We start from the raw sequence: 56197 nt of genomic DNA, 5'->3' as shown, positions 1-56197 counted from the left end.
CGCCGCGCTGGAATTTCTACAAGTACGTGGTGGATCGCCAGGGCAGGGTGGTCGCGCAGTTCTCCAGCAAGACCACCCCGGACGATCCGCAGCTCCAGGCCGCCATCGAGAAGGCCATCGCCAGCCAGCCCTGAGGGTCGGCCAGGCATGAAAAAGCCGGGCATTGCCCGGCTTCTTCGTTGGCGCGTGTGATCAGAAACGATAGGTGACCTGGGCGGTCAGGCCATGCGCGCTGTTGTCGTACTTGGCGCTGTAGGCCGGCTGCAGGGCGCTGCCTTCCTGGTTGACGCCGGCGGTGGTTTCCCACAGGTAGGCGTAGGCCACGTCGACGGTCAGGTCCTGGTTCGGCGACCAGCCGGCACCGACGGTGAAGACCTTGCGGTCGCCCACCGGGATGCGCACGTTGCGGTCCTCGTTGGAGGTCGGCGACGGCTCGTAGGCAAAGCCGGTGCGCAGCACCCACTCCGGGGTGGCCTGGTAGGAGGTACCTACCGAGAAGGACCAGGTGTCGCGCCAGTTCAGGTCTTCGCCGATGGTGTTGAAGCCCAGGGCCTGGCCGAGCGCCGGTACGCCGCTGTTGCGCACCTCGATCTTCTCCAGGCGGCTCCAGCGGGTCCAGACGGCGCCCAGGTAGCCCGTCCACTTGTCGTCGAACTTGTGGGTGATGGAGGTATCCACCGATTCCGGCAGGGTGATGTCCAGCTTGGCATCGTACTTGCCGTTCAGGCCCAGGGCACCCGGAGCGTTCTTCACTTCGGTGTTGCCGCCCAGGTGGTACTTGACCTTGGAGTGGTAGGTCAGGCCCCAGGTGGTGTCGTCGGTCAGGTCGACCATCACGCCGACGTTGTAGCCGATGGCGGTGTCGTCGCCCTTGATGTTGATCTTGGTATCGCCGTTGCTGCCGAGCAGGCCATTGGTGGCCAGGGTGTTCTTCAACTGGCCGTCGATGCGGTTGAAGGTCGGACCGAAGCCGACGGAAACCTTGTCGTTGATCTTCCAGGCGATGGTCGGCTGCACGGTGATCACCTGCACCTTGCTATAGGAGCCGTGGGAGCTGCCCATGAAGCCGTTTTCGTAATCGTTGATGATGCCGTAGGGCACATAGATGCCCAGGCCGAAAGTGAAATCTTCGTTGATCGGCGTGGAGAAGTAGCCGAACGGTACGGCGGCCAGCGGTACCGAGTCGCCCTTGTTGCTGCCCTGGGCGGTGCTGTGGGCCTGGCTGATGTCGTCCTTGGCCTTGACGATGGCCAGACCGCCGCTGACTTCGGTGCGTTTCAGCTTGGACAGGCCGGCCGGGTTGCCGTAGATGGTGCTGGCATCGAGCGCGGACGAGGCGCGGCCGGCGTAGGCGGTGCCGGCGCCGCTGGCGCTCTGTTCGTTGATGGCGATGCCGTTGGCGAGGGTGTAGGTGGAGACAGCGCTAATGGTCAGTGCGAGAGAGGTTTTAAACCATATTGTTTTCATTGTTGGAGCAACTCCTGTGTATAACGGCGCGCAAACTACCAAGATTCCCAGACCGGCGCCAGTGTTCCGAAGTTCCGCAGGGTGCGGAACAGAGCGGTTGGCTCCGGTGCCAGTGAAGCGAAGGTAGCGCAACCGTTCGTGTCTGTATGTAAAAAATTTTCTGACCGGTTGGTCTGTTTCGGACGCGGGATTTTTCCATTCGCCGTCAGGCGACCTGGCTGAGGCTGCCGATGCAGCGTTGCCAGGCGTCGATGAACTCGTGCAGGCGACCGTGCGGCTGGAATACCTGGCGCCACACGCGAGCCTGGGCGAGGTGGTCGTGCTGGTCGGGCAGTGGCAGTCGCGCGGCTTCCACCAGCGACCAGGCGATGGCCGTGCTGTAGCGCAGGTTCACCGTCAGTTCCAGGTGCGGCGCGGCGAGGAAGGCATGCTGGCTGGCCAGGCCGCGGACCCGGCTGGCGCGCTCCGGGTCCAGCGCCAGGTACTGGTCCCAGAGCTGCTGGTGGCGTTCGCTGGCGATCCGGTACAGGCCGTGGCCACGGCGGTCGTCGAGGGCGCTCCCCAGCGCCGACTGGCAGGCCGCCGCGCCCAGCAGCAGCGCTTCGGCGGCGGGGCTGTGGCAGGACAGGTAGTCCAGGGTCGGGCGTATCACGTGCTGGCAAAGATCGTTGGCGGAAATACCCATGACGGCCTCGCGCAAGGTGGATCGGCGGGGCCGGGCAGTTTGGCAGCTTCTATTCCGATGGCCCCGCCGATAGCGGACTTAGCCGCTTGATTTGAAGTGTAGTGAAACAAGTCAGCTGTAAAGGACTGTTTTTAAATTGTTTCCAGCTTTAGAGAACAGCTGATATGCCCGCTGGAAATTAAACCGGCGCGTCCTTGCTTCGCTTGTGCTGGGCGGCATTCTCAGCCCCTGCGCAGGCTGTAGAGGAAGTCGCGGATGATGGCTTTCACTTCATTGGCCGCTTGCCGCTTGTTGCGTGCATCGCGAAGACTCATCGCGGCCTGGGTAAGGAAGCCGTAGAGCTGGCCGACCAGGGTTTCCCGGCGGTAGTCCTTGAGTTCGCCACTGGCCGCCAGTTCGTCCACCAGGCGCCCGACGTAGCGCAGCGTGTGGCGCGAGTCGATGCGTTTCCATCGCTCCCAGCCGACGACCGTGATCACCTCCTGCAGCGACAGTTGCCGCTTGCCGCGCGCCATCACGCTGTCGATGAAGGCCTCGGCCAGTGCGGCGGCCTCCGCCCACTTGTCGACATGCGCCGGCACCCTGTCCAGGTCCTCGGCGATCGTCCGTACCTGGCGTTCGTAGCATTCGGCGAGCAGTTCCTGCTTGCTGCCGAAGTGGTGGTAGAACGCGCCCTTGGTCACGCGCGCCTCGCGGGCGATGGCGTCGATGGAGACGCCGCCATAGCCATGTTCGATGAAGGCGGAGAGGGCGCTTTCCAGCAGCGCCTCGCGGGTCGCCTCGGCATTTTCCTGCTGCCTGCTCTTGACATTCATACTGTTGCCTTCTTACATACCGTCGGTATGTTCATGCTAGCACGCCTGGCGATCCGTCGAGCATTGCGTCCGTCCCGGCTGCTCGAACCCGCACGGCAAAGGAGAGAGCGAATGAGTACCGCAGTGGAGATCGCCTGCCGTGACGGTGTGCGCCTGGCCGGCGACCACTTCCCGGCCGTCGGCGATGCGCAGGGGAGCATCGTGGTGGCCTGCGCGCTCGGCGTCAGGCGCGCCTTCTACCAGCGCTTCGCCGTCCTGGCCGCGGCTTCCGGCTATGAGGTGCTGTTGTTCAGCTACCGCGGCAGCGAAGGCGACGACCCTGCCGTGGCTAGCTATCGCCTGGCCGACTGGGGACGCGAGGACATCGATGCGGCGCTGGCCTGGTGCCGAGCGCGCGCGCCGGAGCTACCGCGCTATTTCGTCGGCCACAGCATCGGCGCGCAGTTGCTCGGTCTGGCTGGTCAGGCCAGCGGATTGAGCGGCGCCGCGTTCGTCGCCGGTTCGTTTCCGTACTGGAGGCGCTGGCGAGGCAGGCAACGCTGGCAGATGTTCGGCCTGTTCTGCGTGGCGGTGCCGCTACTGACCGGACTGCTCCGACGCTTTCCCAGTCGTTTCTTCGGCCTCGGCAGCCTGGATATGCCGAGTCATTTCATGCGCGACTGGGCGCGCTGGGTGCGGCAGCCGGACTACCTCCTGGCACCGCGCTTCGGATTGCAGCGGCAGGGTTACGAGGCGCTGGACATCCCCGTCGCCAGCTTCCTGTTCGAGGACGACGACTACGTGCCGTGGGCTGCGGCGGAAAAGCTTCACCAGGTCTATGCCGCGGCGCACCTGGAGTTGCGTCGCAAGGGACGGGCCGAGGGGGCAGTCGGGCATTTCGGGCTGTTCCGCAACGAGGCGTTGCAGAAGGAGTTGCTCGACTACTTCAGGAAGCTGCCCGACGCGGCGTAAGCCGCGTCCGAGCGTATGGCGTCGTCAGTCGCCGGTGGCGACCGGGCGGCGCGGGTCGGTGATCCACTCGCTCCACGAGCCGGCGTAGAGGCGCGGAAGCGGGAAGCCGGCGAGGCTCAGGGCGAACAGGTTGTGGCAGGCGGTGACGCCGGAGCCGCAGTAGGCGACCAGCTCGTCCACCGGGCGACCGCGCAACAGGGCGGAGAACCGCTGGTGCAATTGTTCCGGCGGAAGGAAGCGGCCGTCGCTGCCAAGGTTGTCGGTGAAGGCGGCGCACTGGGCACCGGGAATGTGCCCGGCGACCGGATCTATGGGCTCGACTTCGCCACGGAAGCGCGGCTGCGCGCGAGCATCGAGCAGCGCCAGTCCGGGTTGGCCCAGTTGGGCCTGGAGGGTGGCGGCGTCGATCAGCAGCGAGGCATCGGGCTGGCCCTGGAAATCGCCGGGTCGAAGGCTGCTTTCGCCATTGGTCAGTGCCAGCCCCGCAGCCTTCCAGGCCTCCAGGCCGCCATCGAGGAGGTAGACCCCATCGCGCTTGCCCAGCCAATGCAACAGCCACCAGGCGCGGGCGGCGAATGCGCCGGGGCCGTCGTCGTAGAGCACCACCTGGCTATCCTGGCGCAGGCCCCAGGCTTGTAGCTTGAGCGCTAGCTCGGCGGGATCCGGCAGCGGATGGCGACCGGTCACGCCCTTGCGCACGGGAGCGGAAAGATCCCGTTCGAGGTCGGCGAAATGCGCGCCGGGAATGTGGTTTTCCTGATAGACGCGGGCGCCGTAGGCCGGGTCTTCGAGGGCGAAACGGCAGTCGAGGACCAGCAGGTCGGGTTCGCTGAGGCGGGCGGCCAGTTGTTGCGCGGTTAGCAGTTGGGCGGACGACATCGCGGACTCCTTGGGTCGGGAAGCAAAGCCGGTGGCGAATGGGTGGATCATGCCCCTTGGACCGCGTCGCGTCATCCCGGCGTCGCGCGGCGAGGTGGAGAAATGGCGAAAGGAAAGGGCTGGCTCCAGGCGAGGAAGATTCCTACTCGGTCATCAGCCTCGCCCGGCAGCGGGGGATTTGTCCAGACATGCAGAATCGGCTCGTTCCGAGATACCCGCTCCTGTGTTCTATCCCTCGGGACGCTTGTCCGATTGGCTTGGCCCGACGCTTGCGCCGGGCTTTTTTTCGCCTCTGTCCCGTCCTGAATAAGGTTCACACCTCCCATGCCGATTTTCCGGTAGGATGTTCTTTCCCTTAGGTATTTAAGCAAGTGGCTGGTTTCACTTGTCTTCCAGCCATGGCCGTGCAGTGTTCGGTCGCGAGGGTGCTGTTGGAGACCGAGAAAGCAGGGGAACGCATCCAGCGTTTTCCGGGGCGCAGAGTTGGTCGATGGAATGGCGCAGCTTCGACCGGAACTCACCGCAGGTGACTTCCCGATCGGACGAGCCGAGAAAATAGTACCTCTGTGCTATTCGAGCTTCTTCGCCGCGACGCTATAGTCCCGCCCTTGATCCCCGCGTTTCGCGGAAACCGGTTGTGCAGGACGCACGCGACTTGGAAGGAACCATGACTCGGCAATCCGTACTCGCCACCGGCCCGGAGGCCAGCGATTGGTGGTGCTTCGGCAGCGGCGACGAGCCGGCGCGCGAGTCGTTCTCTGCCGGTGGGCGTTCGCTTGCGGCGTCGAGGAAACCCGTCGGCGCACAGAGCGGAATGGCCGTGGCCGAGCAGGCGAACCGCGCGCAAGCGTCCGGGCAGGACGCCGCGCCGGGCCTGCGAACCTTCGACCTGCTGCCTGGCAACCCGCCGAAGAACCCCTAGACACGGAGTCAACCCATGCGCCGGATATTCATCGCGCCGTTACTGGCGTCGCTTTCCCTGGGCGGCTGTATCCAGATGGACACGCTGCCCGAGGTCTACGCCCGCAGCCAGTGGAAGGGCCGTTCCGCCGAGGAAGCGATAGCCTTCTTCGGTACGCCGCAGAACATGGAGCGCACCGCTGACGGCTCGCAGGTGGTGATGCAGTGGTACACCGACACCAGCTATTCCCGCTATGAAGTGGTGGGCTCCAGCTCGGAGATGCAGGGCAACGTGATGGTGAACACCAACTACTGGGATACCGTCAACCACCCCAATCGCTGCATCATTTCCGTCACCGTCGACAAGAGCAAGCGGATCACCCAGTTCGAGGCCGACGACGGCGAGTTGCTGCTGTCCCACGGCTGCGCTGGCATCAAGTACGGCCCGCCGTAGGCCTGCGTTCCTCGACCTGCCTTATCTCAGGAAGCGTGGCTGGCGGCCACCGGGCGCTCGCGCAGGGCGCGCAGGGTGGCGCGCAATTCCGTGGGGCGCACGGGCTTGGAGAGCAGGGCGATGTCGGTGTCTTCGACGCTGGCCTGGATACGCTCGATGTCGTGGCCGCTGATCACCAGCGCCGGTATCGCCTCTCCGCGTTGCCGCCGTACCCGCTCGATGCACTCGACGCCGGAGGCGTGGGGGCCGAGGTCGTAGTCGACGACGAGGATGTCGCAATCGGTTCGCCAGCCGTCCGCCTCGGTTTCCGCCTGGACCGTGCAGCCCCAGCGTTCGAGCAACGCCGAGGTGGCGCGCAGGACGTTGCGATCATCTTCCACCAGGCACACCCGCAAGCCGGTGAGCAGGCCGGCCTGCAGGGGATCGTCGCGGCGGGGCAGGGCTTGCGCGGCGACCGCCGGCAGGCCGTGCAGGGTCACCGCGGTGCCGCGTCCGACCCGCGAGCGCAGCGTCACCTCGATCCCGGTCAACTGCCCCAGGCGGCGGACGATGGACAGCCCCAGGCCGATTCCCTCGACGTCGCGGTCGCGCGTCTCGCGTACCCGGTAGAACTCCTCGAACACCCGCGGCAGGTGTTCCTCCGCGATCCCCCTGCCCTGGTCGTAGATGGCTACGGCCAGGCCGTCGCCTCGCCGCCGCACGCCGATCAGCAGCGGGCGCTCGGCGGCGTACTTGAGGCTGTTGGAGAGCAGGTTCTGCAGCATGGTCGACAGCAGCCCCGGATCGGTTCGCGTCCACAGGCGGCAAGGGCGCAGGCGCAGTTCCACCCCGGCCCAGCGCGCCGCTTCGGCGTTGCGCCGGACCAGGTCGCGCAGCAACTCGCCCAGGTGGACGTTCTCCTGCTTGGGTTGGAGCCGGCCGTTGTCGAGGGTGTAGAGATCGAGGATGGAGCGGAACAGTTGCGAGACGTTGAGCAGCGAGCGGTCGATGTTGTCCACCAGGCGCCGTTCCTCGTCGCCCAGGCGGGCGTCGCGCAGGCAGGCGGTGAACAGGCCGATGGAGTGGATCGGCTGGCGCAGGTCGTGGCTGGCCTGGGCCAGCAGGCGCGATTTCTCCTGGTTCGCCTGCAACGCTTCCTCGGTGGCCTTGCGCGTGCGCTCCAGCAGGAGGTGCGCGTAGAAGGGAATGACGGTACTGGTGGTCATCAGCATCAGCACCATGAACGGCTGAGCCTGCCAGGCCGGGGTCAGTCGATAGATGACCAGTAGCGCGAGCAGCGCCAGGGCGGTGGCGATGGCCAGGTAGCGCGAGCCGTAGCGCATGCCGTTGCCCAGGTTGATCCAGACCATCACCGCGTACAGCGGCAGCGCTGCCTCGCCGCCCACGATCAGGCCGAACGAGGTGCCGGCGTAGTCGTGCAGCATGCAGAAGATCCGCCGCGCCGGGTAGTGCCCCGGCCAGCGCACGATGGCCTGGCGCAGCAATATGGAGGCGATCAGGAACAGGCCGTAGTAGGCAACGATCGGCAGGTAGGTCTCGACCTTCAGGCCGGGCAGCAGGCCGATCAGCACCACGTAGAGAATCGCGCAGGTGGCCACGATCAGTCGCAGGTTGGCCTGGTCCAGCTCGGTATTCTTCTCGAACTTCATGTGCACCTCCGTGTGCATGGGAGCGCCGCGCGCCTTTTCCTCTGTTTCGCCCCCTTCGTCACGAAGACGGACGAAGGGTGGGCGCGGCGGTAGCGGGCTAAGGTAGCATGCGCGGCGGAAACTGCGACTCCTGGAGACTACAAGAATGACTGGCCGCATCATCGTCGCCGATGATCATCCGCTGTTTCGCGAGGGCATGCTGAGTATCCTCCAGCGCCTGCTGCCCGAGGCCAGGATCGAGGAGGCCGGCGATCTCGCCGGGGTCCTGCGCCTGGCTGGCGAAGGCGAGCAGCCCGATTCGCTGATCCTCGACCTGCGTTTCCCCGGCCTGACCCGCATCGAGATGCTCGCCGACCTGCGCCGCCAGTTCCCGCGCACCACCCTGATCGTCGTCTCGATGGTCGACGACCCGCAGCTCATCGGCGAAGTGATGAATGCAGGGGCCGACGGCTTCCTCGGCAAGAGCATCGCGCCCGAGGAACTCGGCCAGGCGATTCTGGCCATCCGCGCCGGGGAAGTGCTGGTGCGCTACGAACCCTCCGGTCTCCTGCCGCTGCAGCCCAGCCCGCGCCTGGAGGGGCTCACCGAGCGCCAGCTGGATGTCCTGCGCCTGCTGGCCCAGGGCAAGAGCAACAAGGAGATCGGCCGCGCCCTGGACATCTCCCACTACACGGTGCGCATCCATGTGTCGTCGCTGCTGCGGGCACTGGACGTGCCGTCGCGGACCGCGGCGGCGGTGAAGTACCGGGCGGCTCTGGGGCATGGCGACGGGGAGTAGCGGCAGCGATGGGCCCGGCGCCGATCAGACGTCGTGCGCCTTGTCCTGCCGCCGGCATGGGGCCTTGGTCCTAACAGGCCAAGACCATGCGGCTCGGCACGTTCAGTAGCGTTGCGAGTATGGCTTGACAGTCGCTTGACTGCCTGAGTGAGACGGCAGCAGGTCCCGACAGAACCACTTCTGGTCAGACAGCGTTTTCAGAATTTTCTGCGCATACGTTCGAAGGGCGACTTGCTAGAGTCCTCGCTCCATGCCCGCGCAGCTGCATTTTTACAAGTGCGCTGTCCAGCTTAAGGAAAAGCAAAATGTTCGCGCCAGCCAATAGTGCGCACTTTGCGCTATCGATCCCCTCCGTACGCAACGACTTCAAGGTACTGGCTTTCGATGGCACCGAAGCCATCAGCACCCTGTATGCCGTCCGTATCGAACTGGTCAGCGAGAACCCCGATTTCGACCTGGAGGGTTTGCTCGGTCAACCGGCATTTCTCCAGTTCGGCCTGAGCGGCGAAGGGATCCATGGGCATATCGAAGACGTGTACGTGGGCGAAGCCGGTAGGCGCCTGGCGCGCTATCACCTGACCCTGGTGCCGGTATTGCACTACCTGCAGTTCAGCTTCAACCAGCGCATTTTCCAGCACCTGACAGTACCGCAGATCATCGCACAGGTGCTGGCAGGCCATGGTATCCAGCCTGATGTCTACGTCTTCAATGTCCACTCCAGCCCGGAACGCGAATACTGCACCCAGTACGGTGAAAGCGATTTCGATTTCATCCAGCGGCTGTGTGCCGAGGACGGCATCGCTTGGCACCACCAGCATTCAGCGGATAATCACCTGCTGGTGTTCACCGAGGACCAGGCCTGGTTCCCCTTGCTGGGATGTACGCCATACCGCCAGGATACTGGGACGGTCGCCGATCATCCGGTGGTCAATCGGTTTTCCCAGCGTTTCAGTTCCCGCACCAGCAAGGTGACTCGCCGCGACTACGACCTGAAGCGGCCAAGCCTGTTGCTGGAAAGCCAGTTCACCGCGGAGTTCGAGCCGGCCCTCGAGGACTATCGTTATCCTTCGCCGATCACTACGCTGGAGCGTGGACAGGTGTTGGCCAGACAGGCTCTGGAACGGCATCGTGTCGATTACCAGTTGGCCGAAGGCCAGAGCGATCAGCCGACGTTGCGCAGCGGTCACTTCTTCAAGCTGACCGAACATCCGCGCAAGACATGCAACGAACTGTGGTTGTTGCTGAGCGTCACGCACTCTGGTCGGCAACCCCAGTCACTCGAAGAGTCCGTGACCGGGGATAGCCAGGCAGAAGACGGCTTCACCCAGGGTTATCGCAATACCTTCACCGCCATTCCATGGGATGTGTTTTTCCGGCCGCCGCTGCTGACGCGCCGACCCCTGCCGGGGTGCCAGACCGCTCGGGTCACCGGTCCGGCCGGCGAGGAGATCTTCTGTGATGAATACGGGCGGGTGAAGGTCGAGCTGCATTGGGACAGACGGGAACTGGGAAGCGACAAAAGCAGTTGCTGGCTGCGGGTTGCTTCCAGTTGGGCAGGCGAGCGTTTCGGCGCGGTGACCATTCCGCGCATTGGCATGGAAGTGGTGGTGAGCTTCCTCGAAGGCAACCCGGACCGCCCGCTGATTACCGGTGTCGTGCCGAACAAGACCACGCCTGTGCCCTACGCGCTGCCGGCGAACAAAAGCAGAACCGTATTGCGTAGCCGAAGTACGCCGAACAGCGGCGGCTACAACGAACTTTCGATCGAAGACCGGGCAGGCCAGGAAAAGATCTTCCTGCGCGCGCAGCGTGATATCGAGCAACTGATCCTCAACGACAGTCACACCAGCATCGGCAATGACCGTCACGAACGGATAAGCCGGGACAGCCGCAGCCTGGTCGAAAACGACCGCTTTGAGCAGGTGAACATGAACAGTTCCAGCCTGATCAAGGGCGATGAGCTGCATACCACCCAGGGTGAGCGCCACACCCGGATCGGCGGCAACGAACTGCTTTCCATCAGCGGCGCCGGCAGCATCGCCGTGGACGGTACCTGGGTCGTGCAGGCCGGATCACAGGCCCGTGTCACCGCCACCAATGTGCTGGTCGATGCCGGCGTGAACCTGACACTCAAGGCCGGTGGACAGCATATCGTCATCAACTCCGCAGGGATTTTCAGCAGCGTGCCGATCGTGCAGGGCGGAGCCCCGATGGCCGGCATCGCACCGCAGCAGGCACTCCAGGCTCTGGCCGAAGCAGCACAGACCGTCGTCGCCAATTCGCTGCCTCTCGTGGCTGCCGCCAGGCAACGCGCCGCGGACTTCTGCCCGCTCTGCGAAATCTGTCGCGATGGACTGTGCCGTGTTGGAGGTGCCGCATGACCACGGCCGAACAATGGCTGCAGAAACAAGGCGAGCTGGGCCGATACCTGTACCTGGTACTGGACTCCGATGGCCAGCTCGACGAGCGCGATGCCTTGCTCGAAGGGCGCGAACCCCATCAGTACGGCAATCTGTATAGCGGTACGCCCGCCAGTTCGCTGGCGGCGATAGGTCCCTACCTATTCCGGCTCGATGCGCTGGACCATCCGGTCATTCAGGCGTTGCTCAAGTCGCCCGAACGTCATTGGGGCTGGCTGGCCAGCAGCGTGAGCAGTGATCTGGAGTCGCTGGCCCGGCATTGGCGCACTCGCCTGGTAACGGGCGAGCGGCCGAACCAGGCGCTTTATCGCTTTCACGACAGTCGCGTGCTGGGTCGCGCCCTGGCACACCTGCAGCCGGAGCAGCGCCCGGCGTTCCTTGGACCGATCTCCAGCGCGTGCTACTGGCTGGCCGGGCGATGGCTCCATGCCGACAACCCTGCCCCTGGCGACCATCCCGTGCCGGCCGAACCGGCGTGGCTCGTTGTCCCCACGGCTTCGGAGACGGCGGCAGGTATTCAGTTCGACAACGCCTGGCGCTACCTGATTGCCGAGTGGACGGAGCCGTTTGCGGAATTGGCCGGGCAGCGGGATGCCGACGCCTGGCTTCGGGCGCAGTTGGAACTGGCCCGCACATGGGGCTGGCGGGCGCCTGAACAGATCCGCTTTCTACTGCTTCAACGCCTGTTCGCATCGGATCACGCTCTGCCCAGGTCCTGGTCACCCCTGCCTGACGAAACCCCCACGACGCATTTCGAGCGTGTGTATCAGGAGGTGCGGTTCTGGCAAGGAGACGCCCCCGTATGAACTGCACCCTTAAAAACATGACCCTTGCCAGTTGCCTTGCGCTGGCCCAGGGCTGCACTGCCCTGGGCACGTCCAACAGTTTTACCGTTACGGCGGACCTGCCACCTGAGTTCACTTACGAAGCCACGGCAACTTATGTGCCGGCCAAAGGTGAAACCTGCACGGTGCCGGGGGGAAAGGATACCCAAGTTGGCTACAACTCGGGTCGGGAAAAATATGAACGGGATTCGAAGATATTATTACGTCGTACGGTCAGTGGCTGCCCTTTGGTACTGCAAAACATCGATTTCTATATCTATGGCTGGTATGGCAAGAGTTGGAGGGATTTCGGGCGTGACTCGGCCCTGATCGTCGTACGAGACAAGCTGGTCGAGGTGAAAAAAGGCACTTTCAATGCGGCCGGGGAAAGCGAGTTTGCCGGGCAATGCCAGTGGCTGTTTCGTACAGCCGGGAAGACCCGTGTTCTGAGAAAGCTCCTCGATTGCAAAAGGATGGATGAGACGGGTGTACGGCGCAAAGCGAAACCTTTCGTGGCTTACACCCTGGACCAACTGCCCGGCAAGACGGTGAGGTTGAGGATCAAGCTGGCTGACGAAGAGCTGCCAGCTATCGGCGACACGTGGGTCAAGGTACCTGGAGGGTGGAAACGCTGCTTGGGTGATAACTTTGAAGATCAATACGCATTTTGCTATGGAAACTATAAGGACTTCAGCTCCTTCAGAATGCCGGATGGACGCAACTGCACCCTCTATCCCGGTTGTACGGAAAACAAGGCGGTGACCCCATGACCCCTGGGCCGATGGAGGAGTGGGAAAAGCCGTTCTTCAGTGAACGTATCCATGCCTGCCCGCGACGCACCCACTCGACCAGTTTTCAACTGGTGGATGAGCGGGGGGATGGCAGGCCCTATGCCGGCCTGGCTTATGAAGTCAGCGATTCTGAGGAGGTTGTCTACCTTGGTGTTCTGGACGAAACAGGGACAGGCCGAGTCAATCGGCACTATTGCGGGCCGGTGGTTCTTAAGCTCGCTCAAGCCTATCAAGGGAGTGAGAAGAGCTACACGTTTTTACAAAAGAGGCCACATTACCCGCTCCCCATCACTGAGCTGCAAGTACGTGCCGAGAAGACCCGCTTTGTAAACCCTGACGGCGCCCGCACCCGGTCCAACCCCGCCCAAGGCCAGGCCGATTCTTTCTGCCAGGTCGAGGTGAGCGAACTGGTGGAGCACCGGGCCCATCTTCCGCCCCTGGCGCTCCGGTACTTTCCGCCTCGGCACCAGGTGCATGCGCTGATGCGCCGTCCCTCGGCCGCCATGGCGGAGTTGGGATTTGCTCCCAGGCCTCCCCGGGTTCGCGGTATCGCGCTGTTGCCGAACCGGCACCATGTGCTGGAGGTGCGCCCCTTGCGGGCGCTGAGTCCGCTCCTGTCCACGGGCGAAGCGTTCTGCTACCTCAACCTGTACCAGTTGGCGCTGATGTCGACCCTGAGCTATAGCCCGTTTGGCCAGGAACCCGATACGCAACCGGTGGAAACCGACGCCGTGAGCTTTCCGGCGCAACCCAGCGTCGGCAACTGGTTCGGCGATGCCCTGGCCAGGTCCGATGAGCTGTGGCAAGTGGACGCAACTCAGGCCGGCGGGAAGGCTTACTACCCCCTGTATGAAGAAGTGGCCTACTCCAGGCGCCTGGAGGTCATACCGTTCGACCCCGAGCTATACCCCGAAGTGAACAGCCCCGAACTCGGGGCGGATCAGGAACATCCGGCCAGGCTCCATTACCTGAACGATGCCAAAAAACGGGGGAGTACCGATACGCAAGCCTATGTCACCCACAACGATGAGCTGATCCTGCTGGTGGTACGCGGCACCGCGAGTATGGCTGACGTTCTGCGCGATGTGGATGCTGCGCAGACGCCGTTCGAGGAAACCAGAGGCAAGGTACACAACGGCGTTTACGAGTCGGCCAAGGTGGCCATCAAGTTCTTTGCAACCTACCTGGATAAGTTCTACAGCGGGCAGAAGCTGGTGATCACCGGCCATAGCCTTGGTGGCGCGGTGGCTTTGCTGGTCGCCGAGATGTTGCGGCAACAACCAGAAAAATATGACATCGTGCTCTACACCTACGGCAGCCCGCGCGTAGGCGACAAGACCTTCGTGGAAAACGCCAGGCCTCTGGTACATCACCGCATGGTCAACCAGAACGATCCGGTGCCCAGTGTCCCGGCGGCCTGGATGAAAACGTCCTGGCGCATGTCGGGGGCGGGCGTCCTGCTGATGCTCTTCAACCCCGCCATCGGAGGGGCGGTGGTGCTCCTGAGTCCCGTCAACATCGTCGGCGAGCCTTACACGCACCACGGCAAACTGCGTCATTTCATGCCCGTGTCGTTTGCCGATGGCCACAAGTCCGCGATCCTGTGGACGCCCGGCTGCGAAAGCATTACCGAGCGCGGCGGCGCGGCGGTTTGCGCCAAGGCACTGGCTGCAAGGAATGGCTTGCCGGAGCGAGGCGGGCTGCTGCGGCAGATGCTGGATAATGCCGATCACAAGATGGTCGCCAGCTACATTCCGCATTGCTGGGCTTCCTTGCGCCGTGCGCAAGAGGCCTTGGAGGAAGGCCGCACCGTGGTGACTCCGACCGAGTATGAGCGGGTCGGGGAAGCGCTGCAGGACTTCAAGGCGCAGTTGCGGGAAAAGGAGGCTGTGGCCTACGGTTCTGCCAGGGAACAACAGATAATGGGGCCATTGCGCGCTGAAATCGGCAGGTTGCAACAGACCGCTGTGCGACTGAAAGCATTGAGCGTCGAGCGTGTCAGCGAGGCCAAGGTCTACGGCCGGGTTGCCGAGCGGCCCGAGGCGCTGGCGGTGAGCCTGGAGCGCTGGCTGGCGCACTCGTTCAATCGCTCGCATGAACAACTCGCGATGGCCCCGCCGGATGCCGACAGCAATGAGCGCGCGATCGCTACCCTGGTAGGCGGCCATGCCCCTGGAGCGGTGTTCGATCTGGATATCGATACGCTTGGATAGAGCGGAGTCAAACAAACCCTATCGAGAGCTCTATCCATATCCGCCTCCCCTCGGCTTTTTGCCTGGGACCTGTTCCAAGCCACATGGGCAGGCGCGCGTTGTAGCGACGTTCGCGCAATACCGACACGTGCTGGCGACGCCCGTCTTTCAGGGCATCGGTTTGAAGCGCGGTGAAGAAGCGCAGCAGGCGTGGCTTGTGGGGCATCTCCAGGCCGAGGACCATCGGACAGGCTAGCCGCTCGGCCGCCATCTGCCGCTGGGAGAAATGGCTGGCTGGGCACGGCTTGCCGCGCGGGAGCGGCTCTGAGGCGATGGCGGATGCGCCGAGGCGCCGGGGCTGTTTTAATGGCGCACTCTCCATGGCCAAGGAAACGGACACATGCGTAGCCCGCTTGCCACGATCGCCTGCGCCTGCCTGCTGCTCGGCGGCTGCTCCAAGTCCGCCGAGGACAGCGCCAACCCATTGCTGGGCAAGGATGCCGAGTGCCTCGAACTGTTCGCCCGCAGCAATGCGCTGTACTGCGACATCCGCGAGGACGAACGCGAATCCCAGGCGAACGGTACGCCGCGCCGGCACACCGACTACGAGGTAGCCGATGCCGCCTACCTGCTCAAGGCCACCGGGGAGCGCTGCGCGATCGATACGACCTATGTCACGGAGTGTTCGGCGAAGGCCGGGCAGTGGCTGCAGAAGGCCCGCGCCAAGGCGGCGAAGCCCTAGTCGCAGCGCCCGCGCTCAGCGCAGGCGCGTCGCCAGCTCCGCCAGTTCGCCGCGCAGCCAGAGGCTGCCGGCTTCGTCGTCGGCCTGGCGCGACCAGTAGAGATTCAGAGTCACCGCTGGCAGGGCCAGCGGCATCGGCAGCAGGCGGTTGCCCAGGCCGCGGTTGATCAGTTCGGCGTAGCCTCGGGTCAGGGTCAGCAGGTAGCCGCCCTGGGCCACCAGCAACGCCGCCGACAGGTAGTGCTGGCAGCGCTGGCGCACCTGGCGGGCCAGGCCGAGGTGGCCGAGGGCCAGGTCTTCGATGCAGATGCCGCGTCGCCGCGAGGTCACCGCGACATGGTCCGCCGCCAGGTACTCCTCCGCACTCAGGTCGCCGGCGAAGCCCGGCCCGGCCATCACGCACAGGCTGTCGTCGAGCAGGTGCTGGCGGCGCAGGGCGGCGTCGGTGGGCCGGGCGATCTCGATGGCGAGGTCGATGCGTCCGGCGCCCAGTTCCGCCTTCAGGTCCGCCCAGTGCAGGCTGTTGCAGCGTATCTCGATGCGCGGCGCGGCCTGGCGCAGGTGGGCGAGGATCGCCGGGAGCACCAGCGGCTCCAGTTGCTCCGGCATGTTCAGTTGGAAGGTCCGCGCGTCGCGCCGAGGGTCGAACGTCTGGCAGCGATTCATGCTGCGGTGCAGGCCGGCGAGGGCGTCATGGATGCCCGGCGCCAGTCGCTCGGCCAGCGGCGTCGGCGCAACCCCGCGCCCCTGGCGGACGAACAGCGGGTCGCCGAGCTGGTCGCGCAGGCGCGCCAGGGCGTGGCTGACGGCCGACTGGCTGAGATGCAGGAGGCCCGCCGCGCGGGTCAGGTTGCGTTCTCGATAGACCACTTCGAAGACCCGGAACAGGTTCAGATCGAAACGGCTGAGGGGCGACCATTCATGTGGCTGATTCATGTTTGCGCGCGCCTGTCTGGGGAAGGCGCCAGCCTAGCAGGCATGCTCGCCGATAGAACCATGCATAGGCTTCATGGATTTCGATGAATAAGCCTCAGTTCTGCCGCTTCCTTCGGCTGCCTAAGATGCCTGCGACGATGACCAACGCGCCGCCGGGCCAGCTCCTTTCGCCGGCCGCCTGACCCGCTCCCCGGAGAACCTGCCGTGACCGCTCCCTTCAACGCCTTGCTGATCGCCAACCGCGGCGAGATCGCCATTCGCATCGCCCGCGCCTGCGCCGACCTGGGTATCCGCTCGGTGGCGGTGTTCGCGGAAGACGATGCCGCGTCCCTGCACGTGCGCAAGGCCGATGTCGCGCTGCCGCTGGCCGGCCGTGGCGTGGCGGCCTATCTCGACATGGATCGGCTGGTCGCGCTGGCCCTGGAGCAGGGCTGCGAGGCGATCCATCCGGGCTACGGTTTCCTCGCCGAGAACGGCGAATTCGCCCGTCGCTGCCAGCGCGCGGGCATCCACTTCGTCGGGCCGCAAGCGGAAGTGCTCGACCTGTTCGGCGACAAGGCTGCCGCGCGCGCCCTGGCCGAGCGCCTGGAGGTGCCGCTGGTGGCCGGGATCAACCGTGCGGTCAGCGTCGAAGAGGCCGAGGCGTTCCTGGAAGGGCTGGGCGATGGCGCCGCGGTGATGCTCAAGGCCCTTGCCGGCGGCGGCGGACGTGGCATGCGCGCGGTGGAGGAGGTTGCGCAACTGGCCGATGCCTACCGCCGCTGCCGTGCCGAGGCGCAGGCGGCGTTCGGCCGGGACGAGTTATACGTCGAGCAACGGGTAGCGCGGGCGCGGCACATCGAGGTGCAGGTGCTCGGCGACGGCAGCGGTGCGGTCAGCCACCTCTGGGAGCGCGATTGCAGCCTGCAACGGCGCCAGCAGAAGCTGCTGGAGATCGCCCCCAGCCCGGACCTGCCGGAGGCCACTCGTGAGGCGCTGATCGATTGCGCCCTGCGCATGGCCGGCGCGGTGCGCTATCGGGGGATCGGTACCTTCGAGTTCCTGGTCGACGACGAGCGCCCCGGGCGCTTCTATTTCATGGAAGCCAATCCGCGCATCCAGGTGGAGCACACCGTCACCGAGGAAGTCACCGGGGTCGACCTGCTGCACGCCCAGTTGCGTCTCGCCGCCGGCATGGAGCTTGCCGCCCTCGGCCTGGAGCGACCGCCGGCGATCGGCGGCTGCGCGGTGCAACTGCGGATCAACCTGGAGACCCTGGCGGCCGACGGCAGCGCCCGTCCGGCGGTGGGCACTATCGGCGCCTACGAACCGCCCAGCGGTCCCGGCCTGCGGGTGGACGGCTACGGCTATGCCGGCTATCGGGTCAGCCCCAGCTACGATTCGCTGCTGGCCAAGCTGGTCGTGCGTGGTGCGGATTATCCCGCCGCGTTGCGCCGGGCCTACCGGGCGCTCTGCGAATTCCGCCTGGAGGGCGTGGCGAGCAACCTGGATCTGCTGCGCAACCTTCTGCTGCATCCGGCGGTACAGGCCAACCGGGTCGACACCCGCTTCGTCGAAAGCCACCTGGAGACACTGCTGGCGCCTATCCCGGCGAGCCATCCGCGGCTCCGCGCCGAGTGCCCGCTCGCCGAGGACGCCGCGCCTGCGCGGGTCGAGGCGCCACTCGGCAGCCTGCCGCTGTCTGCGCCGAGCAGCGGGGTGCTGGTGGCCCTGGAAGTGGCCGAGGGCGAACGGGTGCGTGCCGGCCAGCGGGTCGCGATCCTGGAAGCGATGAAGATGGAATTCGAGGTCAAGGCACCCGGCGGCGGTATCGTCCGGCGACTCGCGGCGAGCCTCGGGGAGCCTCTGGAGGAGGGCGCGACGCTGCTGTTCCTCGAACCGACGGAGGATGACGACGAGCAGGCACCGACCGAACAGGCGCTGGACCTGGCGCATATCCGCGCCGATCTCGCCGAGGTACTCGAGCGCCAGGCAGCGCTGGGCGACGAGCGTCGTCCGCAGGCGCTGGCCAGGCGGCGCAAGACCGGACAGCGTACCGCGCGGGAGAACGTGCTCGACCTGCTGGACGAGGGCAGCTTCAGCGAATATGGCGGTTTCGCCCTGGCCGCCCAGCGTCGCCGGCGCTCCGCCGAGGAGTTGCTGGAGCTGAGCCCCGCCGATGGCCTGGTCGCCGGCACCGGTACGGTGGGGGCGGCCAGCTTCGGCGTGCAGGCCGCGCGTTGCCTGGTACTGGCCTACGACTACACGGTGTTCGCCGGCACCCAGGGGGTGATGAACCACAAGAAGACCGACCGCCTGCTCGGCCTGGCCGAACAGTGGCGCTTGCCGCTGGTGCTGTTCGCCGAGGGCGGCGGCGGGCGCCCGGGCGATACCGATTTCGTCGGCGTCGCCGGCCTCGATTGCCATACCTTCGTCGGCATGGCCCGGCTCTCCGGGCTGGTGCCGCTGGTGGGAGTGGTCTCCGGTCGCTGCTTCGCCGGCAATGCCGCGTTGCTGGGCTGCTGCGATGTGATCATCGCCACCCGCGACGCCACCATCGGCATGGCCGGCCCGGCGATGATCGAGGGCGGCGGCCTGGGCCGTTTCGCCGCCGAGGAGGTCGGTCCGACGGGCGTGCAGGGGCCCAACGGAGTGATCGACGTACTGGTGGAGGACGAGGCCGAAGCGGTCGCGGTGGCCAGGCGCTATCTCGGCTATTTCCAGGGCCCGCTGCCCGACTGGAGTTGCGCCGACCAGCGCGAGTTGCGCCACCTGGTGCCGGAGAACCGCCTGCGTGCCTACGACATCCGCCAGGCGATCGAGGTCCTGGCCGACCGGGGCAGCGTGCTGGAACTGCGGCGCCAGTTCGCTCCCGGCCTGGTCACCGCGCTGCTGCGCATCGAGGGCCGGGCGTTCGGCCTGATCGCCAACAACCCTGGCCATCTCGGCGGCGCCATCGATGCCGCGGCTGGCGACAAGGCCGCGCGCTTCATGCAGTTGTGCGACGCCTTCGACATCCCGATCGTCTCGCTCTGCGACACCCCTGGCTTCATGGTCGGCCCGGAGGCGGAAAAACAGGCCACGGTGCGCCACGTCTCGCGGATGTTCGTCAGCGCCGCCAGCCTGACGGTGCCGTTCTTCACCGTGGTCCTGCGCAAGGGCTACGGACTGGGAGCCCAGGCCATGGCGGCGGGCAGCTTCCATTCGCCGCTGTTCACCGTCGCCTGGCCCAGCGGCGAGTTCGGCGCCATGGGCCTGGAAGGCGCGGTGCGGCTGGGCTTCGCCAAGGAGCTGGCGGCCGAGGAAGACCCCCAGCGGCGCGAGGCGCTGTTCCGCGGCATGGTGGACAAGGCCTACCGCAACGGCAAGGCGCTGAACATGGCCAGCTACCTGGAGATCGACGCGGTGATCGACCCGGCGGAGACCCGCGCCTGGCTCCTGCGCGGCCTGGCCGTCGCCGGAGAACCGGCGCCGAGGGCGGGGCGCAAGCGGCCGTTCGTGGATACCTGGTAGATGGTCGGCCCGCAGTGCCCTGGCGCCTCAGGACGACGGCGGCGCCACCTGAACCTGCGCGGCGACCGCCGCCTTGTCGATCACCGACCAGACGCCGGCGATGCGCTCGTCTTCGAATTCGTAGAAGACGTTCTCGGCGAAGCGTACCCGCTGGCCGTTGACCGGGATGCCGAACAGCCGGCCGCTGGGTGTGCAGTCGAAGTGCAGGCGGCAGGCGACGCCCGGCGGATCGACGAGCAGGCGTTCGATCTCGAAGCGCAGGTCGGGGATTGCCAGGAAGTCGCCTTCGAGCATCCGCAGGTAGCCGTCGAGTCCGATCTGCACGTCGTTGTAGCGCACCCGGTCATGGACGAAGTCGCCCAGGCGCGCCCAGTCCTGGCGGTTCAGGCAGTCGATGTAGGCGCGGTAGCGCTCGGCGAGTCGGTCACGGGTCATGCGGGTCTCCTTCGAGCTGTCCGGGCGGCATGAGCCAGACCCTAGCAAACCCGCGAGACGCCGTCAGTCGCTAGGCTTCAGCCCAGGCGCATGGACAGCTCGACATCCTCGGCGAAGGGCGTCGACAGGTAGCCGTTGGCCGGCGAGCGGACATGGGCCAGGTACTCGGGACTATGCTCGGCGTTGTCGGCGATCACCAGCGCGCCGGGGCGCAGGCGGCTTTCCAGCAGGGCGAGGACCTCCGGGTAGAGCGCCTTGGCGCCGTCCAGCAGGACCAGGTCGATGCTGTCCGGCAGGTCCTTGGCGAGGGTTTGCAGGGCGTCGCCCTCGCGCAGTTCCACCAGGTCGAGCAGCCCCCCGGCGGCCAGGTTGCGCCGTGCCCGCTCGGCCTTGGAGGGTTCGAACTCGCTGCCGATCAGGCGGCCACCGCCGTTGTCCCGCAGCGCTGCGGCGAGGTGCAGGGTGGACAGGCCGAAGGACGTGCCGAACTCGACGATGCTGCGCGCCGAGCTGCTGCGCGCCAGCATGTAGAGCAGGCAGCCGGTTTCGCGGGAGACGGGCAGCGCCAGGTCCTTCAGGCGACCGTAGAACTCGCGGTATTCGGTCTTGCTGCCCATGAGGCGCTTCAGTTCGGCCTCCGAGAGGTCGGCGAGGGCGGGACTGTCGCCCGGTGCGCTGGCTTCGGCTTCGGCGAACAGGCGTTGCAGGAGATCGGCGAGCGGGGCGTTGGTGAGGGTATTCATGGATGGCTCCGGGAATGTTTGAGCGCGTAAGTGCGTGGACCTAGAATGCGACGGATTCATCGCATTCCGCCATTCGCATTCCGGAGCCTTCCATGAGCGACAAGCGAAACCCGCGTATTTCCTCGCGCAAGCAGCCGCAGCAGGCCCGTTCCAGTGAGTTGGTGGCGAGCATCCTGGAGGCGGCTGTTCAGGTTCTGGCCAGCGAAGGCGCGCAACGTTTCACCACCGCGCGGGTGGCGGAGCGCGCCGGGGTGAGCATCGGTTCGCTGTACCAGTATTTCCCGAACAAGGCGGCGATCCTCTTCCGCCTGCAAAGCGACGAGTGGCGGCGCACCACGCGTCTGCTCGGCGAGATCCTCGAGGACACCACCCGGCCGCCGCTGGAGCGCTTGCGCCGGCTGGTGCTGGCATTCGTGCGCTCGGAGTGCGAAGAGGCGGCGATACGCGTGGCGCTGAGCGACGCGGCGCCGCTGTATCGCGACGCCGACGAGGCGCGGGAGGTGAAGGCGGAGGGCGCGCGGGTGTTCCAGGCGTTTCTCCGGGAGGCCTTGCCGGAGGTCGCCGAGGCCGAGCGCAGCCTGGCCGGCGACTTGCTCACCACCACCCTCGGCGCGGTCGGCAAGCAGTTCTCCGAACAGCCGCGCAGCGAGGCGGAGATCGAGCGTTACGCTGAGGCCCTGGCCGATATGCTCTGCGCCTATCTCGCCGCCCTTGGCGAGCGCTGAGATGCCGTGTGGCCGGAGCAAAACCGTCGCTTGGCCCAGCGGCCCAGGTACGCGGCTGGCGCGTTCGTAGGCTTGGCGGAGCAGGCGTTTATCGGCGGAAGCGACCGGCGTCTGCCGGTCGCGGGAGGGATCAGGCTTCGGCGATGCCGGTGACGACGATGCCGAAGCGGCGCAGCAGCAGTTCCGCCGGCTCGTCGCTTTCCAGCTTGCCGGTGCTGTAGTGGCCCGGCTTGAGGTTGGCCTCGGCCCATTCCAGCAGGTGCTCGGCGACCTCTTCGGGGCTCGGCTTGTGGGGGAACGGCAGGACTTGGCGCTCGGTGGCTTCGTCCTTGCTGTAGGTGATTGCCCAATCGCTCATGGGTAGGCTCCTTGTTTTCGCTGAGTTGGCAGGCCGGCAGGGCCCGAAGGGTAGACCGGCGCGGTCGCGCAAGGGTTGCCCTGGCGCGATGGGCGGTCCGCGTCCGACTGTCGGCCGAGGGCGGAAAACACTTATGATTCAGCCACATGCTTTGTCTGGACCGGTCCCCGATGCTGTCTGCCGTACGGCGCTACAAGTCGATGCTCTCCAGCGCCCTGGCGCGTTGTTTCCCGCGTACCACCGCCTACCTGCAGGCCGAGCGCGAGGCTCGCGAAGCCTTGTTGCAGCCGGCCAAGGCCCGCTCCAGGAAGAACGCCGCGAAGGCTCCGGCCAAGGCCGCCGGCAAGCCTGCGAAGGGCGCCGTTCGGGGGACCCCACGCAAGCCCGCTGCCGCCTCGCAGGGCGCGCCGCAGGGAATCTATCCGGCTGCCGCACTGAAGGTCGACGAATCCCAGGAGCGCGCCATGCGCGAGCAGGTGGCGCAGGCCGTGACGCTCGGTGTGGTCCGCCCGCCGTCCGAGGAACAGTGGGCGATGATCCTCTGCCGCCAGCCGCTGGCGCGGATCTTTGCCGGTGCCGGCTCGGGCAAGTCGACCACCCTGGTCCTGCGGGTGGTGTTCATGCTCTGCCACCTGGGCGTCGAGCCGCAGCGGCTGACAGTGATTTCCTTCACCAACGCCTCCTGTGCGCAGTTGCGTGAACAATTGCTGCGGCTGCTCGCGCACTGGCAGTACCCGTTCGACGCGGCCCAGGCGCGGCAGTGCGTGCGCACTTTCCATTCGGCGCTCGGCAGCCTGGCCCGCGAGGTGCTCGGCAATCCGCGCTGGTTCGAACAACTGGACGACCGCGACCCCGCCGCCGAGCCGGACAACCCCCTTGCCGCCGGACGCCTGCGTCCGGCCCAGCAGCGCCTGCTGAAGCAGGCCTACCAGCAGTGCTACGCGGAAAGCCCGGCGTTCCGCGCCAAGACCCACAAGCTGCTGGAACTGCCGCCGCCGGCGGAGCCGGAAGAGGGCGCGCGGCGGCAGCCGAAGGCGCCGCTGGAGCCGTTCAAGCTGGCCGGCGAGTTCCAGGCGCTGCCGCTGTACGAAGCCTTCCATGCCCAGGCCGGGTTCGCCGAGAGCCTGGGCCTGCGCGTCGAACGCCTGGACAGCGGCAAGCTGGAATGCGGGTTGCGCGAGAAGATCTTCGTCGAAGCCATGGCACTGTTCTGGGCGAGGTTCCAGGCGCTGTTGCGCGAGGAGGGCCTGATGACCTTCGACGCCGCGTTCCAGCAGCTCGGCGAGCGGATGGCCGGCGGGGCCCTGGCGGAAACGGCGCTGGCGCCGTTCACCCATCTGCTGATCGACGAGTTCCAGGATGTCTCGCCGCAGATCGTCCTCTGGCTACAGGCGTTGCACCGTCGCCTGGCGACCCAGGGCACCGCGCCGAGCCTGATGGCCATCGGCGACGACTGGCAGTCGATCTACGGCTGGCGCGGCAGTTCGCCGGAGCTGTTCATCGACTTCGACCGGCACTTCCCCTCGCGTGGGCGGGGACGCAAGAGCGCGCTGCTGGTGCTGGAAACCAACTACCGCTCCGTCGAACCGATCATTCGCGACGGCGAGAAGGTGCTGGCCGGGGTGCGTTTCAAGCAGGACAAGACCTGCCGCGCGTTCCGCCCGATCCAGCCGGGCGACCATGGCGTGAAGCTGGTGCAGCGTTTCGACCTGCGTGCGCAACTGCCGAAGCTACTGGCGGAAATCCGCGCCCAGTGCGAGCACGCCGCCGCTCGCGAGAGCAGCGAGCGCACCGCGGTGCTGTTGCTGAGCCGGCGCAACGAGCCGTTGCAGGCGATCCAGGCGGAGTTGGATCGCGCGCTGCCGGTGAAGGGCATGACCATCCATCGCGCCAAGGGCCTCCAGGCCGAAGTGGCGATCGTCGTCGACGACTGCCTGCCGGGCGAGAAGCATCCGTTGCGCAACGCGCTGTACGCGGCATCGGGTTTCTTCCGCAACAGCTACGACCAGGCCATGGAGGACGAAAGCCTGCGCCTGGCCTACGTGGCGATCACCCGTGGCGTCAGCCGGGTGCTCTGGTACACGCGCAAGGCCCAGGGCGCCACGGCCCTGTTGGCCCGACGCTGAGGACGACCGTCTCGGCGGGCTACGCCTGGCGCTGCATCCAGGCGCTGAATGCGCGCAGGCGCTCGATGAACACCGCCGGGTCGGTGACCTGGTCGTCCAGCACGGCCTTGAAATATTCCAGGGCCGGCGCCTGTCCGGGGTGCCGCGCGCGAAACAGCGCCAGGTAATGCTCCAGGGTCTCCGGCCAGACGCTCTCCGTCTCCCCGCGAAGGATGTCGCTGGAGCGGATCAGCTTCTTCGCCGCTTCTCGTTGCAGGCGGCGGCGCTCCTCCTCCGAGGACGCGCTTTCCAGGCGTCGCGCATAGTCTTCCAGCACCTGCGCATAGTCGCCGTTGAGGGCCAGGGCGATGGCTTTCGCCGGACGCAAGGGCGGCAGGTCGCTGGCCAGGTCTTCGCCCCACAGGCAGCGGCAGCGGTGCTTGAGCCAATAGCCCCAGCTATCGCGGTTGGCCGGATCGCGGGCCTGGTCCAGGTGGCCGATATCGAAATCGATCTTGCTGACTTCCGGGTGGCGCGCCTGCAATGCCAGGCGCGCGGTTTCCAGTTGCGCGGCCAGTTCGGGGCTGGGCGGGTCGCGCAGGACCAGGGTCAGGTCGAGGTCGGAGCGCCCCGTGATGGCCTCGCCGCGGGCGACGCTGCCGTACAGGTAGACGCTGTGCACGGCCCGCTCGAACGGAGGCCGGGCCAGGGTTCGGCGCAGGTCGTCGAGCAGGGGGCGAAAGGCCGCCTGCGGTTCGACGCGTGGCGGCAGGGGGATGAAGCCATCGGGCATGTCCATGCCGACAGCCTAGCGACACGCCGCCCGCGCGTCGATCAGCCTGCGTTGCGGAACAGCAGCGCCTTGAGGCCCGCCGCGGGGTCGACATCGGGGAACTCCGGCGGATTCTCCAGGCGTTCGACGAAGTGCAGCGACGGCGCCTCGCGGGCGGTTTCCTCGAGGAGGAAGTCGGGGCCGATGGCCGGGTCATTGATACAGGCCAGCAGGGTGCCGCCGGGCACCAGCAGTTCCGGCAGGCGGCGGAGGATCCTGCGGTAGTCCTGGGTCAGGACGAAGCTGCCTTTCTGGAAGCTCGGCGGATCGACGATCACCAGGTCGTACGGGCCGAGCTTGCGCAGCTTGCCCCAGGACTTGAACAGTTCGTGGCCGAGGAAGCTCACCCGGCCGAGGTCGTGGCCGTTCAGGCGGTGATTGTCGCGGCCGCGGTTGAGCGGGCCGCGGGCCATGTCCAGGTTGACCACCTGGCTGGCGCCGCCGGCAATGGCCGCCACCGAGAAGCCGCAGGTGTAGGCGAACAGGTTGAGCACGCGGCGGCCGGCGGCCTGCTCCTGCACCCAGCGGCGGCCCAGGCGCATGTCGAGGAACAGCCCGGTGTTCTGGTTGCGCCCCAGGTCGAGGCGGAAGCGCAGTCCGTTTTCCACGATGTCCCAGGTTTCCAGCGGCTCGCCCGAAAGCCATTCGCAGGCGCTGTCTGGGCGGTAGCGGTGCTGCAGGACCAGGTGCCGGCCCTGGCTCGCAGCCCAGGCCGGGGCCGTGGTCAGTTGCTCCAGGGTCCGGCGCAAGGCCTGCAGTTCCTCCGGCTGCGGCTCCTTGAACAGAGTCACCAGCAGGACGCCCTGCAGCCAGTCCGCGGTCAATTGTTCCAGGCCCGGCCAGCAGCGGCCGCGACCATGGAACAGACGGCGGGTCTCCGCCGGCGCCGGGGACAGCGCGGCGAGAAGGTGCTGGAGGAGGGTATCGAGGGCTTCGCGATTCATGGCGGTTCGGCGTTGAAAAAGGGGCGGATTCTACCCGTTGCGTGACGGCCAGTCCGCCCCTTCGCTTCAATCGGGCGTCGCGGGCGCAGGCGCGGCGTTGGCCGGGCCGCCATCCTGGATCATCAGCAGGCTCTGCGGCGAGGACAGCGCGATGCCTTCGCTGCGCAAGCGGTCGAGGATGGTGAAGAGCAGGTCGCTGCGCGCGCCGGCCACCGAACGCGGGCTGTTGACGAAGCCGCTGGCGTTGAGCACCAGGCCGTTGCTGGCGAGATCCTTGAACGTCACCGAGGGCGCCGGTGCGTCGAGGATCGCCGGGTGTTCGGCGAAGGCCTGCAGGAGCAGTTCGCGGACCTTCATCGCGTCGGTGTCCAGCGGCAGGGTCAGGTTCACCCCGACCACCCCGAGGGCATTGCCCATGGTCACGTTGCGCACGGTCTGGGAGATGAACTGCGAGTTCGGCACGATCACCGTGGAGCGGTCGCCCATCTGGATCTCGGTGGCGCGCACGTTGATCCGCCGGATATCGCCCTCCACCCCGCCCAGGCTGACCCAGTCGCCGACCTTCACCGGCCGCTCGGTCAGCAGGATCAGGCCGGAAATGAAGTTCTGCACGATGGCCTGCAGGCCGAAGCCGATGCCTACCGAGAGGGCGCTGACCACCCAGGTCAGGCTGGTCAGGTTGATGCGCAGGGTGGACATCACCAGCATCGCCAGGAGCACGAAGCCGAGGTAGCCGACCAGGGTCACCAGCGAGGCGCGCATGCCGGCGTCCATGTTGGTTTCCGGCAGCAACCGCTCGCTCAGCCAGCGCTTGACGATGCGCAGGGCGAACAGGCCGCCGACGAACAGCAGCAGGGCGACCAGGATGTCCTGCGGGACGATGTTCAGGTTGCCCAGGGTCTTGCTGCTTTCGCCCAGTTGGGCGAAGCCCTGCAGCAGTTCGCTGGGGCTCGAGCCGACCGGAAGGAAGGCCAGCAGCAGCGCGGTGAGCAGCAGCAGGGTGCGGCCGACCCCGGCCAGCACCGTGCTGGCCTGGGCCTGGTGGCGCGGCGACAGGCCGAGCGCATTGGCCAGCGCCAGGCCGCTGGGATGCTTGGGCGAGAGCAGGGTTTCGCAGATGTCGCCGAAGAAAGCGATCAGCAGGTAGGTGGTGGCCGCGATCACGCTGATCCACAGCAGCTTGCCGGTGAGGAAGTAGGCCAGCGAGAGGTAGCCGGTGAACAGGGCGAGGAGGATCGCCGCGATCCATACCGAGGCGACGAAGGGGATCAGCCCGGCGATCCCGCCTGGCCGCTCCAGGTCGTGCTTGCGCCGCACATGGTGGTAGCGCAGCAGGGCGGCGGCGAAGATCAGCGCGGTGACCAGCGCGGTCAGGCCGTTGAGGGCGACGGTCAGGGCCAGGCTGGTGCCGGTGACGCTGTTGATCCGTTCCTCGGTGGCCACCAGCATCAGCGCCACCGCGAGGATCGCCGGGAACGGGCCGAGGGCGCTGGCGATCCTGTCCGGGATCGCCGGCAGCCGCCAGGATGGTCGCGGCAGCATCAGCAGGGCGCGGCCGAGGCCGGCGATGAAGGCGCAGAAGGTCGCCAGGCTCACCAGTTGATCGGTCAGGCTGGCCATGTCGGGGCTCAGGCTGGCGTTGCTTTCCAGGCCCCAGCGCATCAGCGACACCGCGCCGACGATGGTCAGGATGGTCGCCAGCCCGACCGCCAGGGCCAGGGCGCTGCGCCGCAGGCGGCCTTCCGGCAGCCAGCGGATCATCGCCCAGGTAAGCATGCGCTCCAGCAGGCGGCGGCCGAAGCTCCAGACCAGCACGGTGGCCAGCAGGGTTCCGGCGAAGGCCCAGCGGTGTCCGGGCGCGATGGCGCTGTCGAAGGCGACCAGGGCCTCCGCCTTCAGCTTGTCCAGCCGGCGCAGGTCGTCGTCGGTGGGACGGATCAGGGTCGACCAGAAGCTCGGGCTGAACGGTGTCGCCGCGCGGCTGCTGATCTGCGAGTTGAACAGGCTGCGGCGCAGGTTGACGATCTGTGCCGCCAGGTCGCGGGACGACTGGCCGAGCTGGGTGGCCTGGCGTTCGTCATCGAGCAGGGCGTTCTTCTGCCGGGTCAGGGCCTGGCGCTGGGCGGCGAGGCTTTCCGCCTCGTCGGGCTGCGGCGGGCCGATCACTTTCAACTGATCGTCGAGCCGCTCGATGTCGGCCACCCGCAGCGCGAGCAGGGCGTCGGCCTGGCGCTGGACTTGCAGCGCGCTCTGGCGCAACTCGGCGAGGAGGTCGTCGCTGGCGTCGGCGGTGACGCGCTGGCGGATCAGGTCGAGTTGCGCGTTGAGCTGGTCGAGGCTGGCGTCCTCGGCCAGGGCGGCCGGCGCTTCCAGGTCGACGGCCGCCTGCGGAGTCGGCCTGGCGGCCCAGGCCTCGCTGCCCAGGCTCAGGAGCAGGCCCAGGGCCATGGCGAACTGGCAGAGCAACATATGCAGGCTGGCGCGCCTCATCGAATCCCCCTTTCGATCCTGACTGGCTCAAGCAGTATGGACCGGCGCGGGCACCGAGTAATTCCCCGCGTCGATAATCGCCATGCGGCGCTAAAGGGACATGGATTCTGGCCATATCGATCCCTTTTTGGCCGCCGCCGCCGTTTTGCCGCGACCGCGCGCTGGGCAGAATCCCTCCACCAAGAACAAGAAACCTGCGAGGTCTCTCCATGCTGAGCGTCTACAGCGACGATCATCGTCTGCACTTCGGCCAGTCGGAACTGGTCGACGGCAAGCTGCAACCCTGTTTCGAAATGCCCAGCCGGGCCGACACCGTGCTGGCCCGGGTGAAGTCGCAGAACCTTGGCGAGGTGATCGCGCCGAAGGATTTCGGCCGCGAGCCGCTGCTGCGCATCCACGACGCCGCCTACCTGGACTTCCTCCAGGGCGCCTGGGCCCGCTGGACCGCCGAAGGCCACAGCGGCGACCTGGTGTCCACCACCTTCCCCGGCCGCCGCCTGCGCCGCGACGGGCCGATCCCCACGGCGCTGATGGGCGAGCTGGGCTACTACAGCTTCGACACCGAGGCGCCGATCACCGCCGGCACCTGGCAGGCCATCTACAGCTCCGCCCAGGTCGCGCTGACCGCCCAGGAGCATATGCGCCAGGGCGCCCGCAGCGCCTTCGCCCTCTGCCGTCCGCCGGGCCATCACGCCGGTGGCGACTTCATGGGCGGCTACTGCTTCCTCAACAATGCCGCCATCGCCACCCAGGCGTTCCTCGACCAGGGTGCCCGGCGCGTGGCGATCCTCGATGTCGACTATCACCATGGCAACGGCACCCAGGATATCTTCTACCGCCGCGACGATGTGCTGTTCGCCTCGATCCATGGCGATCCGCGGGTCGAATACCCGTACTTCCTCGGCTACGCAGACGAGCGCGGCGAAGGCGCCGGCGAGGGCTGCAACCACAACTATCCGCTGGCCCATGGCAGCGGCTGGGACCTCTGGTCGGCGGCGCTCGACGACGCCTGCGTGCGGATCGCCGGCTACGCCCCGGATGCCCTGGTGATTTCCCTTGGCGTGGACACCTACAAGGAAGACCCGATCTCCCAGTTCAGGCTGGATTCGCCGGACTACCTGCGGATGGGCGAGCGCATCGCCCGGCTGGGCCTGCCGACCCTGTTCATCATGGAAGGCGGCTATGCGGTGGAAGCCATCGGCATCAACGCGGTCAACGTGCTGCAGGGCTACGAAGGCGCGGCCCGCTGAGGAGCGAAGCATGCAATCGACTCGCAAGCTGCTGGCCGGCCTCGCGCTGGCCGTTTCCGCCGGGCTGGTTCAGGCCGCGCCGAAAGTACGGATCTACAACTGGTTCGACTACATCGCCCCGGACACCTTGAAGAACTTCCAGGCGCAGACCGGCATCGCGCCGAAGTACGACGTCTACGACAGCAACGAGGTGCTCGAGGCCAAGCTGCTGTCCGGGCATTCCGGCTACGACCTGGTGGTGCCCAGCGACAGCTTCCTGCCTAACTACCTGAAGGCCGAGGTGTTCCAGCCGCTGGACAAGAGCAAGCTGCCGAACTGGAAGAACCTCAACCCGGCCCTGCTCAAGGTGCTCGCCGGCAAGGACCCCGGCAACCGCTACGTGATGCCCTACATGTGGGGCACCAACGGCATCGCCTACAACCTCGACAAGGTCCGCGCGGTGCTCGGCGACGATGCGCCGCTGGACTCCTGGGACCTGGTGTTCAAGCCGGAGAACCTGGCGAAGCTGCAACAGTGCGGCGTGGCCTTCCTCGACTCGCCCACCGAGGTGATCCCCGAGGTGCTGCACTATCTCGGCCTGTCGCCCAACAGCCACCAACCGGAAGACTACCGCCGAGCCGAGGAGCACCTGGCGAAGCTGCGCCCGTACATCACCTACTTCAGTTCCTCGAAGTTCGTCAGCGACCTGGCCAACGGCAACGTCTGCGTGGCCATCGCCTGGTCCGGCGGAGCGATGCAGGCGGCCAACCGGGCCAGGGAAGCGAAGAACGGCATACGCATCGAGTACCGCATCCCGAAGGAGGGCGCCGCGGCCTGGTTCGACGTGCTGGCGATCCCGCGCGACGCGAAGAACGTCGAGCAGGCGCACGCCTTCCTCGACTATCTGCTGCGCCCGGAGGTGGTGGCGCCGATCTCCGACTACGTGGCCTACGCCAACCCGAACAAGGCGGCGGACGGCTTGATCTCGGCGGAGTTGCGCGACAACCCGAACGTCTACCCGCCGGAAGAAGTGCAGGCCAGGCTGTATTCGGTGGAGATGCTGCCGCCGAAGCTGGAGCGACTGCGCACGCGGACCTGGAGCAAGATCAAGACCGGCAAATGAGCGGCCGCGGCCAGATGGCGGGTTCGCAGGACGCATAGCGCCACAGGCGCTATGCGTCACGCCCCGCAGGCCAGGCGAGCGGGCCGGAACCGCCGCCCACGGCCCGCTGGAGGTCGCTTCCAGGCTTCGACCGGGCGCGCCGGCTTGTCCATAATGGCGCTGCCCGACGGTCGCCGCTGGCGGCCGCTTCCTTCCATGCCTGCCTGTGAGTCCGCCATGCGTAAGTCCGCCGATGCCTTCGCCTTCCAGACGATGCTGTTGCTCTGCGTGATCTGGGGCATCCAGCAGGTGACCATCAAGTGGGCGGCGACGGACATCGCGCCGGTGATGCAGGCTGCCATCCGTTCCGGCATCGCCGCCGCCCTGGTCGGCCTGCTGATGTGCTGGCGCGGCGGCTGGGAGGGCTTGCGCCAGGGCACCCTGGGCGCCGGCCTGCTGACCGGCACGCTGTTCGCCCTGGAGTTCCTGTTCATCGCCCTCGGCCTGCAATACACCACGGCTTCGCACATGTCGGTGTTCCTCTATACCGCGCCGATCTTCTCTGCCCTCGGGCTGCACTTCCTGCTTCCCAGCGAACGCCTGCGGCCCTTGCAGTGGCTGGGCGTGGCGGTGTGCTTCGGCGGCATAGCGGTGGCCTTCGGCGGAGGCCTGTCGTGGGCGGAAATGGATGGGCGGATGCTGCTCGGCGACGCTTTCGGCCTGCTCGCCGGGATGTCCTGGGGCGCGACCACGGTGGCAGTGCGCGGCACCCGGCTGTCCGAGGCACCGCCAAGCCTGACGCTGTTCTACCAATTGTTCGTGGCATGCGCCGGGTTATTGCTGATCGCTCTTTTCAGCGGCCAGTTCGGCGAGGTCCGCTGGACCCCGGTGAGCACCGCCAGCGTGCTGTTCCAGGGCGTGGTGGTGTCGTTCGCCAGCTACTTCTGCTGGTTCTGGCTACTGCGTCGCTACCTGGCGAACAACCTGGCGATCTTCTCCTTCATGACCCCCCTGTTCGGCGTCACCTTCGGTGTATTGCTGCTGGGCGAGCCGCTCAGCCTGAACTTCGTCGCCGGCGCGGCGCTGGTCCTCGCCGGCATCACCCTGGTCAGCGGCGAGCAGTGGCTGCGACGCCTGCTGCGACGCTGAGCGAGTGCGGCCGGCGCAACAGCAGGCCGGCGAAGACCAGGCCCAGCCCGGCGAGCGCCAGCGCCGGTTGCAGGCCGCCGGCGAAATGCGTGCTGAGCGCCGCCAGCAGCGGGCCGAGCAACTGGCCGAGGGCGAAACCGGTGGTCAGTTGGCCGGCGTTGCGCTGCGGCGTATGCGGCGCCAGTTCGCGGGCGTATTGCATCACCAGTTGCATGCCGGCGAGGAACGGCAGGCCGGTCAGCACTACCCCCAGGGCCAGCCCGCCGATCCCTGGCAGCAGGCAGGCGAGCACGCCGAGGGCCTGTAGCCAGAGCGCGCCGACCAGCCAGCGGCGGGTCCCGTCCGGGCGCTGCCGGCGCAGGCTGATCAGCACCACCCCGGTAGCCGAGGCCAGGCCGAAGCAGGGCCAGAACAGATCGGCCTGCCATTGCCCGTGGAAACGCGCCGCGGCCATCTGCGAGAGAAAGGTGGCCGGGATGATGTAGCCGAGGCCGACCAGTCCGTAGGCCCAGGTCAGGCGGACGAGGCCGGCGTTCTCGCCTGCCGTGGCAGGCGCGTCGTGGCCGGCGCTGCGTGCGGCCGGGCGCGGCAGCAGCGGCAGGAGCATGAGGACCAGGACCAGCGCGAGGTCGGCGAAGAGCTTCCAGATGAACACCGAGTCCTGGCCCAGGGCGTTGCCCAATGCCGCCAGCAGGCCGGTGACCATCACCCCGATGCCGGGGCCGGCGAACACCAGCGCGCCCAGCCGGGCCCGGCCGCTTTCCGCGGCGAGGCGCTGGCTGAGGGCGGTGACCATGATCAGGACCCAGGCGCTGGCCACGCCAAGACCGAAGCGCAGCAGCGCGTGCGGCCAGAAGCCCTCGGCCCAGACCGAGGCCAGGGTCAGGCCGAAGCAGGCCCATAGCCCGACCAGCAGGCGCAAGCGTGCCTGCCGCGCTTCGCGGGCGAACAGCGCGTCCAGCGCGCCGACCAAGTAGCCGAGGTAGTTGGCGGCGGCCAGCAGACCGGCGCCGGTCAGGTCGAGCTGGCCTTCGCGGATCAGGTGCGGCAGTTGCGGGGTCAGGGAGAAGCGCCCGACCCCCATGGCGACCACCAGCGCCAGCAGGCAGGCGAGCAGGCCGACCAGCGGCGAACGAAGAAAATCACGGGACATGAGCGGATTCCTGCCGGGGGATGAATGGCAGCAGGTTAGGCCTTGCGGCGATTCTGTAAAAATGAATAATCGTGAATTACTTGTTCTGTTTTGGAGAATTGATCGTGGAGTTCGGCCAGTTGAGGATCTTCCAGGCGGTCGCCGAGGAGGGCTCCATCGCCCGCGCCGCCGAGCGCCTGCACCGGGTGCCGTCGAACCTGTCGACGCGCCTGCGGCAACTGGAGGAACAGCTTGGCGTCGACCTGTTCCTCCGCGAACGCCAGCGCCTGCAACTGTCGCCGGCCGGCAAGGTCCTGCTGGACTACGCCGCGCGGCTGTTCGCCCTGCAGGAGGAGGCGCGCGCGGCGGTGCAGGGGGGCGAACCGGTGGGCGATTTCGCCCTCGGCTCGATGTACAGCACCGCGGCGATCCATCTGCCGCCGCGCCTGGCGGAATACCACCGGCGCTATCCGGCGGTGAACCTGCAATTGCAGACCGCGCCCAGCGGCGAGCTGGTCGAGTCGCTGCTGGGCGGGCGCCTGGATGCCGTGCTGGTGGACGGCCCGCTGGACTTCGACGGCCTGGAGGGCCTGCCGATGTTCGAGGAGCGCATGGTGCTGGTCACCGAGAATGGCCACCCGCCGGTGCGCGGTCCCGAGGACGTGGCCGGCAGCGCGGTGATCGCCTTCCGCCCGCGCTGCTCCTATCGCCTGCTGCTGGAGTCCTGGTTCGCCAGCGCGCGGGTGAGCATGGGCCGGGTGATGGAGATCGAGTCCTACCACAGCATGCTGGCCTGCGTGGTGGCCGGCGGCGGGGTGGCGCTGATGCCGGTGTCGATGCTGCAAAGCCTGCCGGGGCGGGAGTCGGTGGCGGTGCATGCGCTGGCCGAACCGTTCGCCCGGGCGAGTACCTGGCTGGTCTGGCGCAAGGGCATGGTCGGCGCCAACCTGAAGGCCTGGATCGGTCTCCTGCAAGGGCGGGAATCGGCGTTGGCTTGATTCAGGTCAGGGTCCGGGGCCGGTTTCCCGCAGTAAAGTTGTTTCCAAGGACGGAGTGGAACGTGCGGAGAGTGGGACGCCGGTCTACTCTTTCCTAGGGCGACCTGACTTGTCAGGTCGCCCGATTCTCCTTCCCTTGGACAAGGGGCCTGTCATGAAACTCTGGCTGCAAAACCTGGCGTGGCAACTCGGTGTCGCCCTTGGCCTGATCGAGCCCCCGCGCATGCAACCCATCCCGGTGGAAAACGACGAGCAACGCCGGCGCCTCGCCGCGCGGCAACGTCGCTGAGCCGGTTCCCCGACGCTCTGGCCTCCGCCTGCGGCGCTGGCCAGAGTCCCGGTTTTGGCCTATCGATCGTGGTTTCTGAACCAGGCGACGATCATTTCCCGCAAACGCTCCCCGGAAAAGCTCGCGAAATGCCCACCATGCACGGTGCGCACCGGTAGCTCGAGCAGGCGCGCGAGGCTGGCGGCATAGTCGTCGAGGTTGGAATGATAGGCGTCCTCGACCAGCGGACCGTCGTAGACGATGTCGCCAGAAAACAGCGTCTGTGTCGCCGCTTCCCACAGGCTGATGCCGCCCGGCGAGTGCCCGGGCGTGTGCAGAACCTGCAGCACGCGGTCGCCGAGATCGAGCACGTCGCCTTCGTCGATCAGGCGGGTCGCCGGCGCCGCCCGCACCCGGTACTCGGCATAGCACAGCGGGCACTCCGGATGCGCCTCGAACATCTCGTCGCCGACATAGGCGCGCGCCAGGGTGTTGTCGCCGTCCGGCGCGGCGAGGATCTCCGCCTCGGCCGGATGCGCCAGGCGCTCGGCGAATTCGTGGTGGCCGGCGATATGGTCGAAGTGGGTGTGGCTGGCCACCGCCAGCAGCGGTCGTTCGGTTAGCCAGGGCAGTTGCTCGCGCAGGCTGACCAGACCGGAGCCGCTGTCCACCAGCACGTCGCGCTCGCGGCCCTGGACATGCCACATGTTGCAGCGATAGAAGGGGCGCACGTAGGGCTCGTGGATCAGGCTGATACCGTTGTAGAAGTGCCGGGTTTCGAACCAGCGGTCGCGGCTGACGATTCTCATCGCGGTCTCTGTCGGTGGAAAGGCTATCCCAGAAGGATAGGCGTTCAGGGTATGACCTTGCCCGGGTTGAACAGCCCGCTGGGGTCGAGCAGTTCCTTGATCTGCGCCATCAGCGCGAGCTTCAGCGGATCGGCGTAGCGTCCCAGGGCTTCCTTCTTCTCCAGGCCGATGCCGTGCTCGGCGGAGATCACGCCAGCGCATTCGCCCAACTCGCCGTAGAGGATTTCCTCCACCGCCTGGTGCAGCGGCAGCAGCGGGACGTCGGCGGCGAGCATGACGTGCAGGTTGCCGTCGAGGAAATGGCCGAAGAGGAAGACCTGCATGCCCTTCACCAGGTCGTCCAGGCGCCGCCGGATGCGCTTGACGTAGCCGGCCAGGGCCGGCACCGGCAGCGATACGTCGAAGGACAGGCTGTCGACGCCGGCGTGGATGGCCGCGTCGGAGTCTTCGCGCAGGCGCCAGATGGCCAGGCGCTGGGTTTCGTTGGCGGCGAGCAGGGCGTCCTCCACCAGCCCGTCCTCGAAGCAGTCTTCCAGCAGGGCGGTGAGCGCCTCGCCGGCATCCAGGTGGCGGTCCTCGGCCAGCTCCACCAGCAGGTAGAGAGGGCAGGGCGCCAGGCTCGGCGCGCTGTCGCCCATGGGGGCGGCGGTGCATTGCAGGTAGTCGTGCCAGAGGATCTCGCAGGCGAACAGGCGTTCGGCGTGCTCGCGGCGCAGGCGCGCGGCGATGGTGATCGCCGCGTCGACGTCGGGCAGGCCGAGCAGGGCGGTGGCGCCGGGACGCTGCAACGGCTCCAGGCGCAGTACCGCACGGGTGACGATGCCGAGGGTGCCTTCGGCGCCGACGAACAACTGCTTGAGGTCGTAGCCGGTGGTGTTCTTCAGCAGCCCGCGCAGGTCGCTGTAGACGCTGCCGTCGGCGAGTACCGCTTCCAGGCCGAGCACGCGCTGGCGCATGGTGCCGAAGCGGAAGGCGCGGATGCCGCCGGCGTTGGTCGCGACCAGCCCGCCGATGCTGGCGCTGCCGCGCGCGGCGAGATCGATGCCGGGGTCGAGTCCGGCATCGGCGGCCAGCGCCTGGGCCTGTTCGAGGGTGACGCCGGCGTCGAGGTCGAGGGTCTGGCTGGCCGCATCCAGCCGATGTATGCGGTTCAGCCTGCGCAGCGAGAGCAGCACGTCGCCGGCTTGCGCGGCGCCGCCGCCGACCAGGCCGGTGAGTCCGCCCTGGGGTACCAGGGCGCGTCCTGCCTGGCGGCACAGACGCACCACGGCGGCGACCTGGTCGGTGCTTTCCGGCAGGACCAGGAAGCTTCCGGCGAGGTTCTGCGGATGGTAGCCGGGGTCCTGCCCGGCGAGCGCGGCACTGTCGCGCACGCCACGGGCGCCGAGGATCTCGCAGAGGGAGCGGTAGAGTTCGGAATCGTCCATGGCGGGCTCCGGGTCAGGGATGGAAGGGCGCGGCTTGCAGCACCTCGACGATCAGCGGACGGTCCGCCGGGGCGCCGCGCAGCAGTTCGCGCAGGTGCTCGAGATCGCGCGCGCGTTCGGCGGCGCAGCCGAAGCCGCGGGCGATGGCGAGGAAGTCCGGGGTGTAGATATCGACCCCGAGCGGAGTGATCTCGCGCCGCTCCATGTAGCGCTTGATCTCGCCATAGCCGTGGTTGTTCCACAGCAGCACGACGATGCCGACCTTGGCTTCCACCGCGCTGGCCAGTTCCGGCAGGGTGAACTGCAGGCCGCCATCGCCCATCAGGCTGACCACCGGGCGTCCCGGCTCACCGAGCTTGGCGCCGATGGCGGCGGGCAGGCCATAGCCGAGGGTGCCGTAGCCGGTGGAGGCGTTGAACCAGCGGCGCGGCTCGTCGAGATCGACCAGGTGGTTGCCGCTGTAGACGGTCTGGGTCGAATCGCCGACGAAGCGGGCGTCCGGCCACTCGGCCAGGATCGCGGCGAACAGCTGGCGATAGTGCGACCAGCCGGCGAAGTCTTCGGCCAGGCGCTGGCGCACGGCGGCGGCGCGCCGGGCCCCGGGGCTGTCCGGCGAGGCCTCGCCGCCCGGCAGTTCGGCCAGCAGCACGCGCATGGCCAGCCGGGCGTCGCTGTGGATGGCCAAGCTCGGCGTGTAGTTGCGCATCAGTTGCTGCGGGTCGATGTCGATGCGGATCAACTCGCCATCGAGGGCGAAGCCGCCGTCGAACACCACGTCGTAGTCGGTTTCGCCCAGCTCGGTGCCGATGGCCAGCACCACGTCGGCCTCGGCGGCCAGCTCGCGTACCGGCACGCAGGACTGGTTGCTGCCCAGCAGCAGCGGGTGGTCGGCCGGTAGCAGGCCCTTGGCGTTGATCGTCAGGGCGGTCGGCGCGTCCAGCGCGGCGGCCAGGGCACGCGCTTCGGCGGCGGCGTCGACGCAGCCGCCGCCGAGCAGCAGCAGTGGCTTCTTCGCGTTGCGCAGGCGCGCCGCGGCCTCGCGCAAGGGCGCGAGGGCCGGCGCCGGGCGGCTGGCGACGGTGCGTGGGCGCAGGGCCAGGTGTTCGGCGGGAGCGGTGATGACGTCGAGCGGCAGCTCGATGTGCACCGGCCGCGGCCGCTCGCTGTCGAACACGGCGAAGGCGCGGGCGAGCACCGCCGGCAGCTCCTCGGCGCTCATCAGGGTATGGCTGAAGGCGCAGACGTTGCCTACCAGGTTGCGCTGGTTCGGCAGCTCGTGCAGGTAGCCGTTGCCGTGGGCCAGGCGCGCGCGTTCGTTGACGCTGGAGATCACCAGCATCGGAATCGAGTCGGCGTAGGCCTGGGCCATGGCGGTGAGGATGTTGGTCATCCCCGGGCCGGTGATGATGAAGCACACGCCGGGCTTGCCGGTGACCCGTGCGTAGCCGTCCGCCATGAAGCCGGCGCCCTGCTCGTGGCGCGGGGTGACATGGCGGATACGGCTGCCGGGCAGGCCGCGATAGAGCTCTACGGTATGCACGCCGGGGATGCCGAAGACGGTCTCGACGCCCCAGGCTTCGAGTTGCTTGACGAGGAATTCGCCGCAGGTGGTCATGGCCGTTCCTTTTTCATGTTCTCGGGAATGGAAAAGGCGAGGGAAAGTCCCTCGCCTGTCGGGGTTGTGCCTGGTTCAGGCGGCGCTGGCGACACCCGTCGGGCGCCGCGAGAACAGGCTGACCAGGACGAAGCTGAGCAGGCCGACCGCCAGGCTGTAGTAGATCGGCGTATTGGCGTCGAGGCCGTCCTTGATCATGAACACCAGCACGGTAAGGAAGCCCAGGGTCATGCTGGTGATGGCGCCGGCGGTGGTGGCGCGCTTCCAGTAGATCGCGCCGATCAGCGGGATCAGCATGCCACCTACCAGCAGGTTGTAGGCCACGGTCAGGGCGCTGATCACGTCGCTGACCACCAGGGCGATGCCGAGCACTACCAGGCCCAGCAGCAGGGTGGCGATGCGGTTCTCGTGCACGTCGCCGTTGTCGGACTGGCCGCGGCCGCGGCGCAGGCGCGGCAGCAGGTCCTGGGTGACGGTGGTGGACGCCGCCAGCAGGCCGGCGCTGGCGGTGGACATCAGCGCCGCCAGGGCGGCGGCGATGACCAGGCCGCGGATGCCGTTCGGCAGGCTGTGCTCGACCACGCTGGCGAAGGCGTTGTTGACGTTCTCCAGGTCCGGCAGCAGGACCTTGGCGGCCATCCCGATCAGCGCCCCGGCCATGCCGTAGAGCACGCAGTAGATACCGGCGGCGGAGCCGGCGACCTTGGCCACGGTCTCGCTGCGGGCGGTGAACACCCGCTGCCAGATGTCCTGGCCGATGAAGATGCCGAAGAAGTAGATCAGGAAGTAGGTGACGATGGTGTCCCAGCCGATCGCGGTGAAGTCGAAGTAGCTGGCCGGCAGCTTGGCTACCAGGGCGTCCCAGCCGCCGGCGTCGTTGATCGACAGCGGCATCAGCAGGAACACCAGGCCGACGGTCATGATCAGGAACTGCACGATGTCGGTCAGGGTCAGCGACCACATGCCGCCGATGGTGGAGTAGAGCACCACGACGCCGCCGCCGATCAGGATCGAGACCCAGAACGGCAGGCCGAACAGGACCTGCATGACGGTGCCGATGGCGATGGTCGAGGTGGCGCCGATCATCAGTGCGTAGACCAGCATGATCAGGGCGCTGGCGTGGCGCGCGGCGGGGTTGTAGCGACGCTCCAGGACCTGGGTGACGGTGTAGATCTTCAGCTTCAGCAGCGGCTTGGCCAGGAACAGGCTGAGGCCGACGATGCCGAGGCCGATCGCGCCGCACAGCCAGAAGCCGGAGATGCCATGGACGTAGCCCAGGCGCACCGTGCCGATGGTGGAGGCGCCGCCGAGGACGGTGGCGGCCATGGTTCCCAGGTAGAAGCCGGGGCCGAGGTTGCGGCCGGCCACCAGGTAGTCGTCGCGGGTCTTGGCGCGGCGCATGCCGTACCAGCCCAGCGCGATCATGCCCGCGGCGTAGATCAGAACGACGAATATGTCGAGGGCCATATCAGGTCTCCCAAGTTTCTCATTGTCATTGTTGTATCCGGCGAGGCGCCGGAAGCGCGGGACGCTGGCGTCCCGCCGTGTGTGTCCCCCACCTCAGGCGGTGGCTATCGCCGGTGCCCTCCGCGTGCCGTGCGCGCGCACCCAGCGCGGTCCTCGCGGGCCATAGACGCAAGGCGGTTCCGGGAACAGGCGCAGCAGTGCCAGGTAGAGCAGGGCGGCCAGGCCGAGGGCGACCGGCAGGCTGAGGTCGATGCCGCCGGCCAGTTCGCCGAGCGGACCGACGAATTGCCCCGGCAGGTTGACGAAGGCCAGGCCGGCTGCCGCGCTGGGAATCCAGGCACCCATTCCGCGCCAGTTCCAGCCGTGCTCGAACCAGTAGGCGCCGCCGCGCTGGCCGCGGGTGAACACCTGCAGGTCGTCCGGGCGGTAGAAGCCGCGACGGGTCAGCAGGCCGATCAGCATGATCACCATCCACGGGGTGGTGCAGGTGACGATCAGCACGGCGAAGGTAGAGACGCTCTGCACCAGGTTGAAGGCGAAGCGGCCGACGAAGATGAAGCCGATCGAGGCGACCCCGATCAGCACCGTGGCCTGCACCCGCGAGAGCAGGCGCGGGAACACGCTGGACATGTCCAGCCCGGTGCCGTACAGCGAAGTGGTGCCGGTGGACATGCCGCCGATCACCGCGATCAGGCATACCGGCAGGAAGAACCAGCCGGGAGCGATGGCCAGCAGGCCGCCGACGTAGTTGTTGGCAGCGATGTAGTCCGGCGCGCGGACGGCGACGATGGTCGCGGTGGCGAGGCCGAACAGGAAGGGAACCAGGGTCGCCAGCTGCGCGCCGATCACCGCCAGCATGATCCGTGCCTGCGAGGTCTGGCGCGGGATGTAGCGGGCCCAGTCGCCCAGGAAGGCGCCGAAGGAGATCGGGTTGCTCATGGCCAGCAGGGTGGCGCCGATGAAGGCGGCCCAGAAGCCCGGCTGGCCGAGTTGCACGCTGCCGGCGTAGGCGGCGTCGAAGGGGCCGGCGAAGGCGAACAGGCCGAGCAGGAACAGCAGGCTGGCGGCCCACACGGCGATCCTGTTGACCAGCAGCATGAAGCGGAAGCCGTAGATGCATACGGTCAGCACCAGCACGGCGAACAGGCCGTAGGCCAGGCCCAGGTTCAGTTCGCTCTCTTCCAGGCCGACCAGGCGCCGGGCGCCGCCGACCAGGGCATCGCCGGAACTCCACACCGAGAGCGAGAAGAAGGCGATGGCGGTCAGCAGCGAGAGGAAGGAGCCGACGATGCGCCCGTGCACGCCGAAGTGCGCGCCGGAGGAGACCGCGTTGTTGGTGCCGTTGAGCGGGCCGAACAGGCCCATCGGGGCGAGGATCAGCGCGCCCAGCGTGACGCCCAGCAGGATCGCCCACAGCCCGGCCTGGAAGGACAGCCCGAAGAGCACCGGAAAGCTGCCGAGCACGGCGGTGGCGAAGGTATTGGCGCCGCCGAAGATCATGCGGAACAGATCGACCGGCGTGGCGTTGCGTTCGTGGTCGGGAATCTGTTCGACCCCGAAGGTTTCGATGCGTGTGATTGCGTGTTGGTTATTGTTGTTATCCATGACGTTCTCCCGGGAGAGCTAGCTAGTCGATGGCAGGTACTCCGGCATCGCCGACAAGTGCTCATGGCAGGCCAGCCAACGGCCTTCTTGTTGTTCTAGGCGGAACAGGATGGTTTCCCGTTCCCGGTTCAGGCTTTCCGTTCCCTGGAGGCGCAGCCGGGTGGCGACATCGTGGCTGAAGATCGCCAGGTCGCCTTGCAGGCTGACGCAGGTATTGCTGGATTCGCACGCCAGCACTTCGAAGCCGTCCTCGCGTCGCCAGCGCTCCCACAACTTGCGGTAGGCCGCGCGCGAGCGCAGCGGCTGAGGCCAGTTGTGGAAGATGAAGCTGGCGTCCTCGCTGAAGGCGGCGAAATAGGCCTCGGCATCGTTGCGGGCGAAGGCCGCCACCAGTCGGCGGGCGGCCTCCAGCACCTGTTCGACGCGGTCGTCGGTCATGGTCGCGCTACGGCTCAGCGACGCACCACGCCCGGGAGGACGCAGAGCATTTCATAGAGCAGGTTGGCGCCCAGCAACGAAGTGTTGCCGGTGGTGTCGTAGGGCGGCGAGACTTCGACCAGGTCGCAGCCGATCAGGTCCAGGCCCTGGCAGCCGCGGATGATTTCCATCGCCTGGATGGTGGTCAGGCCGCCGATTTCCGGGGTGCCGGTGCCGGGCGCCCAGGCCGGGTCGATGCCGTCGATGTCGAAGCTCAGGTAGACGGGGCCGCCGCCGACCTTCTCGCGGACCTCGGCCATCAGCGGCTCCAGCGACTTGTGCCAGCACTCCTCGGCCTGCACCACGCGGAAGCCCTGCTTGCGGCTCCAGTTGAAGTCCTCGGCGGTGTAGCCCTGGGCGCGCAGGCCGATCTGCACAACACGGTCGCAATCCAGCAGGTCTTCTTCCACCGCGCGGCGGAAGGTGGTGCCGTGGGCGATCTTCTCGCCGAACATGTGGTCGTTGACGTCGGCGTGGGCGTCGACGTGGACCAGGCCGACCTTGCCGTGCTTCTTCTTGATCGCGCGGAGGATCGGCAGGGTGATGGTGTGGTCGCCGCCGAGGGTCAGCGGGAGGATGCCGTGACCGAGGATGCGGTCGTATTCCTGCTCGATGATGCGCACGGCTTCCAGCAGGTTGAAGGTGTTGATCGCGACGTCGCCGATGTCCGCCACGTTCAGCGAGTCGAAGGGGGCGGCGCCGGTGGCCATGTTGTAGGGACGGATCATCACCGATTCGGCGCGGATCTCGCGGGGGCCGAAGCGGGTACCGGAGCGCAGGGAGGTGCCGATGTCGAGGGGCACGCCGACGAAGGCGGCATCGAGGGCGTCGAGTTCGGCGGGGGACTGGACATGGGGCAGGCGCATCATGGTGGCGATGCCGCCGAAGCGGGGCATTTCATTGCCGCCCAGGGGCTGGTGGAGATTCTTGTCCACGGGGTGGCCTCACGGTCGTTGTGGTTGTTTTAGGGGTCGGATGGATTCTCTTCACAGCCGGTAGCGAGTCAAATCGCTGGCTACAAATAATCAGTTCAGAGATTTCTAAACTAACGGCGAAGCGGCTAGACTTCGCCGCCGAGCCCGGACGGCGGCCTTTGCCTCGGCCTGCTGTCCGAAATCCTCGCCCGCAAACCGGAGTCGCCGTGTCCAACGCCTTGCCCGACCTGCGCCTGTTGCGCATCTTCGCCGCGGTGGTGCGCCACCAGGGCTTCGCCGCCGCCCAGCAGGAGTTGAACCTGTCGACCTCGGCGATCAGCACCTACATGAGCCAACTGGAGAACCAGCTCGGCATCGTGCTCTGCCACCGTGGCCGCGGTGGCTTCAGCCTGACCAGCAAGGGCGAGCTGTTCCACCAGGAAACCTTGCGCATCCTCGGCGAACTGGAAGGCTTCGAACGCTACGCGCTGGCGTTGAAGGGCGAGCTGCGCGGCACCCTGAACCTCGGCGTGCTCGATTCCACGGTGAGCGACCCGGCGCTGCCGCTGGCCGAGGTGATCGGCGCCTTCAGCCGCGAACACCCGGCGGTTCACCTGCACCTGCTGGTGCAGAGCCCCTACGAACTGCAACTGAGCGTGCTGGAGAACCGCCAGGACCTGGCTATCGGCGCCTTTTCCAGTCGCATGAACGGACTGGTCTACCAGCCGCTGTACCGCGAACAGCACTGGCTGTACTGCAGCGACCGGCATCCGCTGTTCGACGGGCGGAGAATTCCCGCCGATCTGATCACCCAGCAACGCATGGTCGGCCGCGGCTACTGGAGCCAGGCCGAGCTGGCCCGGCACGGATTCAAGCACAGCGCGGGAACGGTGGAGAGCATGGAGGCGCAACTGATCCTGATCCTTTCCGGCGGCTACATCGGTTACCTGCCGGAGCACTACGCCCACCCGTGGGTCGAGCAGGGGCGCCTGCGCGCCCTGCTGCCGGCGACCTTCGGCTACCAGGCGCCATTCTCCCTGATCCTCCGTCGCGGCCGCTCGCGCGAGCCGCTGATCCAGGCCTTCCGCGACCAGTTGCGGACGCAGATGAGCCTGGCCTGAGCCCTAGAGATCGGCGTTGAGGGTGCGCGAGAACTGCTGCACCGCTTCTACCACCTTGTGCGTGCTCTCGCGGATGCCAAGGATCGCCGCGCCGGCCTCGTTGGCCAGCTCCACGCCGCGCCGCGCCTGTTCCTGGCTGTGCTGCATGTCGTCGATGACGCTGCGGGTGCCGGTCTGGATGCGACCGATCATGTCGGCGATCTCCTTGGTCGACTTGCTGGTGCGTTCCGCCAGTTGCCGCACCTCGTCGGCCACCACGGCGAAGCCGCGACCCTGGTCGCCGGCGCGGGCGGCCTCAATGGCGGCATTGAGGGCGAGCAGGTTGGTCTGCTCGGCGATCTCGCGGATGGTGTTGACGATCGAGGTGATCTGTTGCGAGTGCTGTGACAGTTCGCCGATGTTCAGCGAGGAAGCATCCAGGGTATTCGCGATCTTGAGCATTTCCTCCACCGCGCTCTGGATGATCAGCGCGCCGTGTTCGGCGACCGTGCGGGTCTCGGTGGACAGGGTATGGGCCTGGTGGGCGTTGTCCGCCTCGGCCTGGTAGCGGCGCATGCGGTCGCTGACATCGCTGGCGAACTTGACCACCTTGTAGAGCTTGCCGTCGGCGTCGTAGACCGGGTTGTAGCTGGCTTCCAGCCAGACCGGCTGGCCGTTGCGGTGGACCCGGCGGAACTGCCCGGTGACGTACTCGCCGCGGTTCAGGCGGCGCCAGAGGTCGGCGTACTGCGGGCCGTCGCGGTAGCCCGGTTCGCAGAACTGACGGTGGTTGGCGCTGGCCAGCTCGGCCCGGCCATAGCCCATGGTGGCGAGGAAGTTGTCGTTGGCCGCGAGGACATTGCCGTCGAGGTCGAACTCGATCATCGCCATCGAGCGGGACAGGGCATCCAGCTTGCTCTGCATCTCGTGTTCCTGGTGGACGATGGCATCTATGTCGCTGGCGTACTTGACCACCTTGAGCAGTCGACCCTGCCCGTCGCGTACGGGATTGTAGGTGGCTTCCAGCCAGAGTGGCCGGCCCTCGCGGGTAATGCGCTTGCAGCGGCCGGAAAAGTGTTCGCCGCGCCGCAGGCGTTCCCAGAAGCGCCGGTAGTCTTCCGATTGCGCGTAGGCGCCGTCGCAAAGCTGGCGATGCGGTTTGCCGAGGATCTCGTCGCGGCGGTAGCCCAGCAGGGTCAGGAAATTCTCATTGGCATCGGTGATATTGCCGTCCGGATCGAACTCCACGCGCGCCATGGAGCGGTCCAGGGCCGCCATGTGCAGGCGCTCGGCGGCGAGTTGCTGTTGCAAGTCGGCGTTCATCTGTCGGTACTTGCGAGTGAACATGAGAAAAATCCTTGGATAGAGAGAGGGGCTCATCCCTGTCTTCGGCGCCGATGGGCGGGAGTTGAGAGGGTGGGACGATTGTATTTTTTCATCGAACGACAAAAATTCGTCGTTATTCTTAATGGGTGAAACAAATTACCGCCATTCGTCGGAAATATGACGTTTTTGCGAGTGAGAGGAAGCCCCTCCGCCTGTGGCACACTGGGCCCCTTCCAGGAGTCGTCCCATGCCACGTATCCGCTGCGAGCGTTGCGCTCGCCCCGCCAGCCATTGCCTCTGCGCGCTGATTCCCTCCTTGCCGTCGCGTACGCGGGTGCTGGTCCTGCAGCACCCCAGCGAGGTCGGGCACGCGTTGAATACCGCAGGATTGGCCGTCCTCGGCTTGTGCAATGCGGAGCTGCGGGTTGGCGAGCGTTTCGCCGAGGAGACCTGGCGGGTACCGGGCTACCGGGCCTGCCTGCTGTTTCCCGGCGAGCAGGCGCGTGCGCTGGCAGAGATGGCCGCCGAGGCCGCCGGCGAGCCCCTCCTGCTGGTGGTGCCGGACGGCACCTGGCGCAAGGCGCGCAAGCTCCTGCACCTGAACCCGGCCCTGGCGGCCCTGCCGCGGGTGAGCCTGGCCGAAGGCATGGCGTCGCGTTATCGCCTGCGCAAGGCGCCGGGAGAGGGCGCGCTGTCGACCATCGAAGCAATCGCTGCGGCGCTCGACGAACTGGAGGCGCCGCGTACCCACGAAGCCTTGCTGAAACCCTTCGATGCCCTGATCGAGGGGCAGATCGCGGCGATGGGCGAGGACACCTATCGGCGCAACCATCTCAGCCAGGAGCGCCGCCGCCGATAGCGGTCGAGCAGTTCCGGGATTGCCGTTTCGCGCCAGAACTCCGGGCTGACCATGCCGCTGGACATGCCGCCGTGGGCGTGGCGCGCGAGGTAGATCAAGGCATCGTATTCCAGCGAATGGCCGCTGAGGCGCTCGAAGGTCTCGCCGAGCAGGTGTTCCAGGGCCGCTGCGGAAGCCGGCCAGGACGCGTCCGCCAGTTGCCCGGCCATTTCCTGCCAGAGGTAGGGGTCGCCACGGCCGCCCCAGCGCGAGGGTTCCTGTTCGAAGAGTTCGGAGATGCGCGGTCTGGCCATGTCGGTCGGTCGTGTCTGTCGGAAACGAAAAGTATGCCCGATTGGCAGGGCCGCATGGGCGGAGTAGACTGCCGCGGTCTTTCCTTCCGTACGAGGTGTTCGTCCGATGCGCAATTGATGCTGCCGTGTCTGCACGGCCGGTTTTCCGTCCCTGGCCCGAGGGCCCGGGGGAATGCATGGCATCAAGGGGGTATCCATGACGAATACGTCGACCCTGACGCTCGATGGCGTCTCTTTCCAGCTGCCGGACGGCAGCCTTCTGTTTTCCGATCTCGACGAAACCTTCGACACCCGGCACACCGGGCTGGTGGGACGCAACGGCGTAGGCAAGTCGCTGCTCGCGCGCCTGCTCGCCGGACACTTGCAGCCGTCCAGCGGCAGCGTCCGGCGCCAGGGGCGCGTGCGCTACCTGGCGCAGCAGCTCGAACCGGCCGACTACCCGACCGTCGCCGATCTGGCCGGCGTCCGCCCATGGCTGGAGGCGCTGGCGCGGATCGAGGCGGGTAGCCTCGACGCCGCCGACTACGAATGCCTGGGCGAGCGCTGGGACATCCGCCAACGCCTGGCCGACGCCCTGGCCGCCGAGGGGCTCGGCCATCTCCGCGCGGACACCCCGAGCGAACGCCTGAGCGGCGGCGAATGCATGCGCGTGGCGCTGCTCGGTGCATTCCTCGACGACGCCGACTTTCTCATCCTCGACGAACCGAGCAACCCTCTCGACGGGCCGGCACGCGCTTTGCTGCGGGCGCGCCTGGCGGCATGGGACGGCGGCCTGCTGCTGGTCAGCCATGACCGCGAACTGCTGGAGGGCATGCAGCGGATCGTCGAGCTGTCGACCCTCGGCCTGCGCAGCTATGGCGGCGGCTATTCCTTCTACGCGCAGAGCCGGGAGGAGGCGCGCGAGGCCGCCGAACGTCGCCTGGACCAGCGTCGTCTGGAGCGCAAGCGGCAGACCCTGGCCATGCGCGAACAGCAGCAGCGCCAGGAGCGGCGCCAGGCCAGCGGCCGGCGCGAAGGCAAGACGGCGAACCAGGCGAAGATCCTGCTCGGTGGGTTCAGGGAACGTAGCGAGGTCAGCGCCGGCAAGCTGCGCAACGCCCACCAGGCGGAGCGCGAGCGTCTCGGCCGCGAGGTGCGCGAGGCTGCCCGGGAGGTCGAGGAGGCGTCGCCGCTGCTGCTCGATTCGCCCGATGCCGAACTGGCGGCACAGCGCCGGATCGTCGAGTTGAAGGGCGCGGTCCTGCCGCATTTGCGCGGGCCGTTGCGCGAAATCGACCTGCTCCTGAGCGGTCCGCGACGGCTGGCACTGGTCGGCCCGAACGGCAGCGGCAAGTCGACCCTGCTGCGGCTGCTGGCCGGGCAACGGGCGCCGCTGGCGGGGACCTGCGCGGTGACGGTGGGCGCCGCCTATCTCGACCAGCGGCTGAGCGTGCTGGACCACGGGCGAGGCGTGCTGGAGCAGTTGCTGGAGGTCAATCGCAGTCGCGGCGAAAGCTGGCTGCGCACGCGCCTGGCGCAACTCGGCTTGCCGGCTGAACGGCTCGCCCAGCCGTGCGCGACGCTGAGCGGCGGCGAACGCCTGAAGGCGGCCCTGGCCCTGGTGCTCTACGCCGACCGGCCGGCGCAGCTGCTACTGCTCGACGAACCGGACAACCACCTCGACCTGGCTGCGCGGCAGGCCCTGGAAAGCATGCTCGGGCAGTACCGTGGGGCCTTGCTGGTGGTGTCCCACGACCCGGTGTTTCTCCGCCACCTGGCGCTGGACGGCGAACTGCGGGCTACTGCCGCGGGTTGGCGCCTGGAGGACCGATGAGCTGGCCATCCGCCGCTACCTGCAGGAGGCTGACTCCGCCGTGGCTGAAACCGATGGCGAGGAGTTTGTCGCTGACTGCCAGGCACAGCGGTATGGCGTCTGCCGTGCGGTAGCGCCAGCGACATTCGCCGCTGGCGAGGTCGCGTACCTCGACCTGACCATCGACCAGCGCCAGTGCGATCCATTGTCCGCCGGGCAACGGCGCGAAGGCGCTGACCTGGGCGGACAGGGTCGCGCCCCAGAGCGTGCCGCGGCTCTCCAGGTCGTAGCAGGTCAGGCGCTGGGTACCGTAGGCGTGATGCGGCGAGTTGTAGACCTTGGCGTTGAGCAGCAGGCGATTGCCCAGCAGGCAGCCGTGCAGGTTGTTGAAGTGCTCCGGGTGGCGCTCCAGGCGTAGCACTTCGCAGGTCTTGAAGGTCTGCGGGTCGAGGCGGAACAGGCCCTTGTCCTGGTGCTGCTCCGGCGGATTGCCGGCCAGGTAGAAGAAGGCTTCGCCACGGTCGATGCGCAGATGGTGGTTGAACAGGTCGTAGTGTCCGAGACGGCGCCTGTGGATGATCCGGCCGGCCGGGTCGAGCACGAGGTCTTCCAGGTCTTTGCCCTCGAGGGCGATCTGGCGGGCGAGAAAACCGCCTTGGGCGGATTGCGCCAGCAGATGGCGGCAGTCGCTCAGGAGCAGCGGTTGTCCCGGTGTCAGCGGCACCTTGAACAGTCGCTGGGCGGCATACCCGAGTTGCAGATTGACCAGCAGGCTGTCGTCCGTGGCGTTATGGAAGACCTGCAGGCACTGGCCCCGTTCGGCCAGTTCGAAGCTGCGCAGGCTGTCGTCGGCCAGATTCCAGAGCTCGAGCCGGGGGTTGGCGCGGGCGATGGCCAGGCGTTGTCCGTCGAGAAAACACAGGTCCCACACCGGTGGACGATGCAGGAACCGCCGATCTTTGCCCAGGGCGAGGTTTTCCAGGATCGGCAGCGCTGCTTCGCGTTGTGTCGAGGCAGGGTAGAGGGCCCAGTCGAAGGGCAGGCGGGTGCCGGGCAAGTCGTCCAGCACCAGTGGGGCGTCGACCGGAAAGGCTAGCGAATGGCGCTGGCGGAACAACGGTCGGTCCTCCAGGTCGTCGCTGGGGGCGACGGTGAAGGTCAGGCGCCGGCCGTCGTCCTCGAAGTCGCAGGCGAGCACTTCGCGGTTGTCGGCGAGCAGCGATTGGGTCTTGCCGCTCGCGTAGTCCCAGGCCAGCAGACCGCCTTCGAAGAAGGCGCCGCCGTCGTAGCGTCCGCCGCCGATCACCAGTACGGGCCGGCTCGGGTGCCAGGCGATGGCGTTGAGCGGAAAGCCCAGGTCCGGCAGGACGGCGATGCATTCGAGGTCGCCGCCGCGGTACAGGCGCAGGCTCTGTTCGTAGACGTCGAGCTGTCGGCCCGGGTGTTGCCCGTGAAAGGCGCTGGCCACCGCAAGGAGCGCGCCGCCGGGAGCCTGGAACACGGCGTAGGGCTCGCCGATGTCGGCGAAGGCGCAAGCGGGCAGCCTGCGGCCGGAAGGAAGCGGGGAGTTGGGCATGGGCGATACCGGGAAAAAGAGTCGGGCGCAGTGTCGTTCATTCGTCGTTTCGGGAAAAGCATGGGAAGAGCGGCTGTTCCGACCGGTCGTTTTCTTCTAGGATGGCGCTCCCTTCCTCCCTCGTCGCCGCCGCTGTGCACCGTCCATGCGTTGATTCGCGCCACGGGCATCCAGGCGACGAACCTCAGCGTGGCGCCCGGCCTGGCGGTCGCGGCTGCCTTTCGTTCTACCTGGAATCTTTCGGATAAAGGAATCCAGCATGCACATTCGCAAGCGCGTCGACGCCGACAACACGGCATTGGTCGACCTGTGGGAACGTTCCGTCCGCGCGACCCACGACTTTCTCAGTGAAGCGGACATCGTCGAGCTTTACCCACAGGTCCGCGACCTGTACCTGCCGGCCGTCGAGGTCTGGGTGCTGGTCGACGACGACGGCGTGGCCCAGGGCTTCATCGGCCTGAACCAGGCGCATGTCGAGATGCTCTTCGTCGAACCCGGGCTGCGCGGCCGGGGTATCGGCCGACGCCTGCTCGATCATGCGCGGGCGACCTGGCCGCGCCTGAGCGTCGATGTCAACGAGCAGAACCCGCAGGCCTGCGGCTTCTATCGACACTATGGGTTCCGCCAGACCGGCCGCTCCGCGACCGACTCGGCGGGGCGGCCGTTCCCGCTGCTGCACATGAGCCTGTAGGAGGACGCGGCACCTCGCCCTGTGGAGCGAGGTGCCGCGCAACATCCGGAAAAGTTTTCCCCGGCCAGATGCTTTCAACTGCAAGCATCCGTTTGAGACAGGTCAAACGTTGCGGCGCAGGCCTGCCCGATAGTTCTGTTCATCAGAACGAGGCGCAGGAATCCCATGAACGGCATCCCACCCCTGTCTTCCCGCGACGCCCATGCCAGCCCGCCGCAACGGGTGCTGGAACGATTGCACAGCTCCGCCGCCGGTCTGGACGCGGACGAAGCCGCCCGCCGCCTGGCGGCGCACGGCTACAACCGATTGCCCGCGCCGAAACGCCAGGGGCCGCTGCTGCGCTTGCTGCGGCAGTTCCACAACGTCCTGCTGTACATGATGCTGTTCGCCTCGCTGGTCACCGCGCTGCTCGGCTTCTGGGTGGACAGCGCGGTAATCCTCCTGGCGGTGGTGGTCAACGCGCTGATCGGTTTCGTCCAGGAGGGCAAGGCGGCCAACGCGCTGGACGCCATCCGCGACATGCTTTCGCTGCATGCCCTGGTCCTGCGCGACGGCCAGCGCCAGGCGCTGGACGCCGAACGCCTGGTACCGGGCGACGTGGTGCTGCTGGCCTCCGGCGACCGGGTGCCGGCCGACCTGCGGCTGTTCGAAACGAAGAACTTCCATGTCGACGAGTCGGCCCTGACCGGCGAGTCGGTGCCGGTGGAGAAGGGCTGCGTCGCGGTGGCCATCGACGCGCTGCTCGGCGACCGCCGTTGCATGGCCTATTCCGGCACCCTGGTGACCAGCGGCCAGGCGCGCGGAGTGGTGGTCGCCACCGCCGGGGATACCGAACTGGGCCGGATCGGTACGCTGTTGCGCGAAGTCCGCACCCTGGCCACTCCGCTGCTGCGACAGATCGCCAGCTTCAGTCGCTGGCTGGCCCTGGCGATCCTGCTGCTGGCCGGCGCCACTTTCGTCCTCGGCACCCTCTGGCAGGGCCAGCCGATGGTGGACATGTTCATGCTGGTGGTGGCGCTGACCGCCTCGGCGATTCCCGAGGGACTGCCGGCGATCATGACGGTGATCCTCGCCCTCGGCGTACAGCGCATGGCCCGGCGCAACGCCATCGTCAGCCGCCTGCCGGCGGTGGAGACGCTGGGTTCGGTGACGGTGATCTGCTCGGACAAGACCGGCACCCTGACCCGCAACGAGATGACCGTGCAGCGTATCGTCACCGCCGACCAGGTAATCGAGGTCAGCGGCGCCGGTTACGCCCCCCTGGGTGGTTTCAGCCACAACGGCGAAGGCCTCGATCCCGCCGGACGCGACGATCTGCAGGAGATCGGTCGCGCGGCGCTGTTGTGCAACGAGGCGCGCCTGCACCAGGAGGGCGAGGCATGGCAACTGGAGGGCGACCCCACCGAAGGCGCGCTGCTCAGCCTCGGCCTCAAGCTGGGCCTCGATCCGCAGGCGCTGGCGGCGGAACGGCCACGCAGCGATGCGATTCCGTTCGAGTCCGAGCATCGCTTCATGGCCACCCTGCACCACGACCACGCAGGCCAGGCGATGGTCTACCTGAAGGGCGCGCCGGAGCGCATCCTCGACATGTGCGAGGCTGAACGGGTGGGCGACTCGGTGCGGCCGCTGGACCCGGACTACTGGCGGCGCCTGGCCACCGACACCGCCGCTCGCGGCCTGCGCCTGCTGGCCATCGCCCGACGGGCGATGCCGGCGGAGCAGCGCACGCTGGATTTCGCCGACGTGGAACATGGCTTCACCCTGCTGGCCCTGGTGGGCATCATCGACCCTCCGCGCGAGGAAGCCGTGGCCGCGGTCGCCGAATGCCAGGCGGCGGGTATCGCGGTGAAGATGATCACCGGCGACCACGTCGACACCGCGCGGGCGATCGGCGCCATGCTCGGGATCGGCATCGACCGGCCGGCGCTGACCGGCGCGGAGATCGAGTTGCTCGACGACCAGCGTCTGCGCGAAGTGCTGCCGGGCGTCGATGTGTTCGCCCGCGCCAGCCCTGAGCACAAGCTGCGCCTGGTGCAGGCCCTGCAGGCCAGCGGCGAGGTGGTGGCGATGACCGGCGACGGGGTCAACGATGCGCCGGCGCTGAAGCGCGCCGACGTCGGCGTAGCGATGGGCAACAAGGGCACCGAGGCGGCCAAGGAGGCGGCCGAGGTGGTCCTCGCCGACGACAATTTCGCCACCATCGCCAATGCCGTGCGCGAGGGAAGGGCGGTCTACGACAACCTGAAGAAATTCATCCTCTTCATGCTGCCGACCAACGGTGGCGAGGCGCTGATCGTGATCGCCGCGATCCTGTTCCAGTTGACCCTGCCGATGACACCGGCGCAGATCCTCTGGATCAACATGGTCACCTCCAGCACCCTGGGCCTGGCGCTGGCCTTCGATCCGGCCGAGCGCGGCCTGATGCAGCGTCCGCCGCGTCCGCCGGCGGAGCCCCTGTTGTCGCTGTTCTTCGTCTGGCGGGTGCTGCTGGTCTCGCTGCTGATGATGGCGGGCGCCCTGGGCCTGTTCCTCTGGGAGCTGGAGCATGGCACCGGGCTGGAGAGCGCGCGGACCATGGCGGTGAACAGCGTGGTGGTGTGCGAGATGTTCTACCTGCTCAACAGCCGGCATATCTACGATTCGGTGCTCAGCCGCGAGGGCCTGTTCGGCAACCGCCAGGTCTTGCTGGCGATCGCCGCCTGCGTGGTGCTGCAACTGCTCTATACCTACGCGCCGCCGTTGCAGGCGCTGTTCGGCTCGGTCGGCCTGGCCCCGGGCGAGTGGGCGCGGGTGCTGCTGGCCGGGCTCGGCCTGTTCTGCGTCGCCGAACTGGAAAAGTGGCTATGTCGCCGGGTCCGTGCCCGGCAGGCCTGACGCCGCGAGGTCGCCCCCTTGGCCGCGGCGCTGTGCCTTTGCCCGTGCGCCGCGCACAGACGTCTGCGCCTCGGATCGCCCAGCCGAGAGCGGTCGCACACGTGGCGATGGGCCGACAGTGAACCCGGGGACCAGGTGTGACTGGGTATTCAGTTCGCATAAAATGTGATCTATATCACATTTAAACGTTTGCTTACCCTCTAGGACGGGTATCGTACTAGGTGCATCAAACGCTGCGGTCTATTGTTAAGTGGGACTGAAATGTGCCTTTCCGGCACAACGCCAACTCTATAGAGTGGGCTGACTGGACATCTTCAGGGGTCGTCGGGCACGGGCGCATGCGCCTCGGCAGGAAGCCGGGATTCTCGGACTGCCGTACAACGTGCCGGATATCGGGTGCCGAATCCATATTTGGCTGATTGGTTAATAGTTTAAGAAGAACGTAGCGCTATGGCCTTGGTTGACGGTTTTCTTGAGCTGGAACGCTCAAGTGGAAAATTGGAGTGGAGCGCCATCCTGCAGAAGATGGCGAGCGACCTTGGATTCTCGAAGATCCTGTTCGGCCTGTTGCCTAAGGACAGCCAGGACTACGAGAACGCCTTCATCGTCGGCAACTACCCGGCCGCCTGGCGCGAGCATTACGACCGGGCTGGCTACGCGCGGGTCGACCCGACGGTCAGTCACTGTACCCAGAGCGTACTGCCGATTTTCTGGGAACCGTCCATCTACCAGACGCGAAAGCAGCACGAGTTCTTCGAGGAAGCCTCGGCCGCCGGCCTGGTGTATGGGCTGACCATGCCGCTGCATGGTGCTCGCGGCGAACTCGGCGCGCTGAGCCTCAGCGTGGAAGCGGAAAACCGGGCCGAGGCCAACCGTTTCATGGAGTCGGTCCTGCCGACCCTGTGGATGCTCAAGGACTACGCACTGCAGAGCGGTGCCGGACTGGCCTTCGAACATCCGGTCAGCAAACCGGTGGTTCTGACCAGCCGGGAGAAGGAAGTGTTGCAGTGGTGCGCCATCGGCAAGACCAGTTGGGAGATATCGGTTATCTGCAACTGCTCGGAAGCCAATGTGAACTTCCATATGGGAAATATTCGGCGGAAGTTCGGTGTGACCTCCCGCCGCGTAGCGGCCATTATGGCCGTTAATTTGGGTCTTATTACTCTCTGATCTTGCCTCTCAGGTCGGCGAGCTGGCGATCGGTAATTTGCCCTTCTATATAGAAATGCAAAAGCAGATATATAGGGAAGGGCAGGTTCTCGCCATTCTCGAAACGACTGCCGCAGGATTGGCTTATCCCGAAGCGGCTCCAGAAAGTTTCCTGGCTTTCCCGTCGGGCGGTGCGGGTGGCCTTTGCCCGGAAGGCCATGTTTTGGGGCTGTGTTCTCTCGTGTGAAGCCATTGCTCTGATCTTTTCGGACGTTTCTTCGAGCCTAGCAAGGGTCCGGGTTCACCGAAATCTATCTCATTTGCTAGTTATAAAATTATGAAATTTGCATAAATTCTTCAGCTTCCTATTTGGAGGAAGTGAAGATGATCGTACAAATTGGTCGGCGCGAAGAGTTCGATAAAAAACTGCTGGGCGAGATGCACAAGTTGCGTGCTCAAGTGTTCAAGGAGCGCAAAGGCTGGGACGTTAGTGTCATCGACGAGATGGAAATCGATGGTTATGACGCACTCAGTCCTTATTACATGTTGATCCAGGAAGATACTCCTGAAGCCCAGGTTTTCGGTTGCTGGCGAATTCTCGATACCACTGGCCCCTACATGCTGAAGAACACCTTCCCGGAGCTTCTGCACGGCAAGGAAGCGCCTTGCTCGCCGCACATCTGGGAACTCAGCCGTTTCGCCATCAACTCTGGACAGAAAGGCTCGCTGGGCTTTTCCGACTGTACGCTGGAGGCGATGCGCGCGCTGGCCCGCTACAGCCTGCAGAACGACATCCAGACGCTGGTGACGGTAACCACCGTAGGCGTGGAGAAGATGATGATCCGTGCCGGCCTGGACGTATCGCGCTTCGGTCCGCACCTGAAGATCGGCATCGAGCGCGCGGTGGCCTTGCGCATCGAACTCAATGCCAAGACCCAGATCGCGCTTTACGGGGGAGTGCTGGTGGAACAGCGACTGGCGGTTTCATGACGGGGACCTGTCGGCTCGCGCCGGCGCGTTCTCTGTCGGAGAGGGAGCGCCTGGCGTCGATGCCGAATCCGCTGTAAAGCGAGTCCGACCCGCTCCGGACTCGCTATCAGGCATCCCCGGACCAGGGCGCCGGGCTGCCGAACAGGCGTCCCATGGCGCCACGCAAGCCCATTTCCCGCAGTACTTCGAGTTCACCGAGGGTTTCCACCTGTTCCGCGATCAACGGTAGATCGATGCTGTGGGTGGTGCGATAGACCGCTTCGATGAACAACCGCTTGTCGCCTTCCCGGTCGACGGCGTGCAGGTAGCAGCCGTCCAGCTTGAGGTAGGCCAGCCCCAGATGGGTAAGGTTGCCGATCAGGCTGAAGCGGCCGCCGAAATGCTGCAGGCCGAGACCGCAGCCCAGTTCGCGCAGGACCTGGCTGAGGCGTTCCAGTTCGGCCGCGGCTGGCAGGTGCCGCTCGTCCAGTTCCAGGGTCAGCTGGCGCGCCTCCTGCGGATGCGCCTTGAGCAGGGCCAGTAGCGGGGCAAACGTCTGCGCATTGCGGACACTGGCGGCCGACAGGCTCAGCGCCAGCGGCCGTGGATGGCGCCGCAGGTGCTCCAGGCTCTGTTCGAGCATCGCCAGGTCCAGGCGCGCGGCCCAGCCGAAACGTTCTATCCAGGGCAGGAAGCGCCCGGCGGCGATGGCCGTGGCCTGCGGGTCGAGCAGACGCGCGAGGACCTTGTGGTGGAGGACGCGCTGGGT

At 66.9% G+C, this 56197-nt stretch carries 50 protein-coding genes (2 of these 50 running past the window's edge); 25 read left to right on the top strand and 25 right to left on the bottom strand.

Annotated elements, in window-relative coordinates; all coding sequences use genetic code 11:
• On the top strand, nucleotides 1-134 hold the 3' portion of the coding sequence (locus tag ACI766_RS19310) for a glutathione peroxidase (protein WP_003082631.1). 421 nt of this gene lie to the left of the window's left edge; the window shows 134 of its 555 coding nt (coding positions 422-555); its start codon lies beyond the left edge, outside the window; it ends in the stop codon at nucleotides 132-134.
• A gap of 58 nt (nucleotides 135-192) precedes the next feature.
• Here the strand turns inward: ACI766_RS19310 and ACI766_RS19305 are convergent, their stop codons facing one another.
• From ACI766_RS19305 to ACI766_RS19295, 3 genes are all read right to left on the bottom strand, one after another.
• Nucleotides 193-1467: an outer membrane protein transport protein gene (locus ACI766_RS19305; protein ID WP_003082638.1), complete on the bottom strand. Its 1275-nt coding sequence runs from the start codon at nucleotides 1465-1467 to the stop codon at nucleotides 193-195.
• A 205-nt stretch (nucleotides 1468-1672) separates the two neighbouring features.
• Entirely contained in the window at nucleotides 1673-2152 is a 480-nt protein-coding gene (locus ACI766_RS19300; RefSeq protein ID WP_003082640.1) for a hypothetical protein, read from the bottom strand.
• A 221-nt stretch (nucleotides 2153-2373) separates the two neighbouring features.
• On the bottom strand, nucleotides 2374-2967 hold the full coding sequence (locus ACI766_RS19295; RefSeq protein ID WP_003082643.1) for a TetR family transcriptional regulator: 594 nt from the start codon (nucleotides 2965-2967) through the stop codon (nucleotides 2374-2376).
• Between the two features lie 111 nt (nucleotides 2968-3078).
• Here ACI766_RS19295 and ACI766_RS19290 point away from each other — a divergent pair, with 111 nt between their 5' ends.
• Complete coding sequence (locus tag ACI766_RS19290; protein ID WP_003116035.1) at nucleotides 3079-3918, top strand: alpha/beta fold hydrolase; 840 nt, start codon at nucleotides 3079-3081, stop codon at nucleotides 3916-3918.
• Between the two features lie 24 nt (nucleotides 3919-3942).
• On the opposite strand, the gene ACI766_RS19285 is transcribed toward ACI766_RS19290, so the two are convergent.
• Complete coding sequence (locus ACI766_RS19285) at nucleotides 3943-4797, bottom strand: sulfurtransferase (protein WP_087823845.1); 855 nt, start codon at nucleotides 4795-4797, stop codon at nucleotides 3943-3945.
• 667 nt (nucleotides 4798-5464) lie between these two features.
• On the opposite strand from ACI766_RS19285, the gene ACI766_RS19280 reads away from it, so the two are divergent.
• Both ACI766_RS19280 and ACI766_RS19275 read left to right on the top strand, forming a co-directional pair.
• Nucleotides 5465-5719 (top strand): hypothetical protein, encoded by a 255-nt coding sequence (locus ACI766_RS19280; protein WP_010792040.1) that lies wholly within the window; start codon nucleotides 5465-5467, stop codon nucleotides 5717-5719.
• A gap of 15 nt (nucleotides 5720-5734) precedes the next feature.
• Complete coding sequence (locus ACI766_RS19275) at nucleotides 5735-6151, top strand: hypothetical protein (RefSeq protein WP_003082897.1); 417 nt, start codon at nucleotides 5735-5737, stop codon at nucleotides 6149-6151.
• 26 nt (nucleotides 6152-6177) lie between these two features.
• Here the strand turns inward: ACI766_RS19275 and ACI766_RS19270 are convergent, their stop codons facing one another.
• Entirely contained in the window at nucleotides 6178-7800 is a 1623-nt protein-coding gene (locus ACI766_RS19270; protein WP_014603138.1) for a two-component system sensor histidine kinase, read from the bottom strand.
• A gap of 145 nt (nucleotides 7801-7945) precedes the next feature.
• Between ACI766_RS19270 and ACI766_RS19265 the strand changes: the two genes are divergently transcribed.
• The 6 genes from ACI766_RS19265 (at nucleotide 7946) to ACI766_RS19240 (ending at nucleotide 15547) form a co-directional block, all read left to right on the top strand.
• Entirely contained in the window at nucleotides 7946-8578 is a 633-nt protein-coding gene (locus ACI766_RS19265) for a response regulator (protein WP_003449647.1), read from the top strand.
• 305 nt (nucleotides 8579-8883) lie between these two features.
• Nucleotides 8884-10959 (top strand): type VI secretion system tip protein VgrG, encoded by a 2076-nt coding sequence (locus tag ACI766_RS19260; protein ID WP_023104221.1) that lies wholly within the window; start codon nucleotides 8884-8886, stop codon nucleotides 10957-10959.
• Nucleotides 10956-11804, top strand: a complete 849-nt coding sequence (locus tag ACI766_RS19255) for a DUF4123 domain-containing protein (protein WP_076938995.1) — start codon at nucleotides 10956-10958, stop codon at nucleotides 11802-11804. The genes ACI766_RS19260 and ACI766_RS19255 overlap by 4 nt, the downstream gene beginning before the upstream one ends.
• The gene (locus tag ACI766_RS19250) at nucleotides 11801-12592 is read left to right on the top strand and encodes a hypothetical protein (protein ID WP_076938994.1); all 792 of its coding nucleotides are present in this window, start codon (nucleotides 11801-11803) and stop codon (nucleotides 12590-12592) included. The genes ACI766_RS19255 and ACI766_RS19250 overlap by 4 nt, the downstream gene beginning before the upstream one ends.
• On the top strand, nucleotides 12589-14826 hold the full coding sequence (locus tag ACI766_RS19245; RefSeq protein ID WP_076938993.1) for a lipase family protein: 2238 nt from the start codon (nucleotides 12589-12591) through the stop codon (nucleotides 14824-14826). Before ACI766_RS19250 ends, ACI766_RS19245 begins: the two co-directional genes overlap by 4 nt.
• A 379-nt stretch (nucleotides 14827-15205) precedes the next feature.
• Nucleotides 15206-15547, top strand: a complete 342-nt coding sequence (locus tag ACI766_RS19240) for a hypothetical protein (protein WP_003082903.1) — start codon at nucleotides 15206-15208, stop codon at nucleotides 15545-15547.
• Nucleotides 15548-15562: 15 nt separating this feature from the next.
• On the opposite strand, the gene ACI766_RS19235 is transcribed toward ACI766_RS19240, so the two are convergent.
• Complete coding sequence (locus ACI766_RS19235) at nucleotides 15563-16483, bottom strand: LysR family transcriptional regulator (protein WP_016851841.1); 921 nt, start codon at nucleotides 16481-16483, stop codon at nucleotides 15563-15565.
• Nucleotides 16484-16687: 204 nt separating this feature from the next.
• Here ACI766_RS19235 and ACI766_RS19230 point away from each other — a divergent pair, with 204 nt between their 5' ends.
• Nucleotides 16688-19975 (top strand): pyruvate carboxylase, encoded by a 3288-nt coding sequence (locus tag ACI766_RS19230; RefSeq protein ID WP_033936191.1) that lies wholly within the window; start codon nucleotides 16688-16690, stop codon nucleotides 19973-19975.
• Between the two features lie 27 nt (nucleotides 19976-20002).
• On the opposite strand, the gene ACI766_RS19225 is transcribed toward ACI766_RS19230, so the two are convergent.
• Both ACI766_RS19225 and ACI766_RS19220 read right to left on the bottom strand, forming a co-directional pair.
• Entirely contained in the window at nucleotides 20003-20410 is a 408-nt protein-coding gene (locus ACI766_RS19225; protein WP_003112418.1) for an ester cyclase, read from the bottom strand.
• 77 nt (nucleotides 20411-20487) lie between these two features.
• Entirely contained in the window at nucleotides 20488-21153 is a 666-nt protein-coding gene (locus tag ACI766_RS19220; protein WP_003082920.1) for an O-methyltransferase, read from the bottom strand.
• Nucleotides 21154-21245: 92 nt separating this feature from the next.
• Between ACI766_RS19220 and ACI766_RS19215 the strand changes: the two genes are divergently transcribed.
• On the top strand, nucleotides 21246-21878 hold the full coding sequence (locus ACI766_RS19215; protein WP_003112419.1) for a TetR family transcriptional regulator: 633 nt from the start codon (nucleotides 21246-21248) through the stop codon (nucleotides 21876-21878).
• Nucleotides 21879-22008: 130 nt separating this feature from the next.
• On the opposite strand, the gene ACI766_RS19210 is transcribed toward ACI766_RS19215, so the two are convergent.
• Complete coding sequence (locus ACI766_RS19210) at nucleotides 22009-22236, bottom strand: hypothetical protein (RefSeq protein WP_003082927.1); 228 nt, start codon at nucleotides 22234-22236, stop codon at nucleotides 22009-22011.
• 533 nt (nucleotides 22237-22769) lie between these two features.
• On the opposite strand from ACI766_RS19210, the gene ACI766_RS19205 reads away from it, so the two are divergent.
• Nucleotides 22770-24362, top strand: a complete 1593-nt coding sequence (locus ACI766_RS19205) for a UvrD-helicase domain-containing protein (protein WP_010895565.1) — start codon at nucleotides 22770-22772, stop codon at nucleotides 24360-24362.
• 19 nt (nucleotides 24363-24381) lie between these two features.
• On the opposite strand, the gene ACI766_RS19200 is transcribed toward ACI766_RS19205, so the two are convergent.
• The 3 genes from ACI766_RS19200 to ACI766_RS19190 all read right to left on the bottom strand — a co-directional run bounded on the left by ACI766_RS19200 (nucleotide 24382) and on the right by ACI766_RS19190 (nucleotide 28607).
• Nucleotides 24382-25140 (bottom strand): nucleotidyltransferase domain-containing protein, encoded by a 759-nt coding sequence (locus tag ACI766_RS19200; protein WP_003122959.1) that lies wholly within the window; start codon nucleotides 25138-25140, stop codon nucleotides 24382-24384.
• Between the two features lie 35 nt (nucleotides 25141-25175).
• Nucleotides 25176-26117 (bottom strand): class I SAM-dependent methyltransferase, encoded by a 942-nt coding sequence (locus tag ACI766_RS19195; RefSeq protein WP_023088978.1) that lies wholly within the window; start codon nucleotides 26115-26117, stop codon nucleotides 25176-25178.
• Between the two features lie 66 nt (nucleotides 26118-26183).
• A complete protein-coding gene (locus tag ACI766_RS19190) occupies nucleotides 26184-28607 on the bottom strand; it encodes a DUF3772 domain-containing protein (RefSeq protein WP_023127978.1) in 2424 nt (807 codons plus the stop codon).
• A gap of 209 nt (nucleotides 28608-28816) precedes the next feature.
• On the opposite strand from ACI766_RS19190, the gene aphA reads away from it, so the two are divergent.
• The 3 genes from aphA (at nucleotide 28817) to ACI766_RS19175 (ending at nucleotide 32087) form a co-directional block, all read left to right on the top strand.
• Nucleotides 28817-29857, top strand: a complete 1041-nt coding sequence (gene aphA / locus ACI766_RS19185) for an acetylpolyamine amidohydrolase AphA (protein ID WP_003105417.1) — start codon at nucleotides 28817-28819, stop codon at nucleotides 29855-29857.
• A gap of 10 nt (nucleotides 29858-29867) precedes the next feature.
• Nucleotides 29868-30959, top strand: coding sequence for an extracellular solute-binding protein (locus ACI766_RS19180; protein ID WP_023127979.1), 1092 nt, complete (start codon nucleotides 29868-29870; stop codon nucleotides 30957-30959).
• A gap of 216 nt (nucleotides 30960-31175) precedes the next feature.
• Nucleotides 31176-32087 carry a DMT family transporter gene (locus tag ACI766_RS19175; protein ID WP_003082945.1) on the top strand — a complete coding sequence of 304 codons (912 nt, stop codon included), beginning with the start codon at nucleotides 31176-31178 and terminating at the stop codon, nucleotides 32085-32087.
• Here the strand turns inward: ACI766_RS19175 and ACI766_RS19170 are convergent.
• Nucleotides 32047-33240: an MFS transporter gene (locus ACI766_RS19170; RefSeq protein WP_058137306.1), complete on the bottom strand. Its 1194-nt coding sequence runs from the start codon at nucleotides 33238-33240 to the stop codon at nucleotides 32047-32049. The two genes, ACI766_RS19175 and ACI766_RS19170, sit on opposite strands and share 41 nt — an antisense overlap.
• 104 nt (nucleotides 33241-33344) lie before the next feature.
• On the opposite strand from ACI766_RS19170, the gene ptrR reads away from it, so the two are divergent.
• Together ptrR and ACI766_RS19160 are read left to right on the top strand one after the other, a co-directional pair.
• Nucleotides 33345-34217 carry a putrescine utilization regulator PtrR gene (gene ptrR, locus ACI766_RS19165; RefSeq protein ID WP_003087005.1) on the top strand — a complete coding sequence of 291 codons (873 nt, stop codon included), beginning with the start codon at nucleotides 33345-33347 and terminating at the stop codon, nucleotides 34215-34217.
• Between the two features lie 154 nt (nucleotides 34218-34371).
• Nucleotides 34372-34506: a PA1414 family protein gene (locus tag ACI766_RS19160; protein WP_003087006.1), complete on the top strand. Its 135-nt coding sequence runs from the start codon at nucleotides 34372-34374 to the stop codon at nucleotides 34504-34506.
• 59 nt (nucleotides 34507-34565) lie between these two features.
• On the opposite strand, the gene ACI766_RS19155 is transcribed toward ACI766_RS19160, so the two are convergent.
• The 7 genes from ACI766_RS19155 to speB all read right to left on the bottom strand — a co-directional run bounded on the left by ACI766_RS19155 (nucleotide 34566) and on the right by speB (nucleotide 42820).
• Nucleotides 34566-35294, bottom strand: coding sequence for an MBL fold metallo-hydrolase (locus tag ACI766_RS19155; protein ID WP_023103305.1), 729 nt, complete (start codon nucleotides 35292-35294; stop codon nucleotides 34566-34568).
• Between the two features lie 44 nt (nucleotides 35295-35338).
• Nucleotides 35339-36721, bottom strand: coding sequence for an FAD-binding oxidoreductase (locus tag ACI766_RS19150; protein WP_014603126.1), 1383 nt, complete (start codon nucleotides 36719-36721; stop codon nucleotides 35339-35341).
• A 13-nt stretch (nucleotides 36722-36734) separates the two neighbouring features.
• On the bottom strand, nucleotides 36735-38336 hold the full coding sequence (locus tag ACI766_RS19145; RefSeq protein ID WP_034022285.1) for a 5-guanidino-2-oxopentanoate decarboxylase: 1602 nt from the start codon (nucleotides 38334-38336) through the stop codon (nucleotides 36735-36737).
• 75 nt (nucleotides 38337-38411) lie between these two features.
• Nucleotides 38412-39803: a sodium:solute symporter gene (locus ACI766_RS19140; protein ID WP_003100479.1), complete on the bottom strand. Its 1392-nt coding sequence runs from the start codon at nucleotides 39801-39803 to the stop codon at nucleotides 38412-38414.
• A 93-nt stretch (nucleotides 39804-39896) separates the two neighbouring features.
• Complete coding sequence (locus ACI766_RS19135; protein ID WP_003112429.1) at nucleotides 39897-41408, bottom strand: purine-cytosine permease family protein; 1512 nt, start codon at nucleotides 41406-41408, stop codon at nucleotides 39897-39899.
• Nucleotides 41409-41426: 18 nt separating this feature from the next.
• Complete coding sequence (locus ACI766_RS19130; protein ID WP_003112430.1) at nucleotides 41427-41846, bottom strand: YybH family protein; 420 nt, start codon at nucleotides 41844-41846, stop codon at nucleotides 41427-41429.
• 14 nt (nucleotides 41847-41860) lie between these two features.
• Nucleotides 41861-42820, bottom strand: a complete 960-nt coding sequence (speB, locus tag ACI766_RS19125) for an agmatinase (RefSeq protein ID WP_003082966.1) — start codon at nucleotides 42818-42820, stop codon at nucleotides 41861-41863.
• 206 nt (nucleotides 42821-43026) lie between these two features.
• Here speB and ACI766_RS19120 point away from each other — a divergent pair, with 206 nt between their 5' ends.
• Complete coding sequence (locus tag ACI766_RS19120) at nucleotides 43027-43920, top strand: LysR family transcriptional regulator (RefSeq protein WP_003082969.1); 894 nt, start codon at nucleotides 43027-43029, stop codon at nucleotides 43918-43920.
• 3 nt (nucleotides 43921-43923) lie between these two features.
• On the opposite strand, the gene bdlA is transcribed toward ACI766_RS19120, so the two are convergent.
• The gene (bdlA, locus tag ACI766_RS19115; RefSeq protein ID WP_003082971.1) at nucleotides 43924-45177 is read right to left on the bottom strand and encodes a biofilm dispersion protein BdlA; all 1254 of its coding nucleotides are present in this window, start codon (nucleotides 45175-45177) and stop codon (nucleotides 43924-43926) included.
• A 295-nt stretch (nucleotides 45178-45472) separates the two neighbouring features.
• Between bdlA and ACI766_RS19110 the strand changes: the two genes are divergently transcribed.
• Nucleotides 45473-46084, top strand: a complete 612-nt coding sequence (locus tag ACI766_RS19110) for a tRNA-uridine aminocarboxypropyltransferase (RefSeq protein WP_003082973.1) — start codon at nucleotides 45473-45475, stop codon at nucleotides 46082-46084.
• Here ACI766_RS19110 and ACI766_RS19105 read toward each other — a convergent pair.
• Complete coding sequence (locus ACI766_RS19105; protein ID WP_003112431.1) at nucleotides 46042-46377, bottom strand: hypothetical protein; 336 nt, start codon at nucleotides 46375-46377, stop codon at nucleotides 46042-46044. The two genes, ACI766_RS19110 and ACI766_RS19105, sit on opposite strands and share 43 nt — an antisense overlap.
• Before the next feature lie 196 nt (nucleotides 46378-46573).
• On the opposite strand from ACI766_RS19105, the gene ACI766_RS19100 reads away from it, so the two are divergent.
• The gene (locus ACI766_RS19100; RefSeq protein ID WP_079387763.1) at nucleotides 46574-48190 is read left to right on the top strand and encodes an ATP-binding cassette domain-containing protein; all 1617 of its coding nucleotides are present in this window, start codon (nucleotides 46574-46576) and stop codon (nucleotides 48188-48190) included.
• On the opposite strand, the gene ACI766_RS19095 is transcribed toward ACI766_RS19100, so the two are convergent.
• Nucleotides 48156-49745, bottom strand: coding sequence for a hypothetical protein (locus ACI766_RS19095; RefSeq protein WP_010793983.1), 1590 nt, complete (start codon nucleotides 49743-49745; stop codon nucleotides 48156-48158). The two genes, ACI766_RS19100 and ACI766_RS19095, sit on opposite strands and share 35 nt — an antisense overlap.
• 259 nt (nucleotides 49746-50004) lie before the next feature.
• Between ACI766_RS19095 and ACI766_RS19090 the strand changes: the two genes are divergently transcribed.
• The 3 genes from ACI766_RS19090 (at nucleotide 50005) to lasR (ending at nucleotide 54480) form a co-directional block, all read left to right on the top strand.
• Entirely contained in the window at nucleotides 50005-50436 is a 432-nt protein-coding gene (locus tag ACI766_RS19090; RefSeq protein ID WP_003082981.1) for an acetyltransferase, read from the top strand.
• Nucleotides 50437-50601: 165 nt separating this feature from the next.
• Nucleotides 50602-53310, top strand: a complete 2709-nt coding sequence (locus ACI766_RS19085) for a cation-transporting P-type ATPase (protein WP_003116553.1) — start codon at nucleotides 50602-50604, stop codon at nucleotides 53308-53310.
• Nucleotides 53311-53760: 450 nt separating this feature from the next.
• Nucleotides 53761-54480, top strand: a complete 720-nt coding sequence (gene lasR / locus ACI766_RS19080) for a transcriptional regulator LasR (protein WP_003082999.1) — start codon at nucleotides 53761-53763, stop codon at nucleotides 54478-54480.
• Here lasR and rsaL read toward each other — a convergent pair.
• On the bottom strand, nucleotides 54470-54712 hold the full coding sequence (rsaL, locus tag ACI766_RS19075; protein WP_003083010.1) for a quorum-sensing transcriptional regulator RsaL: 243 nt from the start codon (nucleotides 54710-54712) through the stop codon (nucleotides 54470-54472). The two genes, lasR and rsaL, sit on opposite strands and share 11 nt — an antisense overlap.
• 131 nt (nucleotides 54713-54843) lie before the next feature.
• Between rsaL and lasI the strand changes: the two genes are divergently transcribed.
• Nucleotides 54844-55449, top strand: a complete 606-nt coding sequence (gene lasI / locus ACI766_RS19070) for an acyl-homoserine-lactone synthase LasI (RefSeq protein ID WP_003083017.1) — start codon at nucleotides 54844-54846, stop codon at nucleotides 55447-55449.
• A gap of 106 nt (nucleotides 55450-55555) precedes the next feature.
• Here lasI and lapD read toward each other — a convergent pair whose 3' ends face one another.
• Nucleotides 55556-56197, bottom strand: the end of a protein-coding gene (lapD, locus tag ACI766_RS19065) for a cyclic di-GMP receptor LapD (protein WP_003159922.1). Its footprint extends 1311 nt past the window's final position; the window shows 642 of its 1953 coding nt (coding positions 1312-1953); its start codon lies beyond the right edge, outside the window — the gene reads right to left on this strand; it ends in the stop codon at nucleotides 55556-55558.

It is taken from the genome of Pseudomonas sp. DL (assembly GCF_047199225.1).
GTDB lineage: Bacteria > Pseudomonadota > Gammaproteobacteria > Pseudomonadales > Pseudomonadaceae > Pseudomonas > Pseudomonas aeruginosa.
This window is presented reverse-complemented; position numbering and strand designations above follow the sequence as displayed.

Coding starts and splice junctions, on each gene's coding strand:
- ACI766_RS19305 (WP_003082638.1), bottom strand. CDS start 1,467: ATGAAAACAATATGGTTTAAAACCTCTCTCGCACTGACCATTAGCGCT.
- ACI766_RS19300 (WP_003082640.1), bottom strand. CDS start 2,152: ATGGGTATTTCCGCCAACGATCTTTGCCAGCACGTGATACGCCCGACC.
- ACI766_RS19295 (WP_003082643.1), bottom strand. CDS start 2,967: ATGAATGTCAAGAGCAGGCAGCAGGAAAATGCCGAGGCGACCCGCGAG.
- ACI766_RS19290 (WP_003116035.1), top strand. CDS start 3,079: ATGAGTACCGCAGTGGAGATCGCCTGCCGTGACGGTGTGCGCCTGGCC.
- ACI766_RS19285 (WP_087823845.1), bottom strand. CDS start 4,797: ATGTCGTCCGCCCAACTGCTAACCGCGCAACAACTGGCCGCCCGCCTC.
- ACI766_RS19280 (WP_010792040.1), top strand. CDS start 5,465: ATGACTCGGCAATCCGTACTCGCCACCGGCCCGGAGGCCAGCGATTGG.
- ACI766_RS19275 (WP_003082897.1), top strand. CDS start 5,735: ATGCGCCGGATATTCATCGCGCCGTTACTGGCGTCGCTTTCCCTGGGC.
- ACI766_RS19270 (WP_014603138.1), bottom strand. CDS start 7,800: ATGAAGTTCGAGAAGAATACCGAGCTGGACCAGGCCAACCTGCGACTG.
- ACI766_RS19265 (WP_003449647.1), top strand. CDS start 7,946: ATGACTGGCCGCATCATCGTCGCCGATGATCATCCGCTGTTTCGCGAG.
- ACI766_RS19260 (WP_023104221.1), top strand. CDS start 8,884: ATGTTCGCGCCAGCCAATAGTGCGCACTTTGCGCTATCGATCCCCTCC.
- ACI766_RS19255 (WP_076938995.1), top strand. CDS start 10,956: ATGACCACGGCCGAACAATGGCTGCAGAAACAAGGCGAGCTGGGCCGA.
- ACI766_RS19250 (WP_076938994.1), top strand. CDS start 11,801: ATGAACTGCACCCTTAAAAACATGACCCTTGCCAGTTGCCTTGCGCTG.
- ACI766_RS19245 (WP_076938993.1), top strand. CDS start 12,589: ATGACCCCTGGGCCGATGGAGGAGTGGGAAAAGCCGTTCTTCAGTGAA.
- ACI766_RS19240 (WP_003082903.1), top strand. CDS start 15,206: ATGCGTAGCCCGCTTGCCACGATCGCCTGCGCCTGCCTGCTGCTCGGC.
- ACI766_RS19235 (WP_016851841.1), bottom strand. CDS start 16,483: ATGAATCAGCCACATGAATGGTCGCCCCTCAGCCGTTTCGATCTGAAC.
- ACI766_RS19225 (WP_003112418.1), bottom strand. CDS start 20,410: ATGACCCGTGACCGACTCGCCGAGCGCTACCGCGCCTACATCGACTGC.
- ACI766_RS19220 (WP_003082920.1), bottom strand. CDS start 21,153: ATGAATACCCTCACCAACGCCCCGCTCGCCGATCTCCTGCAACGCCTG.
- ACI766_RS19215 (WP_003112419.1), top strand. CDS start 21,246: ATGAGCGACAAGCGAAACCCGCGTATTTCCTCGCGCAAGCAGCCGCAG.
- ACI766_RS19210 (WP_003082927.1), bottom strand. CDS start 22,236: ATGAGCGATTGGGCAATCACCTACAGCAAGGACGAAGCCACCGAGCGC.
- ACI766_RS19205 (WP_010895565.1), top strand. CDS start 22,770: ATGATCCTCTGCCGCCAGCCGCTGGCGCGGATCTTTGCCGGTGCCGGC.
- ACI766_RS19200 (WP_003122959.1), bottom strand. CDS start 25,140: ATGGACATGCCCGATGGCTTCATCCCCCTGCCGCCACGCGTCGAACCG.
- ACI766_RS19195 (WP_023088978.1), bottom strand. CDS start 26,117: ATGAATCGCGAAGCCCTCGATACCCTCCTCCAGCACCTTCTCGCCGCG.
- ACI766_RS19190 (WP_023127978.1), bottom strand. CDS start 28,607: ATGAGGCGCGCCAGCCTGCATATGTTGCTCTGCCAGTTCGCCATGGCC.
- aphA (WP_003105417.1), top strand. CDS start 28,817: ATGCTGAGCGTCTACAGCGACGATCATCGTCTGCACTTCGGCCAGTCG.
- ACI766_RS19180 (WP_023127979.1), top strand. CDS start 29,868: ATGCAATCGACTCGCAAGCTGCTGGCCGGCCTCGCGCTGGCCGTTTCC.
- ACI766_RS19175 (WP_003082945.1), top strand. CDS start 31,176: ATGCGTAAGTCCGCCGATGCCTTCGCCTTCCAGACGATGCTGTTGCTC.
- ACI766_RS19170 (WP_058137306.1), bottom strand. CDS start 33,240: ATGTCCCGTGATTTTCTTCGTTCGCCGCTGGTCGGCCTGCTCGCCTGC.
- ACI766_RS19160 (WP_003087006.1), top strand. CDS start 34,372: ATGAAACTCTGGCTGCAAAACCTGGCGTGGCAACTCGGTGTCGCCCTT.
- ACI766_RS19155 (WP_023103305.1), bottom strand. CDS start 35,294: ATGAGAATCGTCAGCCGCGACCGCTGGTTCGAAACCCGGCACTTCTAC.
- ACI766_RS19150 (WP_014603126.1), bottom strand. CDS start 36,721: ATGGACGATTCCGAACTCTACCGCTCCCTCTGCGAGATCCTCGGCGCC.
- ACI766_RS19145 (WP_034022285.1), bottom strand. CDS start 38,336: ATGACCACCTGCGGCGAATTCCTCGTCAAGCAACTCGAAGCCTGGGGC.
- ACI766_RS19140 (WP_003100479.1), bottom strand. CDS start 39,803: ATGGCCCTCGACATATTCGTCGTTCTGATCTACGCCGCGGGCATGATC.
- ACI766_RS19135 (WP_003112429.1), bottom strand. CDS start 41,408: ATGGATAACAACAATAACCAACACGCAATCACACGCATCGAAACCTTC.
- ACI766_RS19130 (WP_003112430.1), bottom strand. CDS start 41,846: ATGACCGACGACCGCGTCGAACAGGTGCTGGAGGCCGCCCGCCGACTG.
- bdlA (WP_003082971.1), bottom strand. CDS start 45,177: ATGGCGGCCCTGGACCGCTCCATGGCGCGCGTGGAGTTCGATCCGGAC.
- ACI766_RS19110 (WP_003082973.1), top strand. CDS start 45,473: ATGCCACGTATCCGCTGCGAGCGTTGCGCTCGCCCCGCCAGCCATTGC.
- ACI766_RS19105 (WP_003112431.1), bottom strand. CDS start 46,377: ATGGCCAGACCGCGCATCTCCGAACTCTTCGAACAGGAACCCTCGCGC.
- ACI766_RS19100 (WP_079387763.1), top strand. CDS start 46,574: ATGACGAATACGTCGACCCTGACGCTCGATGGCGTCTCTTTCCAGCTG.
- ACI766_RS19095 (WP_010793983.1), bottom strand. CDS start 49,745: ATGCCCAACTCCCCGCTTCCTTCCGGCCGCAGGCTGCCCGCTTGCGCC.
- ACI766_RS19090 (WP_003082981.1), top strand. CDS start 50,005: ATGCACATTCGCAAGCGCGTCGACGCCGACAACACGGCATTGGTCGAC.
- ACI766_RS19085 (WP_003116553.1), top strand. CDS start 50,602: ATGAACGGCATCCCACCCCTGTCTTCCCGCGACGCCCATGCCAGCCCG.
- lasR (WP_003082999.1), top strand. CDS start 53,761: ATGGCCTTGGTTGACGGTTTTCTTGAGCTGGAACGCTCAAGTGGAAAA.
- rsaL (WP_003083010.1), bottom strand. CDS start 54,712: ATGGCTTCACACGAGAGAACACAGCCCCAAAACATGGCCTTCCGGGCA.
- lasI (WP_003083017.1), top strand. CDS start 54,844: ATGATCGTACAAATTGGTCGGCGCGAAGAGTTCGATAAAAAACTGCTG.